The 57,223-nt window shown below is 50.5% G+C and carries 51 protein-coding genes and 1 riboswitch; of the genes, 11 read left to right on the plus strand and 40 right to left on the minus strand.

The annotated features are described in order from the left end of the window. Positions 1-1,131: 1,131 nt before the first annotated feature. The 5 genes from queF to WFJ73_RS31715 form a co-directional block, all read right to left on the minus strand. On the minus strand, positions 1,132-1,629 hold the full coding sequence (queF, locus tag WFJ73_RS31695) for a preQ(1) synthase (protein ID WP_015845875.1): 498 nt from the start codon (positions 1,627-1,629) through the stop codon (positions 1,132-1,134). A 19-nt stretch (positions 1,630-1,648) separates the two neighbouring features. Beyond that, positions 1,649-2,377 carry a 7-carboxy-7-deazaguanine synthase QueE gene (gene queE, locus WFJ73_RS31700; protein WP_336776787.1) on the minus strand — a complete coding sequence of 243 codons (729 nt, stop codon included), beginning with the start codon at positions 2,375-2,377 and terminating at the stop codon, positions 1,649-1,651. After that, a complete protein-coding gene (gene queD, locus WFJ73_RS31705) occupies positions 2,370-2,813 on the minus strand; it encodes a 6-carboxytetrahydropterin synthase QueD (protein WP_336776788.1) in 444 nt (147 codons plus the stop codon). The genes queE and queD overlap by 8 nt, the downstream gene beginning before the upstream one ends. Continuing rightward, positions 2,810-3,475, minus strand: coding sequence for a 7-cyano-7-deazaguanine synthase QueC (queC, locus tag WFJ73_RS31710; RefSeq protein WP_336776789.1), 666 nt, complete (start codon positions 3,473-3,475; stop codon positions 2,810-2,812). Before queC ends, queD begins: the two co-directional genes overlap by 4 nt. A 92-nt stretch (positions 3,476-3,567) precedes the next feature. After that, positions 3,568-3,611, minus strand: a riboswitch (PreQ1 riboswitch). A gap of 74 nt (positions 3,612-3,685) precedes the next feature. Next, entirely contained in the window at positions 3,686-4,363 is a 678-nt protein-coding gene (locus tag WFJ73_RS31715; protein ID WP_336776790.1) for a sulfite oxidase-like oxidoreductase, read from the minus strand. Between the two features lie 232 nt (positions 4,364-4,595). Here WFJ73_RS31715 and WFJ73_RS31720 point away from each other — a divergent pair, with 232 nt between their 5' ends. Then, the gene (locus WFJ73_RS31720; RefSeq protein WP_336776791.1) at positions 4,596-5,966 is read left to right on the plus strand and encodes a hypothetical protein; all 1,371 of its coding nucleotides are present in this window, start codon (positions 4,596-4,598) and stop codon (positions 5,964-5,966) included. A 68-nt stretch (positions 5,967-6,034) separates the two neighbouring features. On the opposite strand, the gene WFJ73_RS31725 is transcribed toward WFJ73_RS31720, so the two are convergent. The 13 genes from WFJ73_RS31725 to WFJ73_RS31785 all read right to left on the minus strand — a co-directional run bounded on the left by WFJ73_RS31725 (position 6,035) and on the right by WFJ73_RS31785 (position 19,799). Next, complete coding sequence (locus tag WFJ73_RS31725; RefSeq protein ID WP_127494430.1) at positions 6,035-6,496, minus strand: MarR family winged helix-turn-helix transcriptional regulator; 462 nt, start codon at positions 6,494-6,496, stop codon at positions 6,035-6,037. A 70-nt stretch (positions 6,497-6,566) separates the two neighbouring features. Continuing rightward, entirely contained in the window at positions 6,567-7,433 is an 867-nt protein-coding gene (locus tag WFJ73_RS31730) for an urease accessory protein UreD (RefSeq protein ID WP_336776792.1), read from the minus strand. Between the two features lie 2 nt (positions 7,434-7,435). Further along, positions 7,436-8,149 (minus strand): urease accessory protein UreG, encoded by a 714-nt coding sequence (ureG, locus tag WFJ73_RS31735; RefSeq protein ID WP_127494432.1) that lies wholly within the window; start codon positions 8,147-8,149, stop codon positions 7,436-7,438. A gap of 26 nt (positions 8,150-8,175) precedes the next feature. After that, positions 8,176-8,868 (minus strand): urease accessory protein UreF, encoded by a 693-nt coding sequence (locus WFJ73_RS31740; RefSeq protein ID WP_336776793.1) that lies wholly within the window; start codon positions 8,866-8,868, stop codon positions 8,176-8,178. Positions 8,869-8,885: 17 nt separating this feature from the next. Beyond that, on the minus strand, positions 8,886-10,598 hold the full coding sequence (ureC, locus tag WFJ73_RS31745) for an urease subunit alpha (protein WP_336776794.1): 1,713 nt from the start codon (positions 10,596-10,598) through the stop codon (positions 8,886-8,888). Then, on the minus strand, positions 10,595-10,963 hold the full coding sequence (locus tag WFJ73_RS31750; protein ID WP_336776795.1) for an urease subunit beta: 369 nt from the start codon (positions 10,961-10,963) through the stop codon (positions 10,595-10,597). Before WFJ73_RS31750 ends, ureC begins: the two co-directional genes overlap by 4 nt. A gap of 28 nt (positions 10,964-10,991) precedes the next feature. Further along, positions 10,992-11,297 carry an urease subunit gamma gene (locus WFJ73_RS31755; RefSeq protein ID WP_015845890.1) on the minus strand — a complete coding sequence of 102 codons (306 nt, stop codon included), beginning with the start codon at positions 11,295-11,297 and terminating at the stop codon, positions 10,992-10,994. Positions 11,298-11,556: 259 nt separating this feature from the next. After that, positions 11,557-12,573, minus strand: a complete 1,017-nt coding sequence (mglC, locus tag WFJ73_RS31760) for a galactose/methyl galactoside ABC transporter permease MglC (protein WP_336776796.1) — start codon at positions 12,571-12,573, stop codon at positions 11,557-11,559. Positions 12,574-12,603: 30 nt separating this feature from the next. After that, positions 12,604-14,121 (minus strand): sugar ABC transporter ATP-binding protein, encoded by a 1,518-nt coding sequence (locus tag WFJ73_RS31765; protein ID WP_336776797.1) that lies wholly within the window; start codon positions 14,119-14,121, stop codon positions 12,604-12,606. A gap of 130 nt (positions 14,122-14,251) precedes the next feature. Next, positions 14,252-15,268 carry a galactose ABC transporter substrate-binding protein gene (locus WFJ73_RS31770; protein ID WP_127494446.1) on the minus strand — a complete coding sequence of 339 codons (1,017 nt, stop codon included), beginning with the start codon at positions 15,266-15,268 and terminating at the stop codon, positions 14,252-14,254. Positions 15,269-15,409: 141 nt separating this feature from the next. Further along, positions 15,410-16,393: a substrate-binding domain-containing protein gene (locus tag WFJ73_RS31775; protein ID WP_336776798.1), complete on the minus strand. Its 984-nt coding sequence runs from the start codon at positions 16,391-16,393 to the stop codon at positions 15,410-15,412. After that, a complete protein-coding gene (locus tag WFJ73_RS31780; protein WP_336776799.1) occupies positions 16,390-18,150 on the minus strand; it encodes a cache domain-containing sensor histidine kinase in 1,761 nt (586 codons plus the stop codon). Before WFJ73_RS31780 ends, WFJ73_RS31775 begins: the two co-directional genes overlap by 4 nt. Next, entirely contained in the window at positions 18,147-19,799 is a 1,653-nt protein-coding gene (locus WFJ73_RS31785) for a response regulator (protein WP_336776800.1), read from the minus strand. The genes WFJ73_RS31780 and WFJ73_RS31785 overlap by 4 nt, the downstream gene beginning before the upstream one ends. A 242-nt stretch (positions 19,800-20,041) precedes the next feature. Between WFJ73_RS31785 and ilvD the strand changes: the two genes are divergently transcribed. Further along, the gene (ilvD, locus tag WFJ73_RS31790; RefSeq protein ID WP_442956010.1) at positions 20,042-21,712 is read left to right on the plus strand and encodes a dihydroxy-acid dehydratase; all 1,671 of its coding nucleotides are present in this window, start codon (positions 20,042-20,044) and stop codon (positions 21,710-21,712) included. A gap of 704 nt (positions 21,713-22,416) precedes the next feature. Here ilvD and WFJ73_RS31795 read toward each other — a convergent pair. Continuing rightward, entirely contained in the window at positions 22,417-23,820 is a 1,404-nt protein-coding gene (locus WFJ73_RS31795) for a polysaccharide deacetylase family protein (protein ID WP_336776801.1), read from the minus strand. Positions 23,821-23,961: 141 nt separating this feature from the next. On the opposite strand from WFJ73_RS31795, the gene WFJ73_RS31800 reads away from it, so the two are divergent. Further along, entirely contained in the window at positions 23,962-25,113 is a 1,152-nt protein-coding gene (locus WFJ73_RS31800; protein WP_127494456.1) for an AI-2E family transporter, read from the plus strand. Here WFJ73_RS31800 and WFJ73_RS31805 read toward each other — a convergent pair. The 19 genes from WFJ73_RS31805 to cymR all read right to left on the minus strand — a co-directional run bounded on the left by WFJ73_RS31805 (position 25,099) and on the right by cymR (position 45,682). Continuing rightward, the gene (locus WFJ73_RS31805) at positions 25,099-26,919 is read right to left on the minus strand and encodes a peptidoglycan D,D-transpeptidase FtsI family protein (RefSeq protein WP_336776802.1); all 1,821 of its coding nucleotides are present in this window, start codon (positions 26,917-26,919) and stop codon (positions 25,099-25,101) included. The genes WFJ73_RS31800 and WFJ73_RS31805 overlap by 15 nt on opposite strands. 94 nt (positions 26,920-27,013) lie before the next feature. Then, positions 27,014-29,170 carry a methyl-accepting chemotaxis protein gene (locus tag WFJ73_RS31810; RefSeq protein WP_336776803.1) on the minus strand — a complete coding sequence of 719 codons (2,157 nt, stop codon included), beginning with the start codon at positions 29,168-29,170 and terminating at the stop codon, positions 27,014-27,016. 195 nt (positions 29,171-29,365) lie between these two features. Continuing rightward, positions 29,366-30,463, minus strand: a complete 1,098-nt coding sequence (gene mltG / locus WFJ73_RS31815) for an endolytic transglycosylase MltG (RefSeq protein ID WP_336776821.1) — start codon at positions 30,461-30,463, stop codon at positions 29,366-29,368. 186 nt (positions 30,464-30,649) lie between these two features. Then, positions 30,650-30,964: a DUF1292 domain-containing protein gene (locus WFJ73_RS31820; protein WP_127494459.1), complete on the minus strand. Its 315-nt coding sequence runs from the start codon at positions 30,962-30,964 to the stop codon at positions 30,650-30,652. Further along, positions 30,964-31,257 (minus strand): DUF1292 domain-containing protein, encoded by a 294-nt coding sequence (locus tag WFJ73_RS31825; RefSeq protein ID WP_015845905.1) that lies wholly within the window; start codon positions 31,255-31,257, stop codon positions 30,964-30,966. Before WFJ73_RS31825 ends, WFJ73_RS31820 begins: the two co-directional genes overlap by 1 nt. Before the next feature lie 8 nt (positions 31,258-31,265). Beyond that, on the minus strand, positions 31,266-31,682 hold the full coding sequence (ruvX, locus tag WFJ73_RS31830) for a Holliday junction resolvase RuvX (RefSeq protein WP_015845906.1): 417 nt from the start codon (positions 31,680-31,682) through the stop codon (positions 31,266-31,268). 16 nt (positions 31,683-31,698) lie between these two features. Continuing rightward, positions 31,699-31,956, minus strand: a complete 258-nt coding sequence (locus WFJ73_RS31835) for an IreB family regulatory phosphoprotein (RefSeq protein ID WP_015845907.1) — start codon at positions 31,954-31,956, stop codon at positions 31,699-31,701. 59 nt (positions 31,957-32,015) lie between these two features. Further along, positions 32,016-34,649: an alanine--tRNA ligase gene (gene alaS / locus WFJ73_RS31840; RefSeq protein WP_336776804.1), complete on the minus strand. Its 2,634-nt coding sequence runs from the start codon at positions 34,647-34,649 to the stop codon at positions 32,016-32,018. Positions 34,650-35,172: 523 nt separating this feature from the next. Further along, positions 35,173-36,243 carry an AI-2E family transporter gene (locus tag WFJ73_RS31845; protein ID WP_336776805.1) on the minus strand — a complete coding sequence of 357 codons (1,071 nt, stop codon included), beginning with the start codon at positions 36,241-36,243 and terminating at the stop codon, positions 35,173-35,175. 109 nt (positions 36,244-36,352) lie between these two features. Continuing rightward, positions 36,353-37,135 carry a DeoR/GlpR family DNA-binding transcription regulator gene (locus WFJ73_RS31850; protein ID WP_336776806.1) on the minus strand — a complete coding sequence of 261 codons (783 nt, stop codon included), beginning with the start codon at positions 37,133-37,135 and terminating at the stop codon, positions 36,353-36,355. Positions 37,136-37,235: 100 nt separating this feature from the next. Continuing rightward, positions 37,236-38,330, minus strand: a complete 1,095-nt coding sequence (gene phnW / locus WFJ73_RS31855; RefSeq protein WP_336776807.1) for a 2-aminoethylphosphonate--pyruvate transaminase — start codon at positions 38,328-38,330, stop codon at positions 37,236-37,238. Then, a complete protein-coding gene (phnX, locus tag WFJ73_RS31860) occupies positions 38,327-39,124 on the minus strand; it encodes a phosphonoacetaldehyde hydrolase (protein ID WP_336776808.1) in 798 nt (265 codons plus the stop codon). Before phnX ends, phnW begins: the two co-directional genes overlap by 4 nt. A 27-nt stretch (positions 39,125-39,151) precedes the next feature. Further along, positions 39,152-40,870 (minus strand): putative 2-aminoethylphosphonate ABC transporter permease subunit, encoded by a 1,719-nt coding sequence (locus WFJ73_RS31865; RefSeq protein WP_336776809.1) that lies wholly within the window; start codon positions 40,868-40,870, stop codon positions 39,152-39,154. Continuing rightward, positions 40,867-41,904 carry an ABC transporter ATP-binding protein gene (locus WFJ73_RS31870; RefSeq protein WP_336776810.1) on the minus strand — a complete coding sequence of 346 codons (1,038 nt, stop codon included), beginning with the start codon at positions 41,902-41,904 and terminating at the stop codon, positions 40,867-40,869. The genes WFJ73_RS31865 and WFJ73_RS31870 overlap by 4 nt, the downstream gene beginning before the upstream one ends. Positions 41,905-41,933: 29 nt before the next feature. Further along, positions 41,934-43,016, minus strand: a complete 1,083-nt coding sequence (locus WFJ73_RS31875; protein WP_336776811.1) for a putative 2-aminoethylphosphonate ABC transporter substrate-binding protein — start codon at positions 43,014-43,016, stop codon at positions 41,934-41,936. A 312-nt stretch (positions 43,017-43,328) separates the two neighbouring features. Next, positions 43,329-43,526 carry a hypothetical protein gene (locus WFJ73_RS31880; RefSeq protein WP_015845916.1) on the minus strand — a complete coding sequence of 66 codons (198 nt, stop codon included), beginning with the start codon at positions 43,524-43,526 and terminating at the stop codon, positions 43,329-43,331. Between the two features lie 3 nt (positions 43,527-43,529). Continuing rightward, positions 43,530-44,075, minus strand: coding sequence for a PRC-barrel domain-containing protein (locus WFJ73_RS31885; protein ID WP_336776812.1), 546 nt, complete (start codon positions 44,073-44,075; stop codon positions 43,530-43,532). A gap of 17 nt (positions 44,076-44,092) precedes the next feature. Further along, positions 44,093-45,250, minus strand: a complete 1,158-nt coding sequence (locus tag WFJ73_RS31890; protein ID WP_336776813.1) for a cysteine desulfurase family protein — start codon at positions 45,248-45,250, stop codon at positions 44,093-44,095. Between the two features lie 12 nt (positions 45,251-45,262). Beyond that, entirely contained in the window at positions 45,263-45,682 is a 420-nt protein-coding gene (gene cymR / locus WFJ73_RS31895) for a cysteine metabolism transcriptional regulator CymR (RefSeq protein WP_015845919.1), read from the minus strand. 244 nt (positions 45,683-45,926) lie between these two features. Between cymR and mnmA the strand changes: the two genes are divergently transcribed. Continuing rightward, positions 45,927-47,063: a tRNA 2-thiouridine(34) synthase MnmA gene (gene mnmA, locus WFJ73_RS31900; protein WP_336776822.1), complete on the plus strand. Its 1,137-nt coding sequence runs from the start codon at positions 45,927-45,929 to the stop codon at positions 47,061-47,063. A gap of 54 nt (positions 47,064-47,117) precedes the next feature. Here the strand turns inward: mnmA and WFJ73_RS31905 are convergent, their stop codons facing one another. Continuing rightward, positions 47,118-48,470, minus strand: coding sequence for a hemolysin family protein (locus WFJ73_RS31905; RefSeq protein ID WP_336776823.1), 1,353 nt, complete (start codon positions 48,468-48,470; stop codon positions 47,118-47,120). Between the two features lie 244 nt (positions 48,471-48,714). On the opposite strand from WFJ73_RS31905, the gene WFJ73_RS31910 reads away from it, so the two are divergent. From WFJ73_RS31910 to WFJ73_RS31925, 4 genes are all read left to right on the plus strand, one after another. Beyond that, positions 48,715-49,326: a copper resistance CopC family protein gene (locus WFJ73_RS31910; protein WP_336776814.1), complete on the plus strand. Its 612-nt coding sequence runs from the start codon at positions 48,715-48,717 to the stop codon at positions 49,324-49,326. Next, on the plus strand, positions 49,323-50,408 hold the full coding sequence (locus WFJ73_RS31915) for a copper resistance D family protein (protein WP_336776815.1): 1,086 nt from the start codon (positions 49,323-49,325) through the stop codon (positions 50,406-50,408). Before WFJ73_RS31910 ends, WFJ73_RS31915 begins: the two co-directional genes overlap by 4 nt. 46 nt (positions 50,409-50,454) lie before the next feature. Then, the gene (locus WFJ73_RS31920; RefSeq protein WP_336776816.1) at positions 50,455-51,570 is read left to right on the plus strand and encodes an ROK family protein; all 1,116 of its coding nucleotides are present in this window, start codon (positions 50,455-50,457) and stop codon (positions 51,568-51,570) included. A gap of 139 nt (positions 51,571-51,709) precedes the next feature. Further along, positions 51,710-52,798 (plus strand): MDR/zinc-dependent alcohol dehydrogenase-like family protein, encoded by a 1,089-nt coding sequence (locus tag WFJ73_RS31925; RefSeq protein ID WP_336776817.1) that lies wholly within the window; start codon positions 51,710-51,712, stop codon positions 52,796-52,798. 65 nt (positions 52,799-52,863) lie between these two features. On the opposite strand, the gene WFJ73_RS31930 is transcribed toward WFJ73_RS31925, so the two are convergent. Next, positions 52,864-53,868: an ABC transporter substrate-binding protein gene (locus tag WFJ73_RS31930; protein ID WP_336776824.1), complete on the minus strand. Its 1,005-nt coding sequence runs from the start codon at positions 53,866-53,868 to the stop codon at positions 52,864-52,866. A gap of 193 nt (positions 53,869-54,061) precedes the next feature. Between WFJ73_RS31930 and WFJ73_RS31935 the strand changes: the two genes are divergently transcribed. Genes WFJ73_RS31935 through WFJ73_RS31945 form a run of 3 tightly spaced genes read left to right on the plus strand, consistent with a single transcriptional unit; the run spans position 54,062 to position 56,901 of the window. Then, positions 54,062-55,048 (plus strand): FecCD family ABC transporter permease, encoded by a 987-nt coding sequence (locus tag WFJ73_RS31935; RefSeq protein ID WP_336776818.1) that lies wholly within the window; start codon positions 54,062-54,064, stop codon positions 55,046-55,048. Next, positions 55,045-56,088: a FecCD family ABC transporter permease gene (locus tag WFJ73_RS31940; protein WP_336776819.1), complete on the plus strand. Its 1,044-nt coding sequence runs from the start codon at positions 55,045-55,047 to the stop codon at positions 56,086-56,088. Before WFJ73_RS31935 ends, WFJ73_RS31940 begins: the two co-directional genes overlap by 4 nt. Before the next feature lie 21 nt (positions 56,089-56,109). Continuing rightward, the gene (locus tag WFJ73_RS31945; RefSeq protein ID WP_336776820.1) at positions 56,110-56,901 is read left to right on the plus strand and encodes an ABC transporter ATP-binding protein; all 792 of its coding nucleotides are present in this window, start codon (positions 56,110-56,112) and stop codon (positions 56,899-56,901) included. The last annotated feature ends 322 nt before the right edge of the window (positions 56,902-57,223 follow it).

A 57,223-nucleotide genomic window follows, 5' to 3' on the forward strand; every position in this document is an offset into this window, starting at 1 on the left:
GTTATTTCTAACGGGGCAGTTTCGCTCGTTGTTCAGTTTTCAAAGAACAATTTTTTTCAACAACGCTGCATATCTTATCACGTTATCGAATTCAGTGTCAAGCTTTATTTTCATCGAATTTCTCAATGACTTTCAGCTCTTCGTCCAAACCGCTTGTCTCTCGCGGCCGGAATAAGAATATACCACGAATTCGAATTCAATTGCAAGCTTTTTTATCAACTTTTATTCTTACCAAAATATTGAAGCGTTTCTGCAACAGCTGTTACAAACAAATAAACAGAAATGGAATCGACATTCGTAAAAAAGAAAAAACTGCGTACAATAACGCCGTTGGCCGATATCAAGCCTACAGAAGGATCGCTTACGGGAGGTGAACCAAATGTCCAAGCAGCAAGGTCACGCAAATAAAAATACGCAAACGAAATCTTCCGACAAGAAAGGCAATTCCTCCGGAAACAACCACTAAATAGTTCAAAAAGCAGCGGTCCTTGAATGGACGCTGCTTTTTTATATAATAAATAAATTACACACAATAAGGGCGGATTTCATATAAATGCATCCCGTTTATCAATGAACTCATGTTATGGAGGTTAAGCCCGAGGATGCCATTTCCAAGCAGTTCGAAGTTCGTTCCTTTGAAACAAAACAATATAAAACGTAGTTGATCCTGTCCTTGACGTTAACCCGGATGAAACAGACATTGTAGGAGACGCTCAGTTTCCCGCCGCTTACTATGCGTATGACGGAGCTAACGTTTATTTTCGCATACGCCTTAACACTGACCCTAGGTTTAAAACCAGCTTCCGCAATTTCGCAGGGGGAGTGGTTGTTCGACACCGACAACAACCCGGCTACTTACGAATGGGAATTAGTCGTAAACGGATTGGACAACGAGGTATGCTCCCTCACTCGGTTAATAGAGGGGAACCAAAAGAAGGACCATTAATCTGGTCCTTCATTCAAACAAAAGGACCACGGAAGTTAATCCATGGTCCTTTCTGCTGCCCGCCTCATAATCGATAGAGGTGGGATATATACGAGGGGAATGTATCGACAAAGTGAAAGCAACCGCGGCCGGAAGGAGATACATCTCCTCATGAGATACCTATCCCCTCCCCAACTAGCCTCCGATTATCGATTGTCCACTTTCTCCGGATACATATCATGATTAAACAGCCGTTGCTCTGCCATTTGCTCATATTTGGTGCCCGGCTTGCCGTAGTTGCAATACGGATCGATCGAAATGCCGCCGCGCGGCGTGAACTTGCCCCATACCTCGATATAACGAGGCTGCATCAGCTCGATCAGGTCGTTCATGATAATGTTCATGCAGTCCTCATGGAAATCGCCATGGTTGCGGAAGCTGAACAGGTACAGCTTGAGCGACTTGCTCTCAACCATTTTTACATCGGGAATATAGGAAATATAAATCGTCGCGAAATCCGGCTGGCCCGTCATCGGACATAAGCTCGTAAATTCCGGACAGTTAAACTTTACGAAATAATCCCGGTAAGGATGTTTATTGTCGAAAGCCTCCAGCACCGCAGGCGAATATTCCATCGGATAACGCGTTCCTTGATTGCCCAGCAGGCTGATTCCTTGCAATTCCTCTTCGTTTCTTCCAGACATCGAATAGTCTCCCTTCTTCTTACACGCCGCGTTTGTTGCCCCATACCAAGGCATGAAGCTGCGGCAGCACTCTCACGTTCGTCATATCTTCGCGTTTCATGACTTGATCAATAAGCCATTCGTAACGTTCAAGCAGCTTGGCCGCCAGCTTTCCGTTATCTCCCTCAATCAGATCGTCATTGCCCGTCTGCACAAAAAAAGTCACGTCAGGGAATCGGTTATGAACCTTGGCGGCATACGCCAAATCCTGTTCATCAAATACAACAACCTTCAAGCTGAAAGGATTACTGCCGCCCGCGAGCTTCGCAACGATCTCGTCAAGCACTTCCCAATTCGTCGTCATGCCGGAGCTTGGGGGCTTCGGCGACAAGGTCAGCTCGTCAATAGCTAGAAGCCAATCCTGCCAGCGGCTGCCTTGCGTCTCCACCGCAACTCGAACGCCGTCCCGATGAAGGGCGTCCACCAGCTCATCCGCATTTTTCAGCAAAGCCGGATTGCCGCCCGACAAGGTTACGTGGGAGAAGGCGTCCCCCCCAAGCTCCCGGAGCTCGCCTACAATCTCGCCTGCTGTCAGCATGCGGATATCTTCTTTCCCCGTTCCATCCCAAGTAAATGCGGAATCGCACCACGAGCAGGAGTAATCACAGCCTGCCGTTCGGACGAACATCGTCTTTTGCCCGATAACCATCCCTTCGCCCTGCACGGTTGGCCCGAATATTTCCATGATCGGAATACGCTTCTCAGTCATGGCTTTGAGCCTTCTTCGGACGGTAAATGCAGTAGCTTGTTGGCGTCTCTCTCAAGAAGACCTGTACACAGGTCGCCTTATTCGGCGTTTCGTCGAGAAAAGCTTGGACAATCTCGTAAATCGTTCGGGCGACAACCTCTGTGGTAGGAAAACGGTTCGGGTCGTTATTGTCAAATACGTCTGTATGATCATTCAAAAACGTATGGTCAAAGCGGTTATGAATGAGCTTTTTCACCGCTGCGAAATTCACCAGGAATCCGGACGAATCCAGCTCATCGCCGGCAATCGTCACGTTAGCAAAATACGTATGCCCATGCACGCGCGCGCAATGCCCCGCTTCCTCGGAAGGAATGGAATGCGCTGCGGCGAACTGCATGTCTTTGTTTAATTCATATTGAAAGGAATGCTGGACGCTTGGATAAATTTGCTGAATCATTCCGCTCTCCCCTCCTCTTTGGAGGCTAAGTAACGGTTCAGCCCCTGGCTCCGCAGCTTGCAGGCCGGGCATTCTCCGCATCCATCCGCAATTACGCCGTTGTAGCAGGTTAAAGTCTTGGTCCGTACGTATTCAAAGGCGCCCAGCTGGTCAGCCAGCTCCCAAGTTTCGGCTTTATCCAGCCACATCAGAGGCGTCTCGATCACAAACGGATAGTCCATCGACAGATTAAGCGTTACATTAAGCGATTTGATAAAAACATCCCGGCAATCCGGATAACCGCTGAAATCCGTCTCGCATACGCCGGTTACGATAGCTCTTGCTCCGATCTGCTTCGCAAGCACCGCCGCAAAGGACAGGAACAACAAGTTTCGACCGTCCACAAACGTAGTCGGCATGCCGCCTTCCTGCTGCTCGATCTCGATATCGGGCCGCGTCAGCGCGTTAGGTGCCAGCTGACCCAACAGCGACATGTCAAGCACATGATGCCGTACCCCAAGCTCTTCGGCAATCTGAGCGGCGCATTCCAGCTCGAGCGCATGACGCTGCCCGTAGTTGAAGGTGACCGCTTCCACCTCTTCATAGCGTTCCAGCGCCCAGAACAGACAGGTTGTGCTGTCTTGCCCGCCGCTGAATACAACTACCGCTTTTCCTTTTTTCATCTTCCTTCTCCTCCCTTAATGAGGGAGAGACCCTTCGAACAAAACCCTGTACACATGTCTCAAAACGAAAAAAATGGAATCAGAATAGATTCCAGTTCTTAGTTTTTTATAGAGGGAGTTCGCGAACCTCTCCTGAAGCTTCCGCTCCAGCATTTATTCGAATGTACCTACGTACTATACCATATCTCTAGTTATCCGGCTATATGCCAATTAATCGAAATCCTTGTGATGCCATTCGTCTTCCGGCAAGCCAAGATCTTCGCCGGAGAAACGCTGTTCGCGGAACGGATCGGCATAATTATGGAAGCCGTTTCTTTCCCAGAAGCCCGGGCGGTCTTCCTTCATAAATTCGATTCCTCTGATCCACTTGGCGCTCTTCCAGAAATACAGATGCGGAACAAGCAGCCGCAGCGGCCAGCCATGCTTGGCGGTCAGCTGTTCGCCGTCGAAGCTGTGCGCCAGCAGGATGTTGTCGTGCAGCAGATCCTCGAGCGGAAGATTCGTCTCGTAGTCCTGATCGGCATGGATCATGACATATTGGGCTTCCGGATTCACTTGAACCAGCTTCATCAGATCGGTGAAACGGATGCCTTCCCATTCGGTATCCAGCTTCGACCAGCGGGTAACGCAATGAATATCGTTCATCTGCTTAATCTGAGGAAGAGCCATCAATTGCTCGTATGTAAACTCCTTTTCCTCTTCCACTTCGCCAAATACACGCAAGGTCCATGTGGACATATCATACTCCGGCACTTCCCCTTCATGCAGGATCGGGAAGCGGTCCGTCGTTGTCTGTCCGGGCGGCACGCGATGCGCCAGCTCGGGAGCGACATTCGCCTTGAGCGCAGGAGCTTTCTTCAAACGTTCCGCTTTCTTGCTTGTGTTCATGTTGTTAGCCTCCTGAAAAGAATGATCACCCAAACAGCCAGCAGCAGACTGTTCGCGATGATTCTTGCTTCGTAAGCATAAGCTTATGTACTTCCATTCTACTATAGCATGCAAACCATGACTTGCGACTTTCGGCTATTGACACCAATTTGTAACAATGATAATATTTCCATACAATTCCGAGTGGATTAATCAAATTAATTTATTCTATTTATTTCATTGGAGGTTTTGAATGATGAATGCACGGAACAAATGGATCCTTTCCGGATCGCTGGCATTATCCCTTCTTTTCTCTGCCGCCCTGCCCCTGTCCGCAGCCCAAGCTGCGGCAACAACACCAGTCTTGCAATCTTCTTCTACATCTATAACAGAATACGAACAGTTCTTGCAAGAGAAATACGGCATTACTTTCCAGCAAGGGACGGTTACAAAGGGACAATTCCTTCAACAGGTAGCCAAGGTTCTTCATCTCGATGCTGCCAAGTCCCAGCCGGTCTTCAGCGATCTTGGAGCCGATAGTCCTTATTATTCGTCCGCAGCGGCATTATATGAGCAAGGTATCATCACTTCATTAAAAATAGAAGCCGACAAGCCGCTCCAAGCAACCAGCGCGCTTTATATTGCTGTAAAAGCAGCCGGCCTGGCCGAGCTTGCCCATTCTTATCCGCAAAGCAAAACAACCGACGCGCTGAAGCAAATCGGCTACTCGCCGGCAGGACTTAGCCTGTCCGCCGCGCAAGAGCTTGCTGCTGCCGTTCATAGCGGACTGCTCCCCACTTCTTTCTATAAAGAAGTGAAAGGAAAAGCTTCATCGTCTGACCTGGCGGAAGCCCTTCTCGTACAGATTCTTTCTATTAAAGGCGAGTATAAGCATTATATTGGTTATACTTCCGATGCCGATATCTACGGCAAGCTGGCGGATGCCTACAACACCTCTGATATCATTCAGTCGCCTGAGCTTCAAACGGTAGTGGATACAGCCCTGAAGCAAAATCTCGTTACCGGCTACAATCTGAAGGATAACCGTTTTGACGCCAACTTCGTCGATTCGCTTACTCTTACATACGGCCACGATAACCTGAAGCATGCGGTTCAGCTGATCGGCTTGCTCCGCAGCGAAGGAATCCGCGCCAAAGTACAATTCGAGCCTAAAACTTCCGCATTCATTTATTTGAAGGAGTGGGGCGAGCCCGTTCAAACGGAGAACTATAAGGTCGTCCAAATCGAAAACGGCAATTACATCGCTTACGCCAAAGAATACGATCTCAAATTCGAATTCGCGAGTGCCGCGGACAAAGCCCGCTTCCAGCCGGTTATTCTGCAGTACGCAAAGAAAAACAGCGAGGACCAGACCGGCCTTATCGCCAGCTCATGGTGGCAGCCGCTCTACTATTCTGCAACCAAACTGGATGACTATATTCAAATCACAAACAACAAAATTACAGGCGCCGGCCACTATTACGCGCAATCCTTCTCGTTAAACGAGCCGTCCGCCGCAATTGCGGAAGGATTCAAAAAACTTGGCACAGGACTCAACATCCAATCTTATCCGATCTGGGTCGACAAACCATTCTTTAATTATCTGAACGGCGAATCCCTATAAATCCTATAGTAAAAAAATAAGGACTGCTCCATAGCCATCTGGCTGTGGGACAGTCCTTTTATGATCATTTATTCTTCCGACGCTTCACTCTTCGGATCCAGATTCGCCGCCATCCGGATGAAGATATCCGTTGCTTTATCAATATCGTCAAGCTCGAAGCCGTCATACAGTTTAAGCATTATACGCTCGCGCATTTCCATGACATGATCCACCAGCTTACGACCTTCGTCGGTTACGCTTAGCATAACGATACGACGGTCGTACTCGCTCCGCGAACGCTCCACGTAGCCCAGGTCGATCAGGCGATCCGAAATTCCCGTTACGGCGCCGCTTGTAATACGAAGCCATTCTGCCATGGCAGATGCCTTCTGGGGTCCATGCTGGGCAAGAATAATAACCATCTTGCCTTCCGTCATCCCAAGGCCATGAACATTAAACCGGTTATATTCCGCGTTAATCAGCCTGCGCAGCTTGCGGAAAACGTCATCCATCTCTCTTAGTTTAAGAAGCTTCTCCTGATCCAGGTTCATCCATCCACCCTCGCTAATACATTCATATCTATAAATATACCGTGTTTTGAACGCATAGCCAAGTCCAGCCCTAAGAATTAAGCAAACCAACCGATTCTTTGCTGAGTACGATCTTCCTTGCGCCTTGCCAGAGAAAGCGCATTGCTTCTTGCAGCGGCCATGCCGCGGTAGACGCAGCTGCAGCGACAAGACCGTAACGGTGCGTGTCGGACAGTCCAATCACAACCGGATGTGAGCCGCAATCAGGCATTTCCTGAATAAGCTCTTTCATGGACGCAATCTGCGAAGCCGTTAATCGATCGGTAAACAGGCAAAAGGTCGCCATATGCGTCATCTCCTCCCAACAGCCCGGAGCCGCAAGCTTATGTTCGATAGGCACAATCCGCTGCCGCTGGGCGAATATCAGCTCATCCTCGTAGTAAACGGACAAGCTGTTCCGAAACTCTCTGTATTGGAACTTCTCTTGGCGCAGCGTACGTCCCGGACAAAGAATATCCGCCTGCATCCACACGGCTCCTGATTCCAGATAGACATTAGTTTCGCTGCGCAGCCTGGCATCCTTATACAGCATAACCGGCTCCGGCATATGTTCAATAACCGCGTGAGAACCAATCCGGAAGGTCTGACAAATCGAGGACCCCACCGCCCCGATATCAAGCGGACTGGGATGAACCTTCATATAAGATTGGGTCGTGATATAAGCATGCGAGGAGCCATGCGCCTGCCATTCCATTTCGTATCGGTCTCCTGCCAGCAATCCGGGAGAAGAATCCATAATGATTACAGCCAGCTGCTCTTGAAGCGGAAAGCTCTTGGCGATCTTAATGGGCGAGGTATGATACTTATCCGAGAGCCGTGTCACGCCATCCGTAAAATGAAAGGAAGCGCGCAGCACAGAGTTCCGTACCGCGCGCTCTTCCCGTAAATCTGCAGCCATGCCTAATGTTTATGGGGCATGGAGCCAAGCTGGACGATATGGGTATGCGCTTCACCCCGCGCATGCGCAAGTTCATGCTCCAGCCAGCCAACGATTTCGGCTACCCCATCGCCGCCGAACATATTGGAGAAGACAAACGGACGATCGCCCCGCATCCGCTTCGAATCCGCATCCATCACTTCCAGACTTGCACCGACATACGGGGCAAGGTCGATCTTGTTAATCACGAGCAGATCCGAACGCATAATGCCAGGGCCGCCTTTGCGTGGAATTTTTTCCCCTTGGGCAACGTCGATAATATAGATGAAGAGATCCACCAGCTCCGGGCTAAAGGCAGCTGCCAGATTGTCGCCGCCGCTCTCGATAAAGATCAGGTCCAGCTTCTCGAATCTGCTCTGCAGCTCTTCAATGGCTTCGAAGTTCATCGACGCATCCTCCCGGATAGCCGTATGCGGGCAGCCGCCCGTCTCTACTCCGAGAATCCGTTCCTCAGGAAGCACTCCCGTATTTACGAGAATCCTCGCGTCTTCCTTGGTGTAAATATCATTCGTAATAACGGCCAAGCTGTATTTCTCGCAAAGCTCCCTCGACAGCCGCTCCACCAGCGCGGTTTTGCCCGAACCAACCGGACCTCCGATTCCGATCCGAACCGGACGCGATCCATCGATAACCGGCTTCTCCCATTCTTTATGCGTATGACCTTGACCTTGGCACATTGCAATTCCCCACTTTCTCATTATGGTTATGACATAAATAAACGCGAATACAAACCCTCATGCCGGATCATGGCCAGCTCTGCCATCGGCATATTCGAATACGCCTCCTCAGGCCGCATCGACATGGCCAGCTCCGTTGCTTCGTCTATTCCTAACGACAACCTTGCGATAAGCGATTGACCTTCGGTCTGACCGATTGACATAAGCCTTAGGGCGCTATTCACGCAAGTAACCACACAAGTGTACAAATAGCCTTGGACTGCCCGTTCTTCCTCTACGCCAAGCCGCCAGCATATATAACCGTATACAAGCGGATGGGTAGCCTGACATTTCCTGTCCCGCAAAGCTTCATTTAATAGCGACCAATCAAGCTGCGGAAGAATGGCAGCGGCAAGCTGCAACAGACGGCGGCCCATCTTCTCCATGCCAACTCTCGTCTCTACCGCAATCCGCTGCACATGCACAAGCCGCTCCACTGCAAACAACCTGTTCCAATCCTCATGCGGAGCATCCCTGTAAGCAGCCCGGATAATCATTGCATCCGAGGTCGCCCAGCTTTGCCTCATCATAACCGACGCATACTCATACAGCTGCGCGCTATGAACGATCCGCCCTTCCTGTATCATCGTCTCGAGACCAAACGAGTGGGAAAACCCTCCGATCGGCAGGGCAGAGTCCAATAGCTGCTGCATGGCGAGCCAAGCTGCAGAAGAACCCATCCGCTAACCGCCCTTCCTTAGAATAAAAAGTAGCGCTGAGCCATCGGCAGCGACTTCGCCGGCTCACAGGTCACATGTTCTTTATCCACGGTTACCCTGTAGGTCTCCGGATCAACCTCAATTAACGGTGTTGCGTCATTATGGATCATATCCTTCTTCGTGACCGACCGGCAGCCCTTCACCGGCTCGATTCGTTTCTGGAGTCCAAGCTGACGATCAATGCCGTTGTCAAACGCCGCCTGCGAGACAAACGTAATCGAACTGCCGTATACAGCCTTGCCGAAAGAAGCAAACATCGGCCGGCCAAACACCGGTTGAGGAGTTGGAATGGAAGCATTCGGATCGCCCATTTGAGCGTAGGCAATACTGCCGCCCTTCAGCACCAAATCCGGCTTCACGCCAAAAAACATTGGCTGCCAGAGCACCAGATCCGCGAATTTGCCGACTTCGACCGAGCCTACCAGATGAGAAATGCCATGCGAGATGGCCGGATTGACCGTATATTTCGCCACATAACGCTTGATGCGAAAGTTATCGCTTACGGTATCGGGCGACAGCGGCCCGCGCTGCCGCTTCATTTTATCCGCCGTCTGCCATGTACGGATAATCACTTCCCCAACTCTCCCCATAGCCTGGGAATCCGAGCTGATCATGCTGAAGACGCCGATATCATGAAGAATATCTTCCGCCGCTATCGTCTCCGGCCGGATCCGGGAATCCGCGAAAGCCACATCCTCCGGTATACGGCTGTCCAGATGATGGCAGACCATAAGCATATCCAGATGCTCTTCTATGGTATTAATCGTAAAAGGCCTTGTCGGGTTGGTGGAAGAAGGGAGTACGTTCAATTCCCCTGCCGCTACGATAATATCCGGCGCATGGCCGCCGCCCGCGCCTTCCGTGTGGTATGTATGAATCGTGCGGCCGCCAATCGCCCTAAGCGTATCCTCCACGAATCCCGCTTCGTTCAGCGTATCCGTATGAATCGCAACCTGAATATCGTATTGATCGGCAGCCTTCAGGCACGCATCAATCGCCGCGGGAGTGGTCCCCCAGTCTTCATGAAGCTTCAGCCCAATCGCTCCTGCCTCAATCTGTTCAATCAGAGGGGCCGTAAACGAAGCATTTCCTTTGCCCGTAAAACCCAGGTTCATGGGAAACTGCTCCGCCGCCTCCAGCATTCTGCGCATATGCCAGGCACCCGGAGTAACGGTTGTTGCATTGGTTCCCGTCGCCGGCCCAGTGCCGCCGCCAATCATTGTAGTGACGCCGGAAGAGAGCGCCGTCTCGATCTGCTGCGGACATATAAAATGAATATGCGCATCAATGCCGCCAGCCGTAATAATCTTCCCTTCGCCCGCAATCACTTCGGTACTTGCGCCTGCGATCATGCCCGGCGTAACTCCGTCCATAATATCCGGGTTTCCCGCTTTGCCAATCCCGACAATAAAGCCGTCTTTAATCCCGATATCGGCCTTCACAATTCCCCAATGATCGATAATAATAGCGTTCGTTATTAGAGTATCCAGCACGCCTTCATCCCGAAGAGCGCCGCTTGATTGTCCCATGCCGTCACGGATGACCTTGCCGCCGCCAAACTTGCACTCATCGCCGTAAACGGTATAATCCTTCTCGATCTCGGCCCATAGCTCGGTATCCGCCAGCCGTACCGCATCCCCAGTCGTTGGTCCAAACATGGCCGCGTATCTATGCCTGTCAATGACGCTCATCCGCCTTCTCCTTCCCATGCGTTAAGACGCGCGCGGACTTCCTCCGGCAGCTTGCCCGCTTCCGCCTTGCCCTCGGATAATCCGTTTAACCCGTAGGACAGCTTGGAACCGCCAAGCTCAACCAGCGTGACCGGCTTTTCTTCCCCCGGCTCGAACCGGATCGCCGTACCGGCGGGAATATGAAGACGCATGCCAAAGGCCGCTTCGCGGTCAAACGATAATGCCCGGTTTACTTCAAAAAAATGAAAATGAGAGCCTACCTGAACGGGGCGGTCGCCTGTATTCACAACGATCGCTTTCACCGTCCGGCGTCCGGCATTAAGTACAATGGAGCCAGGCGTAATCCTGTATTCTCCCGGTATCATATAAGATTCCCTCCTTGGCAGCGTCAGCTTAGCTGGAGATGGGATGGTGAATCGTAACCAGCTTTGTTCCGTCCGGGAACGTAGCCTCCACTTGAACCTCGTGGATCATTTCCGGAATTCCGCTCATGACATCTTCACGCTTTAATACCTTGGTTCCGTATTCCATTAACTCCGCTACGGTCTTGCCGTCACGGGCGCCCTCCATAATCTCGGAGGTAATGAGCGCCACGCTTTCCGGATAATTCAGCTTTACTCCCCGGTTCAACCGTCTTCTGGCCAAATCGGCTGCAATGGTAATTAGAAGCTTCTCCTTCTCGCGTTCAGTTAGTTGCATGCGACCACCTCTCCCAAATGTATTAGTTTCATTATAGACAGCCGCCTGTTTGAAGTAAATGGAAATATGTTAGGTAATATGACATAAATGTGATCACGTACAACTAAAAAACTCCATAACCTTCGGCATATCTAACCTTTATTTGACGCAATCATGTCGTATTTAAGGTTTTCGTGTCGAAAAAACAAAGAACCCGCAGGATACGCGCTTTATCCAAGCACGTTCCTGCGGGTTCCTAGTTTGCTGCAGAATGTCAGAACTATTTCTTCGCTACATATTTACGGATGTCGAATGCTACTGCAACAACGATGATTGCACCTTTGATGATCAGCTGCCAGTAAGGGCTCACGCCGATGTAAGTCAGACCGTAGTTGATTACGGTAAAGATCAATACACCTGCGATAACGCCTTTCACGCGGCCTACGCCGCCTGTTGTCGATACGCCGCCGACTACGCAGGCTGCGATCGCATCAAGCTCGTACATGTTGCCGTAGTTGTTTGTTGCGCCGCCTGTACGCGCTGCTTCCAGAACGCCAGCCAGACCGTACAAAGCGCCCGCAATACCATAGATCCACATGAGACATTTCGCTACATTAATACCGGATACGTGAGCGGCTTGGATGTTGCCGCCGATCGCATACATGTTTTTGCCAAGAGTCGTTTTGTTGAACACAACCCACACGATAAACGCTACGAAGATTGCGATCAGTACGATGTAAGGCAGAGACCAGTCACCGCTGCCGATCGAGCCCGTGCCGAGTTCGCTGAAATCTTTGCGAAGACCGCCGATTGGCTGCGATTGGTTAGGCGGCATATCGAAATACAGGGAGTTCGCGCCGTATACCGCAACCATTGTACCGAGCGTTGCGATAAATGGCGGAACGTTAAATTTCGATACGATAATACCGTTGATCAAGCCGACAATGAGACCTACAACAACCGCGATAAGGATCGGAAGAATCAAAGGCAGATGCGGCAGGTTTGGGAAAAACTTGTTTGCGTAATCCGCGCTTTGCAGCATCGATGCGGATACAACCGCCGTCAAACCTACTACGCGGCCGGCCGACAAGTCCGTTCCGGCTGTAATCAGGATAAACGCGGCGCCCAAAGCGATGATTAGACGCGTCGACGACTGAACGAGCATATCCCGGAATGTCGTAATGGACAGGAAGTTCGTGTCCATAATCGTAATGGCAGCGATGAGAAGGATCAGAACGATCCAGATCGCGTTTTGTGAAAATATACTTCTAGCTCTTGAACCTCTTGTAGCTTCCATGAGTGTTAATCCTCCTTCAAATCCTCATCATTAGCCCGTCTGAGCGGCCAGCCTCATAATGCTTTGTTCTGTCGCGTCTTTGCCGTCGAGGATACCCGTTGCGCGGCCCTCCGACATAACCATAATCCGGTCCGACATACCAATAAGCTCAGGCATTTCAGACGAAATCATAATGATGCTCTTTCCTTGCTTCGCAAGCTCGATAATGATCTGGTAAATCTCGTATTTGGCGCCGATGTCGATACCGCGGGTCGGCTCGTCCAGGAGCAGAATGTCCGGATCCGTCAGCAGCCAGCGTGCGAGAAGCACCTTCTGCTGGTTACCGCCAGACAGGTTGCGGATCAGTTGGTTGACCGATGGCGTCTTGGTTCTGAACTTCTCGACGCCTTTCTTCGCTTCAACGCGCATTTTCGATTCATTCAAGAAGCCAAAAGGTCCTTTGTATAGACCCAGGTTGGCGATCGCCGTATTCTCGGTGATGTTGAGCACCGGGAAAATACCGGTTACGCGGCGTTCCTCCGTCAAAAGCGCAATTTTATACTTTTTCGCATCAATCGGGGATTTAATCGTAATTTGCTTGCCGTCTTTGTAAATCGCCCCGGATTTTACGGTACGAAGTCCAAACAAGGCTTCGATCAATTCGGTACGCTGAGCGCCGACAAGGCCGCCAACCCCGAGAATTTCTCCTTTGCGAAGCTCAAAGGATACGTCTTTGAAAGAATGTGGGAGTATGGAAGTAAGGTTTTCCACCTTGAGCATAACCTCTCCCGGTACGTTCGTGCGCTCCGGGAAACGTTCCGACAAATCGCGGCCTACCATACGCTGGATGATCATGTCGATCGTCAGCTCTTTGGATTCCCAGGTTCCGATATATTTACCGTCACGCATGATCGTTACGTCATCGGAAATACGCAAAATCTCTTCCATTTTGTGCGAAATATAAATGATGGCTACGCCGCGTGCACGCAGCTTGTTAATAATCGCGAATAAATGCTCAACCTCGTTGCCCGTCAAGGAAGAAGTAGGTTCGTCCATAACGATAACTCTGGAGTTGAACGACACGGCTTTCGCAATTTCAAGCGATTGAATTTTGGACACCGACAATTCGCCGACTAGCTGGTTCGGATCAATGTCCATGTTCAAATCTTCAAACAATGCGACTGTGTCTTTGTACATCTTTTTATGGTCAATAAACCGTAACGGACGAACGCCCGTCATCGGAAATCTGCCAAGCCAAATGTTCTCCATTACGCTGCGCTGAGGCACCGGATGAAGCTCCTGGTGGATCATGGATACGCCGCTGTTCAAGGCGTCCTTCGAGTTTTTGATATCTGCTTTTTGTCCATTGAGGAAAATCTCGCCCGCGTCCGGATGATAAATCCCGAACAAGCATTTCATCAGTGTTGATTTGCCCGCGCCGTTCTCGCCCATCAAGGCGTGAACCGTACCCGGCCGAACCTTCAGCGTTACGTTATCAAGCGCTTTAACGCCAGGGAACGTCTTCGTAATATTGTTCATCTCAAGCAAATAAGGATGCTGCTCTGCCATTAATATAGCCTCCTTTAATCCGGCTCCCATCCAAGAAGCAAGGTACAAAAAAACAGGGGGCGACGGAAGTGCGGTTGTCGCTCCCTGTTTTTCGTCATTTTTTATTTTTCTGATACTGTGTTAACTCGAATTACTTTGCGCTTTCTTGAGTCACTTTTTGGTAAGGAATCCAAACGTATTTACCGTCTGTAATGTCATAGCCTGTGTTTTCTTTCGTTGGAGTTTCACCAGCTGCCAGAACCTTCATGAGCATAACCGTAGCTTTACCTTGGTTATCAGCATCATTCAGAACCGTACCAAGCATAGTGCCGTCTTTCAGTGCTTGCATGGCAGGGTCCGTTGCGTCAACGCCTACAACCGGCATTTTCTTGTCGCCTTTGAAGTAGCCTGCCGCTTTCAGAGCTTCGATTGCGCCGAGTGCCATGTCATCGTTATTTGCGATAACCGCTTCGATCTTGTCGCCATGGGAACCAAGGAAGGCTGCCATTTTCTCTTGGCCTTTAACGCGGTCCCACATTGCTGTATCTTCAGCCAGCTTTTGAACTTTGATGCCTGCATCTTCGATAGCTTGAACGGAGAACTTTGTGCGAAGCTCAGCGTCTTGGTGACCCGGTTCGCCCTTCAGCATTACGTATTGCAGAACGCCGTCGCCGTTTTTGTCTGCTTCAGGATGCGACTTCCAGTAGTCGGCGATGATTTCGCCTTCCATTGTGCCGGACTCTTCCGCTTTCGCGCCTACGAAGAACGCTTTGTCCCATTTCGCAAGGTCGTCGGCAAGCGGTTCGCGGTTAATGAACACGACTGGAATGTCCGCTTTTTGAGCTTTGTCGATAATAACTCCCGCTGCCGTACGGTCAACCGGGTTAATCGCCATTGCTTTTACTTTTTTCGTGATGAACAAGTCAACTTTATCGTTTTGAGTCGGCTGGGAGTTTTGGCTGTCAACGATATCAACCTTAACGTTACCTTCAGCTGCTTTGCTGATCGAGTTCCGCACGCCGCTCATGAATGTGTCGTCAAATTTGTAAATCGCTACGCCTGTTTTAGGAAGGCTTCCGCCGCCGGTGCCACCGTTATTCGAGTTCGAGCAACCTGCTGCCGTAAGTGCCATTGCTCCAGCTACAAGAGCCACTGTCCATTTTTTCATCTCTGTAATACCCCCCGAGTGAATTAAGTAATGCGAGCTTGCCGTATTGCTTGCTTGCTGCATCCTTATTATGTCGAAATTTGAAATGGATTCGAATCTAATATTCTCATCTTTTTTATTAATATTCTCATCAGTTTCTAATTACTGAACGACAGGGAATAGCAGCTTCTGGTTATCCTTCCAGAACATGTTTTTCTTGTCGATCAGTTTGTTTTGAATTTCAACCCGGGATGGGACTTTATGGCCAAGCGCGGCTTCCATTGCGTATTTCATTCCGAGGTACCCCATACTGAAAGGGTTTTGCACGATAAGCTTTTGCAGCTGATTCTCTTGCAGCAGCTCCAGCAGCTCCGGCGAGCTGTCAAAGCCGATAAGCTTAACCCGATCCCCCGCCTGCTCGTTCCTCAGCTCCATCGCCGCGCCAATCGAGGCTTCCGTGTTTAAAGCGATAATGCCATCCAGCTGCCGCTTATGCAGTTCCTCTTCTACCGTCTGGCTGCAAATATCTTGTTCGCCGCTGCATGTCACCTGGTCAACGATACGGATATTCGGGTATCTGGAGGCAGCATCAAGAATACCTTGGGCTCTTAGCCTGCCGTTAATTCCCCCGGCTGCATGGGCGATAATGGCGATTTGACCTTGCCTTCCAAGCTGGTCGGCCAATTCACGGAGTGCTTGCCCGCCTGCCTCGTAATTATCCATGCCGATATACGATCTCGTCTTCCCCGAGGTAAGTACGCTGTCGATTGCGATAACCGGAATATGCCGCTCTGCCGCTTCCTTTAGGAACGGCGCAAAAATCTCATCATCGCTGGCCGCGAGCACAATGGCATCGGGTTTTGTTGCAAGCGCCTGTCTAGCGGCCTGCATCTGCCCGTCGGCATCCGTTTCATCGTAAGAAGCGGTAGTGTACATCGTAATGCCGAACTCCTTAACCGCCGCCTGCGCGCCAAGCATGACATTTTGCCAGTAATCACCTTCGCTTGACCGCAAAATAACTTGAATCGTTATATCCGAAGGTTTCTGTTTCCGTTCCAAAATTCCAGGGTTGAAAGCGGAAATAAGCAGAACCAGGGCTGTCACAGCGAGTAATAAACTTGCAATCATCCGTTGTCTCCGATTCATTCTCCCCGTTCCCTCCCTTCGGCCTGTTTCAGTTCCATGGCCGGGAATCGAATCGTAACGGTTGTCCCTTCTTCAAGCTCGCTTTCGAAATGCAGGCCATAAGCCTGACCGTAAAATAACCTAATCCGCTCCTGAACGTTCATTACGCCTACTCCGGAGCCCTTGGAGCTGGTCACATGGCCGGCATTGACCTGCTTCAGCCGCTCCTCGCTCATGCCAAGACCGTTGTCCCTTACTTCAATAACGATATCCTGGCCATCCAGCTTGACCTTCACCCGTATATAGCCTTTATCAACAGAAGGCTCGATGCCGTGGACAAGAGCGTTCTCGATGAGAGGTTGAACGATTAGTTTCAGAGTGGCGTAATTCAACGCGACATCCTCGGCCTCAATGGAAAAATCGAACTTGTTCTTAAACCTCATTTGCTGAATAACGAGATAGTTCCGGGCATGCTCAAGCTCATCGGCGATCGCAATGACGCTTTTCCCTTTGCCGAGACTGATCCGGAACAACTTCGATAAAGAAGTAATCATCGTGGTAACTTCTTCGTTTTTGTTCATCCCCACCATGCGAACAACCGAATTGAGCGTATTGTATAGAAAATGAGGGTTAATCTGGGCCTGCAAAGCCTCAAGCTCATACGTCCGTTTGCTTTCCTGCTCCGTTACGATCTGCCTCATCAGCTTCTTGATCGTGCCAATCATGATATTAAACCGGTCGGCCAGCTGCCGGACTTCAAGCGGTCCTTCGCCAACGGCCGTCTGTTCAAAATTGCCGTGCTCTACATTTTTCATGGTCAGCTCGAGCTGCTTGATGGGCCTCGATATCCGCCGCGAGACGATGCTCGAGAGCAGCACAACAATCAGAATTAAAGCAAGAAGGAGCTGAAACATGGATCTGTTCAGCTCCGAAATGGAGGTCATGGCTTCATCCTTGTAGGACACGCCTACAACCTTCCAGCCTACGTTGCCGATTGTTTGAACACTGATGATTTTTGTAGAATTGGAGGTTTTGTCGATATAGCTGCCATAAGTATGTTTGAGCGCAAGCTCGACGTTCTCGTTTTTCAATCCGGCATAAATAAGCTGCAGCTGGGGGTGATAAACAATGTTGCCCGCCGATTCATCCAGAATGTAGACATAACCTTTCTCGCCGAGACTAACTCTGTCGGATAGTTCATCTATCGTGTTGAAGTTAACGTCAAGCAGCAGAACGCCTTGGATCGGCTTGCCGTTATGAATCATCGTAATACTCTTGCTAAGCGAAACGACCCATCTGAACTGCTCCTTGTAAAGGTTCTGCACATGCGGCAGCGAGATGGACAAATGGCTTGGCGTATCCAGCGCGCTTTGGAACCAGCTTTCCGAGGTGACATCCAAAGCGTTCTTCATCGTAACGTCGGGCAAATCCATGACGAGCTGCCCTTTGTCATCGAACAAAGCGAGTGATACCGTATCCGCGCGGGTAGACATCATCGTTGCCAGCTGGCGGTGAAGACTCTCCGTGTCCACATCTCCGCTTTGCGTAATCGTGTGGTACATCATATTGAACAGATCGGATGTCGCCTGCACGTTATTTTCCAGGCTGTAGCTGACCTGGTCGACAATCTGCTGCGAATTGCGGAAGGCGTTCTCCTCCGCCGTAGTGGCAAACCGGCTGTACAGTACCGTGCTTACAACAACGATAATAAAGACCGAGAACAGGATGAGGGAGACCGATAAAATGTATTGAATGCTTCTGCTATTGCCGCTTTTCATCTGGACGACTCCGTCAAGCCGCTGCGGTATTCCTTGGCGGATACTCCCGCGTATTTCTTGAAGCAAAGACTGAAATAATTGGGGTCGGCAAAACCAACCTTCTCCGCGATCTCGAAGGTCTTCAGCTCCGTCGTTCTCAGATATTCCTTCGCCGCTTCCATGCGCAGCTGCAGCAGGTATGCGCCGTAGGTCATCTTCACTTCCTTCTTGAACAAGCTGCTGAAATAGCCCGTGCTAATATGAAGATGCGCGCAGACAACGTTGATCGAGAGCTCGCGGTCGTTGAAATTGCTTTTCGTAAATTGAATCGCTTCCTCTACGATATGCTTATACGAATGCTGCCTGCGGCTCGCAATTCGACTCCTTACTTTGCCGCAAAGATCGGTGAACCAGGCTTTGGTTTCATTAAGCGTATTGAGCTTCTGATATTGATCCAATATACCCACCGCAAAGATAGGGTCTTTGTCTTTGCCGTCTTCGATCATTTTGGACAGCTTGATAATAGCCGTTACCATCTCGAGCAGGTAATGCTCGAAGTTATGCATCTGTACCGGCGCCTGCACGCGCGCGAGATCGTCAAACAGCTCATCAATGACTTCGGCCAGCTCCTGCTCAGTCCCTACCTTGATAGACCGGACCAGGTTCTGTTCTTTCCACTCGTCAAAGATCAGCTTCTCTTGCACGCGCTCTTCCATATCGTCTATGCAAATAATTTGGTTAATCCCGAGAATTCTGCGGTAATCAAGCGCTACCTCTGCCGCCTCATACGAATACTTCAGGCTGCGGATATCCCGAGTGAACGTCCCGACTCCAATCATAACGGGGAGCTTCAGAAATCTTTCGATGCTCTGCAAAATTTCCTTCAGCGCATCCTGGGTCGCTTCCATTACCTCTTCATCTCGGCTATCCGGACTAACCGTGAACAGGACAACCTGATCCTGGTGGATAAAAACTTTGCCTAACTGGTGTCTCGTCCAAATCTCGCCCGCAATGTTCGTAATGGAGAACAATTTCAGATCAAGATCCTTAATCGAGGAGACCGCATGAAGAGGGTCCAGCTCCTCCTCCGGCTTGTCCGAATGAAGAACGGAGATCACGGAGACGACATAACCTTCTCCGTCCAGCTCCATGCCGTATTTCTCCGCCTTCTCATGGATACTTGCTAACGACTGATGGCGAGTGATTAAGGAAGAGAGAAACTTTTCGCGGACAATCGGCAAGGTCATGCGGTAATGCTCCCGCAGAAGCTCGACGTTGTTCCGCATCTCCCGTTCCTCATCCATCCTCTGCTTGACTTGAAGCACCGTTTCCGTCAATTGGCTCCCCGAGAAAGGTTTCAGCAGGTAGTTTTCCACTTGCAAATTAATGGCCTGCTTGGCATATTCGAATTCGTCATGCCCCGTCAGAATGACGACGCGGGTAATCGGATACATTTTTTTCACCCAATCGGCAAGCTCGAGGCCGTTCATATAGGGCATGCTAATATCGGTAATGAGCACATCCGGCTCCATTTTTTCTACAAGCTCTGTCGCTTCTTTCCCGTTCCCGGCGGTTTTCACCTCAGAGAAGCCACAGCTCTCCCAATCAATCTCCATCATTAGACCTTCCGTTACTTCCGGTTCGTCATCAACTAGCAGCAGTTTATACATGATGTCTGTTTCCTCCTTCATCAAGCAGTACTCATTTTGCCACAAATAAAAAGACGATAACATTAAATTTGTCGAAAATTGTAGGCAGTTAGAGCGTAATGACCATAATAAGCCTTATTTACTCTGTTTTACAAGCATTTACGGCCTTTCGCGGCTTCTGCTCTTGTAGCCAAGGTTTGTCCGATATGATAAACTCAAAGGTATGACATTACATGGGAGGGACTAGCATGGCGCCTAAGAAAATGAGATCAGACATGATTAAAAAAGGATTTGACCGCGCACCTCACCGCAGTCTTCTGCGGGCAGCAGGCGTAAAAGAAGAAGATTTCGGCAAACCGTTTATCGCGGTTTGTAACTCTTATATCGATATTATTCCAGGTCATGTCCATTTGCAGGAGTTCGGCAAACTGGTTAAAGAAGCAATTCGCGAAGCGGGCGGCGTGCCGTTCGAATTCAACACAATCGGCGTAGACGACGGTATCGCGATGGGTCACATCGGGATGCGTTACTCGCTTGCCAGCCGCGAGATTATTGCGGACTCCATAGAAACAGTAGTTAACGCACACTGGTTCGACGGTATGGTCTGCATTCCTAACTGCGACAAAATTACGCCTGGCATGATGATGGGTGCCCTTCGCGTAAACATCCCAACCATGCTCGTAAGTGGCGGACCAATGAAAGCCGGCAGAACTTCCGACGGCCGCGCAATCTCCCTGACTAGCGTATTTGAAGGCGTTGGCCAATATATCGCTGGTACGATTGATGAAGTAGGTCTTACTGAACTGGAACAATTCGGTTGTCCGACTTGCGGTTCTTGCTCCGGAATGTTCACAGCTAACTCCATGAACTGTCTTGCAGAAGGCCTTGGCCTTGCAATGCCAGGTAACGGTACGATTCTTGCTGTATCGCCTGAGCGTAAAGAGTTCGTTAAAGAATCGGCTCGCCAGCTGATGAAACTGATCGAACTTGGCATCAAACCACGTGATATCGTGACAAAAGAAACAATCGACAACGCATTTGCTCTTGATATGGCTTTGGGCGGTTCAACAAATACCGTTCTGCACACGCTGGCTATTGCTCATGAAGCTGGTATCGAATACCCAATCGAACGCATCAATGAAATTGCAGAACGCGTTCCGCATCTTGCGAAAATTGCTCCAGCATCCGATTACCACATCGAAGATGTTCATGTTGCAGGCGGCGTAAGCGCCGTTCTCAATGAGCTGCTCAAAAAAGATGGCGCATTGGATGGTACACGTTTAACTGTTACTGGTAAAACACTTCGGGAGAATGTTGAAGGCTGTGAAATCCTAGATACAGATGTTCTCCGTACGATCGATAACCCGCATAGCGAACGCGGCGGCTTGGCTGTATTGTTCGGCAACCTCGCTCCAGGCGGCTCGATCGTTAAAGTCGGCGCTATTGACAAATCGGTTGGCGGCTACCATAAAGGTCCAGCGATCTGCTTCGACTCCCAAGACGATGCACTTGCTGGCATCGCCGGCGGCAAAGTGAAAGAAGGTCATGTAGTCGTTATCCGCTACGAAGGTCCTAAAGGCGGTCCTGGCATGCCGGAGATGCTTGCTCCAACTTCGCAAATCGTTGGTATGGGTCTTGGCACTAAAGTCGGCCTGATCACCGACGGTCGTTTCTCCGGCGCATCCCGCGGCATCAGCATCGGCCACGTATCTCCGGAAGCGGCAGAAGGCGGCCCGATCGCCTTCGTTCAAGACGGCGACATCATTGAGCTAGACATGAACAATCGTGGAATTAACCTTCTCATCAGTGACGAAGAAATGGAAAAACGCCGCGCCGCATGGCCTGGCTTCGAACCAAAAATCAAACGCGGCTACCTGGCTCGCTACTCGCACCTTGTTACGAATGCAAGTACGGGCGGCGTTATGAAGATGTAGTTCGCGGAATTGAGTTGAGCAGCTCCTTTGGGGGCTGCTTTCTTGTTTTATGTGGGATGCACAGCAGCACTCCGCAGACGTATATCTCTTTCGATCGCTGTTGGTTCCGGATTCCTTCGAATCAACTTGTTAAAAGTTGATTCGAAGGAATCCGGTAACCAAAGGCGAACGCTCAAAAGCTTTCCATCGGAAAGCTACTTCGGCAGCCTGGCTTCTCCAGAGATATACGTCTGCTCCGTTGGAGCATAAGGCAGCAGCAAAAGGGACGTCGCTGACTCCATTCTGTTCCTTTTGGGAGGAATGGAGTGCACCTGTGCCTGACGACCCAGGCACAGGGATTATCAGGTTGTTGTGCCTCCCTGTCGGGAAAACCAACCTAAACCAAGCCAAAACCAACCAGCCAACCACCCCAACAACTCAACTCCCCTAACACCACAGCTGTCCACGTTCCAAGCAATACTTGCATCAGATCTTCTAAGTTAAGCTGATGCACTACAGTTACAGATACCATCTCCCCTATACTACAAATTAACCTGATAAGAGCAGCATCTCCACAATGTTTACATAGAACACATCAGCCTACCTGGTTTCCCTCCAATCTGAATCGCCTTAACGATATGAGATATTGTTAAGGAAGAAGAAGAAGAAGAAGAAGAAGAAAAAGGGACAAAAAAACCTGGCAGTCAACGACTGCCAGGCTTTGTTTAGATAACTGATGGATTGCTGTCCATTTCGGAATCATCCGTATTTTCAAGGGAAGGTGCCGATTTCGCCGCCGCCACTTCCTGATGAGGCTTAGCGCCTTTAGCCGTGGATGCATGCGCGCCGTTTACGGCGAACATGAGGAGCTGCTCCAGCGGCATTAACAGCATATGAGGCTTGATAGAATCCCGCTTTGCTTTGCCTCTTGCGTTGCGCTGTTTATTGGTAAGAACGCTGGCAAGGATTTTTAGATATATCCGCGTTGTCCGCGCGAACATGCCATCCGGCAGAGGCTCTACCTGGAAGCCTAACCGGTCCGCGCCGCGATGGATCATGGTCACGCCATAGATCGCGCGCACTCCCTCTGCTTCCGGGTCTTTAGCAATCGTTCTCGCCAGAGCCGGCAACGCCTGTTCCACCTCCCGGAGCAGCCGAATTCCCGTCGCTAACGGCGAGCCCGATTGCAAAGCAATCGAAGACAGCATCTTATTGTCGAAATGAAGCTCTACGATTTTGTCGCCGTGCTTCAAGAACCCGTTATCCGCCAGCTTAATGGACTCCCCGTGATACTTGATAACACGGTAATGGAATGCCGCATCTTCGCCCCCCACCGTTTTCAGCCGGAAAACAACATGGTACAGCTTCTCGTAGAGGAGCCATGCTCCAACCATTGCATTCTTCATCATAGACCGTTTCGGCGTTTTGTCTGTCAATTTCATCATCTCCGCTATGCCGACAAATTTAAAGCTACGCTTCGTCGCTTCTTCCATATAAGCTTCAAGAGCAAGCAGCATATTCGCCGGTGCTGTTGGATCCGCGCCTGGCGTTCGGCCGCAATCATGCAGCAGCAGCACTTCCCCGGGACGCATCTTCTTCATCATTTTCTGCTTAAGACGCTCGGCGCCAAGCTTAACGTTCCAATCCCCGAAAATGGCCGACCACAATATGATTTGCATCTTATTGCGGTTCATGAAATCAAAGACGTTAACAATCCCCCATGGCGGCCGATAAAAAGCGGAACGGATTCCGACGGCCTCCCGTATTACGTCTGAGGTACGATCGATCTGACTGCGAACCGTCTTTGGCCTCATAAACCAGTTGGTCTTATGAACATAATTATGAATACCGATTATATGTCCTTCCTCATGCATTCTCCGCAGTATTTCCGGATGCTTCTCTGCATGTGAGCCTACTACAAAAAAAGTGGCTTTCGCCTTATAACGGGCAAGCAGATCAAGCAGCTGGGGCGTATATTCAGGATCCGGACCATCATCGAAGGTTAAAGCGATATCGCTTGTAACACGGCCTTTCTTGAATACACGAAATCCGAAAACACGGCTGATTAGCGCAGGGATAAAGGCATAAAAGGACAAGAAGTAAAATGCCCAAAGCAGCAATTGTAACATTTTCTATACCCCACCGTTTATGAAAGTTATAAACACGATACCTTTAATTGTACCATATGAGCATTAATTATAGGCATCGTTTTAAAAATTATAGTACAATCACAACAGGGATTTGATTCCTGTACGAGAGGAGATTATTGTATGCTTCCGTTTTACAAGAAATACTGGCGTACCGCATTCGACATAGCGCTTATTGCCCTAACGGTGTATCTGGTTATGTTCGCCTTCAGCTATCTGTACAAGATCGCGACACCTATTTTCTTTGCATTTGTCATTTATCTGTTTATCGAACCGCTGGCCAAGCGGCTGAACAAAATCGGGATCAAAAAATCGATTGCTTCCGGCATATCCGTGCTGGTGTTCTCCCTCATTATTATTGGCCTTTTTTCCGGACTAGCCTATATCATTACAAGCCAAGGCGCCGACTTCATTAAGGTGAAATTGCCGCAGTACCAAGAGCTGTTCAAGGAGCAGGTGCAGGATGATTCCAGCGTGTTCCAGCAAAAGCTTCAAGCACTGCCTCCCGAATGGGTCAATAAAATCACCGAGTACATTAACGGAGCAACGGAATATTTACCGAAGCTGGCCAATATTATTTTCACCGGTCTGATCGGATATATTTCGTCCTTCTCCACTTTTCTTTTCAACTTCGTAATCGGGATTATTCTGGCGTACTTCCTCAGCATTGAGATTAAAGTATGGAAAAAAACCGCCAATGACAAAACGCCTAACACGTTCAAAAAAGCTTTCTTCTTCCTTAGAGAAAATGTATTCAAAGGAATTGGAGCTTACGTGAAGGCTCAGGCAAAAATGATGAGTATTACGTTCCTCGTTATTTTCGCGGCGCTGCTTGTTCTGAGAGTCGAAAATGCATTCGCCATCTCGTTAACGGCCGGGATCTTCGACGTATTGCCGCTTCTTGGCGTTAGTACGCTGTTTATTCCCTGGATCATTTATTTGTTCCTGGTTGGTCAAACGACGCTTGCCGTATGGCTGTCCGTGCTTTTGGTAGCGGTCGTTCTGACGCGTCATATCGTAGAGCCAAAAATTACGGGCGATACGCTGGGCGTATCCGCCTTCACGATGTTGTCCTGCATGATCGTATCGCTGCATTTGTTTGGCGTAGCGGGCGTTATTCTGTCGCCAATCATCATTATTCTAATTAAAGCGCTGTACGAGCAAGGCTTCTTCCACCGCTGGATCCGTACACCGCAAGGCGAGTTTGACGTTCATCCATTCCCGGCTGCCGCCGAGGAGGAAATCGACGGCAAGCAGCCTTCAACGGGAGTATAGGGCGAGAATATCCATGACGCCGCGAAAAAGCTCCGTTGCTTGATTACTGCTATCAGGCGGACGATTCTCTGCCAGCACCGCAACCGCATAACGGGGCTTCTGGGCCGGACCGTATCCCGTGAACCATTGGTTCACGCGGGGCGCTCCGGCCCTTATGATTTCGGCGGTGCCTGATTTGCCGGCTACCGCCCACAATCCTTGGCGGATCGACCGGCCTGTTCCATGGTCGACAACCGCCTCCATACCGCGAAGCAGCTTGCGCGCGGTGGCCGGACGAATCCGGCCATCCGCCGCTGGAGCGCTCTTCGCGGGCATCGTCACCATCCGCTGGCCGTTGGCATAGCGGATTTCCCGTACGAGGCGCGGCTCCATCACGCGCCCGTGGCCCAGCAGCGTGACGACCAGATTCGCCGCCTGCAGCGGCGTCATCAATACATCACGCTGCCCAATGGCGGATTGCGCCATTACGCCGCCATCCGTCTTAACACCAGCCACAGCCGGGAACAACCGCCCGGCTTCCTCCTCCCCAAGCAGCCGGAGCGGATGACGGAACGGCCCAAAGGCCCGTTCCGAATGCCATCCGGCTTGCTTCCCAATCCCCAGAGCGGTTGCTGTACGCTGCAGCTGCTCCGCGCTTAACCGCTCCGCGATTGTCGCGAATACGACATTGCAGGACTGCGCTAGTCCCTCCCGCAGCGTAAGCGTGCCATGCCCGCCCTCTTTCCAGCAGGACAAGCCGTATTTGCCGTATTCCCCATTGCAGGTAAAACGCTCCTTCTCGTTTGTCACACCAGCTTCCAGAGCAGCAGCCTCGGTAACCAGCTTAAAGATGGAGCCGGGCACGGCTGCCTGAATCGCATGATTGGCCCACTCCTTCTCATTATCCAGCTGCAGAGGCTCCATGTGCGGCCGTGAAATCATTGCCACAATATCCCCATTGTCCGCATCCAGAACAACTACCGCCCCCTCCTTAAGCGGTCTGGCATCGATATAAGCTTCAATTCTGTTCTGAAGCTCAAGATCAAGCGTAGTCTGTACCTGAAGCGGGTAATACGGATTCCCCGGTCCCGTGACCCGGTAATTCAATCCTAGCAGCGGCCCCTTATTGCCGTCCGTAAAATAAGAAACCGATGTAGCGCCTGCGCCATGCAGCAGATCATCCAGCGACTTCTCGAGACCGGAACCGCCGATCAACTCATTGATTTTCCGTTTGCCCGACTCTAGTTCTTTGGAATAGGCCATTTCAAGATGCTCCGGATGCTGGCTGATATAGCCAATAGCCTGCTTGGCGGCAAATGCCGTTAAATAACGGTTCCGGTACGGTAATGCCCTTATTCCGTTCAAATGAAGCTTAGCCAGCTGCTGAAGCTGCTTGTCCGATAATCGGTAAGGCAGCTTCTCTTTCCCTTTATGCCAGAAAGAAGGCTCCCGCAGCTCCTGCCACCGGCTCACGAGCTCTCCTTCCGTTACATTCAGAATCGTGGCTAGCTGCCGGGCATTCCGATGCCAGTTCTTCTCCGTTTGAGGGTCTTCGAACTGCGTGTTCACGGGAAATAAGGCAAGCGTATAATACGTCTCCCCCGTAATCGATCTGTTATATCGGTCGACGAAATCTCCCCGGCCGGAATCCAGCACCAGATTCCGCTCTCGCTGCATAACAGACATCCGTTTCCAGCTGGTCTGGCTAATAGCAGCAGCGTTCTTATGCCCGAAGCCAGGAGTCAGCTGCAGCCAGGCAAGCCTCGCAATAAACCCGGACAAAATAAAAACAAATAATAACCCGATTACAGCAATACGTCTTCTCATGTAAAAGGCGCCTCCAGTCATTAGACATTATCACCTTACGGGAGCACAAAAAAACCGTCCAAAAGGATCTTTCATCCAATTGGACGGCTTATGATTAGTCGATTTTAAAACGGGATAACGATTCTTTAAGTCCGCGGGATACGGCATCCAGCTTCTCGGATAGGTTAACCAACCCGTTACTGATGCTAAGTTGCTCGGTGCTAAGCGACGCGACTTCTTCAGAAGTAGCCGAGGATTGCTGCGCTACGGCGCTCACATTCCCCATCGCTTCCGTTAACACGACTTGCGATTGATCCAGCACGGTGATCGAATTCGTTACCGAATCGAGCTTCTGCACGAATTGTCCCATCTGGTTCTGTACCGTGAGGAAAAGCTGGTTCGCTTCTTTAACCGATCCGATCTGCTCCTGGAACAGCGGGTACGCATCGGACAATACCGTCACCGTCTCTTCGATCTGCGTCATTATTGTCTCCGTAATTTGGCCTACTACATCGATCGATTGACGGGATTGATCCGCCAGCTTGCGGATCTCATCGGCTACGACCATAAAGCCTTTGCCGGCCGCTCCGGCCCGTGCCGCTTCAATGGTTGCGTTCAGCGACAGGATGTTCGTCTGTTTCGTCAGATTGTTCAATACATCCAGAATTTTAACGATAGACCCGGTGCTAAGCTTGAGGCTGTCCACTTTCTCTACCATGGAACGGGTCATTTCTTCCGTCATGCCCGTCTTCTGAATAAGAAGCCCCATGTACGCCGTACCTTGCTGGCTCGCTTTCTCCACTTCGCCGGCGGATTCTACCATATGGCCGGTTGCTTCCATTACCGATTTCATTTGATGATTGATATTGCCTGTCAGATCGCTGCCTCTTTCGGCCTCGACCGCAAGGCTGGATGCTCCGCTCGCAATCTCTTCCGTAGCGACGGAAATCTCTCTTGCCGAAATCGCCGTCTTCTTCGATACGTCGGTCAGCTCGCCAGCCGTAGACAATACATCGTCTGCCGACTGGGTTGTTTGCTTGGCAAGCGCCGTAATCTGTATCATCATTTTGTTAAAGCTCTCGCCAAGCTGACCGATCTCATCCTTGCGTTTCGTTATATTCGAGCGAACCGTCAAATTGCCGCGTTCGCCTTCGTTCATCAGATTGCGCATCGCCATAAGCGGCATTGCGACGGTACGGATAACGAGCATGCCGATAGCGATCGCGATAAACATGGCAACCAGTGCAATCAGCCAAGTCATTTTGTTAATAACGCCCGCATCTTTTACCAGTTCATTAACCGGAATCGTTCCGACCAGTCTCCAGCCTGTTGTATCCAGCGTCTTGAATACGGAGAGAACCTCTTCCCCTTCAGAGGATTTCTCTTTCAGCGATCCTTCCTCATCAATGTTCAGTTTAACGACGTTGCCTTTGCCAATAAGACTGTTGTCCGGAGACGAGATGTACTTATTGTCGCTGTCCACCAGGTAAATACTGCTGCCTTCTCCAAGCGATACGTCTTCATATTGGCCGCGGATATCCTCGAGGTTAAGCTCGAGCAACAGGATGTAAGACGCTGCATTAGTTGTCGTATTGTTCATTTGCCTGCTGAGACCAATCGAAGGCTGCTTATCCTTTGTGCCAAAGCCGGTTGGCTGCGTTCCAATCCAGTTCACGCCGCCTTTTGAAGTTTTCGTCTTCTCGAACCAGTCCGATTTCATCAGATCGGGAGCTACGGCCACGGAGGCCATTCCGTATGTAATAGTCGGAAGCTTATCGTTCAGCGGCAGCAAATAAGCACCGATAATGGCCTTGTTGGCCATCACCGCGTTTTGCAGACGGTCACCCAAATCCTTCTCTGCTTCAAACAAATCAAAAGCTTCCGTGCTGTCTTCCAGGGTAGAAACAAGCTTATGGAACTCTTTATCGATCATGATCTGCATCGACAGATCCTCATACGTCTTAAGTACAATATCCAGGTTCGCCGATGCCTGTACGATGGTCTCGAAGCTTGCGCTGGACACTTTATCCTCAACGATACCTTTTGCTTTCGAATAGGCCATTTGACCCACGACCAATACGCACGCGATAATGCTCACAAAGATAATCAGAAACAGCTTTGTACCTACTGACTTTAATGGGTTGGAGAAAATGGATGTGAAAGTCTGCGTCACTTGCTTTGTTGTTTGAGCGGTAACCGCCTGCGCCTTTGATTGCGCTTTCATATTTTGCGGCTTCTCTTTAATTTTTTTAGGTTTGTCCGTTTTCTTCATGCAAGACACCGCCTCTTTATCGTTATGTAGTTTGTAAGTTGGATCAGTCTAGTTCTATTACCCTATATCGGTATGTACAGTCCTATTATTTTATATCGGTCGGAAAATGTCAATTGATTAGTAGATTCCAAAAACTATTTTTCCCAATAAAAAACAAGGAAAGACATACGTCCTTCCCTGTCGATATTTTCCGTCTTATTTCGCAGCCGTTTCATTGCTTGTCTCGATATTTTTAAGATGTTCTTTATAGGTCTTGGCAAACAGATGCGTCTGCGAGCCGTCTTTTTTGGTGACGTAATAGAAGTACTCGTTTTTCTCCGGATATAAAGCCGCTTTAATCGAAGCGAGACTTGGGCTTGCGATCGGCCCCGGCGGCAATCCGTCAATCTTGTACGTGTTATACGGGCTGTCAATCTGCAGATCCTTCTCGTACAACCGTTCCTTTGGCTTATCCAGCAGATATTGAACGGTCGCGTCAATCTGCAGAGGCATTCCTTTCGCCAGACGGTTATAAATGACGCCAGCCACAACCGGCCGCTCCTCATCGACAACTACCTCCCGCTCGATCAGAGACGCAATCGTGAGCAGCTGATGCAGCGTCAGCTTGCGCTCGGCCAGAACATCCGTCCAGCCCTCGGGCAAGGTGTTCAGCTTCGTGTCCAGCTCCGCCATCATTCGCTTGAGAATATCCTCTTCCGTGCTCCCCTTCTTCAGTTCATAAGTCTCCGGGAACAAATAGCCTTCCAGGCGGTGATGAAGCTTGTCGTCGGCCGGTATCGATTTAACGGCCTCCGCGCCTTCCCAGCCCTGGGCGGAATCCGCAAGCGCCAGAAATTTAGCCTTGTCGATCAGCTTTTCTTCGGACAGTTTGTCGGCAATCTGAAGCAAAGTGAAGCCCTCCGGAATCGTGAACCGGATCATGGCCTCTGCTACGGTATCCCCGCTGTTCAGCTTTGCGATGATCTCGTCATTCTCCATGCCCGGGCTTAGATCATAAACGCCGGCCTGGAAATGCGAGCCTTCATTTTTGGCCTTCAAGTAATATTTGAACAAAAAGGAATTCTTGATAATGCCATGCTTTTCCAACGTATCGGATACCGCAAACGCCGAAGCTCCCTTTGCAATTTCAATTCGGACGGGTTCGCCCGAAGCTGTCGGCTTTAACCCGTTCCAAACATACAAAAAGACACTCCCCGCTCCAATAATAAGGAGTGCCAGAAGCGATAAAACGACCCATAAGGCAATACGGCCTGCCGATGGTCCTGATCTTGAATGCTGCTGTCTCGATTGCACCAACCGCGTTCCTCCTAAAAAGAATTATCACACAAACAGCTAACAGCTGTTCGTGATGATTCTTACTTCGTAAGCTTAATCTTAATGAATTCATTCATCAGATTCATCCATTTTCCGACAAAAATTTCCTTCAAAAACCTGAGAAAAAGAGCGGTGGGAGCCGCTCTTCTCAACTTGCGTATGCAATTAAGGCATTTCGTCGTTTGCGAACAGAAGATCATCGTAAGCTTCCGCCGCAAGTTCCCACTCATCATCGTCTTCAATCGTTTCAAGCTGGGGTTCGCCGTTATCGGTCAGGATGACGCGGAACAGCTCAACCTCCTGCTCTTTCTTCATATCAGGCGACTGCAGAGCGGCATAAACGTACGGGCCAAGCAGAAACTCCGCCTTGATCTCGAATTTGTCGAGACTTCCATGCTCGGAGACCAGCTCGATTACATTCCCGAACACTTCCCGAAGCCGCTCTTGCGGAACCGGAATAATGCGCTCGTCATCTGCCATTAATTTTCCTCCATCTCGCCGAGAAGCGTGTTGAAGGTTTCTTCAACCATGTTCCACTCTTCTTCGTCTTCGATCGTGTACAGCTTCAGGTCGTCGCCTTCTTCTTCATAACGGAAAGCGTATACTTCATCTTCCTCGTCATTTTCGCTTGCAAGCGGAACAACCATCATATATTTCGAATCAGAGCCATCCACTTCAAACTTCATGATGACTTCGAATTCTTCTTCGTTGCCGTCTTCATCCGGAATATAAATAATTTCCGGTTCTTCGAACTGCAGGTCATCCTTTGTCATCGCAACCCTCACCTTTTCGTTTTAGAATCGAGATAATTTTGCAAAATAAGCGTTGCCGCCATTTTGTCTATTACTAGCTTTCGCTTCTTCCGGCTAACATCCGCCTCAAGCAAAGTCCGTTCGGCGGATACCGTTGTCAGCCGTTCATCCCAAAGGTGAACAGGCAAGTTTAGTGTTTGCTGAAGCTGCTCTGCGAATGCCATACTTATCTCGCCGCGGGGGCCAATCGTATTATTCATATTTTTCGGCAGTCCCACAACGATTTCCGTTACTTCATGCTCTTTTACCAGCTCGGCAATCCGATCCATTTCGCCGCCGTCTCTGCGCTTGTGAACGGTTTCCAGTCCCTGCGCGGTCCAGCCGAACGCGTCGCTGACCGCAACTCCGATGTTGCGGTCACCGTAATCCAAACCCATTGTCCTCATATCCGGCTCCCAATTCTTATTTCTTGTTGTTCAGATAAAACCGGACAAGCTCTTCAATGAGTTCATCACGTTCTTTCTTGCGAATTAAGCTTCTGGCGTTGTTATGCCGCGGAATGTAGGCGGGATCTCCGGACAGCAAATACCCAACAATCTGATTGATCGGATTATACTCTTTCTCCAAAAGCGCCTCATGCACCGTAAGCAAAATGTCTTGTGAGGAAGATTCGCCTTCCGCCTTCACATTAAACTTCATCGTGTTGTCCATGGAATTCATCGCCAGCACCTCGCTTTCCAGCCGCATTTATTAACTAGTTTATTACATTTACACTGCTATCATATCACATTTGATTGGTTAAGAACCAGTTCTTCGGCAAGTTTCAAAGCTTCGTCCAGCTTCGAAGCGTCTTTGCCGCCGGCTTGTGCCATATCCGGACGTCCGCCGCCGCTGCCGCCGCAATGCGCAGCCGCTTCTTTGACGATCTTGCCGGCATGGAAGCCTTTCTTCACCAGGTCGGCCGATACGGCTGCAACCAGGCTTACTTTGTCCTCTTGAACGGCGCCGAGGATAATAACAGCAGAAGGCAGCTTCGCTTTCAGCTCATCCGCAATACCGCGGAGGGCATCCATAGTTGGCGCGCTTACTTTCGCGCTTAGCACCGTTACGTCGCCAACCGTCTTCGCGTTTTGCTCAAGGGAGCCTGCTTCGATACGGCTCAGCTTCGCCTGCAGCGATTCGTTCTCTCGGCCCAGCTCTTTCACTTGCGCGAACAGGGCTTCAATCCGTTTCGGAACATCGTTGTTGCTTGCTTTCAGAAGAGCGGAAGCCTGCTTCAAAAGATCAAGCTGACCTTCCATATAGCTATAAGCATGGCGGCCGGTTACGGCTTCGATACGGCGTACGCCGGAGCCGATGCCGCTCTCGCTAACAAGCTTGAACATACCGATCTGGGACGTATTTGCGACGTGGCAGCCACCACACAGCTCGATGCTGTAAGTGCCGACTTGCACGACGCGCACGATGTCGCCGTACTTCTCGCCGAACAAGGCCATAGCGCCCATTGCTTTTGCTTCCGCAATCGGCTTGCTCTCGATAACAACAGGAGTTCCAATCCAGATTTGCTCGTTAACCTTGCGCTCGATTTCCGTCAGTTCTTCAGGCGTAATGCTGCCGAAATGGGAGAAGTCGAAACGCAGACGGTCTGCTTGCACAAGTGAGCCTGCCTGATTAACATGATCGCCAAGCACTTCTTTTAGCGCTTTATGCAGCAAGTGAGTCGCCGTATGGTTCTTGATGACATCCTCGCGTACCGAACGGATAACGACAGCTTCCACGGTTTCTCCCGTACGAACGGTACCGGAAGCGACCACGGCATGGTGCACGCTTTGGCCATGCGGCGCTTTTGTCACGTCTTCAACCTGCAGCGTAAAGCCGTTGCCTACGATTGTGCCTTTGTCGCCGATTTGACCGCCGCTTTCCGCATAGAACGGAGTACGGTCGAGCAGCACAAGCACGCGGCTGCCTTCGCCTACAAGGTCTACCAGGGAATCTTCATGGACAATGGCAGTGATTTGGGCTTCTGTTACCAGTTCATTATAGCCAACAAATTCGCTTTTAACCGTAAAGTCGGCAAGCGGGCCGCCTTGCACGTTCATGCCGCCCGTATCCTGGCGGGCCGCGCGAGCGCGTTCGCGCTGAGCTTCCATCGCGGAGTCAAAGCCTTCGCGGTCAACGGTCATGCCGTTCTCGGATGCAAAGTCCTCCGTCAAATCAAACGGGAAGCCGTACGTATCGTACAGGCGGAATGCGTCCTCGCCGCCGATCTCCGTTGTGCCCGATTTGCGTGCTGTTGCTACCAGATCAGACAGCATTACTAGGCCGTCGGACAAGGTTTCGTGGAAACGTTCCTCTTCCGTACGGATAACGCGCTCGATAAACTCGCGTTTGTCGACAACCTCCGGATAGTAAACGCCCATAATCTCGCCAACAACGGAAGTCAGTTCATACAGGAACGGACGGTCGATGCCGATTGTTTTTCCGTAACGAACGGCACGGCGGAGCAAACGGCGGATAATGTAGCCGCGGCCTTCATTGGAAGGCATAACGCCGTCGCCTACCGCAAAGGCAACCGTACGGATATGGTCGGCGATTACTTTCAGCGCAACGTCATGCTCATCATTCACATGGTATTTCACGCCCGCGATTTCGCATGTACGTTCAATGATCGGGATAAACAGATCCGTATCGAAGTTGGAGTCCACATCCTGCAGGATGGAAGCGAAACGCTCGAGACCTGCGCCCGTATCGATGTTTTTGTTAGGAAGCGGCGTGTAGCTGCCGTCTTTGTTATGGTTGAACTGGGAGAATACAAGGTTCCATACTTCGAGGAAGCGCTCGTTCTCGCCGCCAGGCCAGCACTCCGGATCGTTCAGATCGCCGTACTTCTCGCCGCGGTCATAGAAAATTTCGGTACAAGGTCCGCATGGGCCTTCGCCGATATCCCAGAAGTTCTCATCCAGCTTGTAGATGCGCTCAGCCGGAAGGCCGATTTTCTCGTTCCAGTACTTGTACGCTTCTTCGTCTTCCGGATAGACCGTAACGGAGAGGCGATCGGGATCGAAGCCGATCCATTCTTTGCTCGTCAGGAACTCCCAAGCCCAAGTGATGACTTCTTCTTTGAAGTAGTCGCCGATGGAGAAGTTGCCCAGCATCTCGAAGAACGTATGGTGGCGGCGGGTTTTGCCGACATTCTCGATATCGTTCGTACGAATGCATTTTTGCGAGTTCGTGATGCGCGGATTGTCGGGAATGACGCGTCCGTCAAAATAAGGCTTGAGCGGAGCCATGCCCGCATTGATCCAGAGCAGCGACGGATCGTTGTGAGGGACAAGCGATGCGCTTGGCTCGATATGGTGTCTTTTGCTTTCGAAGAAGGAAAGCCATTTGGAACGAATCTCACTTGCTTTCATTGTTTTACGCCTCCGTTTAACATTGAGCTGTACGCACTATGAGAAACTTCGAGCCTTTGGCCACTGTTGTTTTTGAATTTCTTGAACGATATGTACAAGGTTGAAATTCAAAAACAAAGGCGGACGCTATCGCTCCAAAAGCTTCGAATTTTCTCTCCGTGCAGAAAGCTCTGATTTTTAAAAAGTGTCTAAAACATGATTTTGAAACATAAAAAAGTCCCTGTCATAAGACAGGGACGAATTTAATATCGCGGTACCACCCTGGTTATTGCCGAATGCACTAAATACTGCACTCAAAAGCAATCTCCTCGTATGGACGATAACGGGTCCTCCCGGTGAAGTTCGTTCACACTCCGAAAGTAGCTTTCGGCCATTCTTCGTCCCAAGAGCTCTTACAGCCGACGCCCTATGGCGAAGAAGCTCTCTCTCTGATTGACGGGCTATGGCTTACTTCCTTCCATCAACGCTTTGCATGTAATAGTTGCTGCTACTGTCTAAAGTATATCGGTCAATGGGACGTCTGTCAAATGGTCTTTCGCCTGACGTAATAAGCGAAGATATGCTGGACGATCACTTTAAGCGCCGCAAAGATCGGAACCGCCAGAATCATTCCCACAATGCCCGCAATCTCCCCTCCGACCAGCAAGGCGAAGATAATCGCCAGCGGATGAATATGGAGCGTGCGCCCAACCACCTGCGGGGATACGACATTTCCCTCAAGCACCTGGCAAGCCATGTTGACGATGACGACAAACAGCACCATTTTCATAGAAATCGTGGATGCAACGAGAAGGGCCGGAGCGGCCCCAAAGAAAGGACCCAGGTACGGGATAATATTCGTGACGGACACAATGCTGGCGAGCAGCAGCGGATACGGAAGCCCAACAATGATATAGCCGATATAAGCAAGTATGCCAACAATGATACAGACGATAAATTGCCCCCGAATGTAGCTTCCCAGCGCCGTGTCGATATCCTTGAGCAGCCTGACGGCATGCTTACGGTGCGACTTCGGAACGTAGGTAATAACCGTCCGCTCGAACAAATCGAAATCCTTCAATATATAAAAAGCCAGGAACGGGATGATAAAAGCGATAAATACCGCATTTACGACAGACCCGATATTGTTGATGAAATGGGATACGGTATCCGACAGCTTCTTCTCCATCTGATAAATGGACTTATTCATCCCGTCCCGGATACTGTCCGGCAGAAAGGACGTATTATTCAAGTCGCTCACGAGACTTTCCGCGCGATAGGTCAGATCGGGAACATGGCGGTTCAACTCGTCCATCTGTTCCTTGAACATCGGGATCACATTAACTAATATAACGGCAAGCGCCGCGCAAAAAACGGCATAAATCAGCAGAACCGCTGCCGTCCGGGGAACCTTCCGCTCATGCAGCATCGTCACAACCGGATTCAGCACGTAGGATACGATCATTGCGATAATAAACGGGGCGAGAATCGACCTTAAGAACACGTAAAGATGAATAAAAATAGGCTTTACCAACAGCAGCAGATACAGGGCAAGCAGCCCCATAATGATATAGACCAGCCACACAAACAGACGGCTCTTCGTCAACCGTTCCACCGTCTTCACCCCCGCTTGTTTCATTCCCGAAAGCCAATAGATTGACAGAGCAATCTGCTTCAGTATATGTACAAGCGGTCCTTTTCATCCATAAATGCCTAATTCGTATTTATTCCGCTACGATCCAATTCAGATTCTTATCGATATATGCCGACCATTCCACAGGGAGCGGCTCCTCGCAAACAACCGTATCCAGCTGCACAAAATCGGCGATTTTGTACAGCCGGTTTGCGCCGAACTTGCTGCTATCCGTAAGAATGATGCTTTGCTCGCTCTTTTGCATCATGGTCTGAACGAGCAGCGCGCGGCTGGAGTCAAAGCTTGTTATTCCCTGTTCGGGAGAGATGCCGTCAATGGAAATAAAAGCTTTGTTCACGAAAAAGTTCTCCATAAACTTTTCCGCCAAGGAGCCGGATATCCGGTAATGCCTCGGGTCAATCTTGCCTCCGATAAAAAAGACGTCGCCCGAGAACATTTCTTTGTTCTGATAGTCCAGAATCATATTCAATCCGGAAACGGAATTGGTTATGATCGTCAGATTTTTCTTGTACAGAAGATAAGGAATCATCTGCAGCGTTGTTGAGCCGTCATCGATAACGATTACGTCATAGTCTTCTACCAGGGCGGCGGCAGCCCTACCAACCCGCTGCTTCTCCTCTACCCTTAATACCTCTCGTTTCAGATGGGAGAGCTCCTCGTAGACAAGGGTCATCTTTACCGCTCCGCCATATACGCGCTTAAGCCGGTTCTCCGACTCCAGCTCCTCCAGGTAGCGCCGGATCGTCTCCGATGAAACGCCAAAGCGTTTCACCAGATCATTCGTCTGAACTTTACCCGCATCATTAATGATGTCCAGTATCTCTCTCTTTCGCTCTTCTCCAATCAGCGACATAACGGGCACCCCCTTCTTCCGAGTCTCTGTACGATATCCTTTCCTACTTTTTCCCCGCGTACGGACAAACTCCTTCCGTTGCAGGATCGTCTTCTTGTTATTACCAGAACATCTCGTTATTGATCACCTGCAGCAGCTTCACGATATCCTCTTTATAGACCTCGCCGATATTGCCGATCCTGAACGTGTCAGCCGTGCTGATTTTTCCGGGATAAACAACAAAGCCGGCTGCTTTCAATTTGTCATACAGCTCTTCAAAGCTGAAGCGATTGCTGGACGGATAATAGAAGGACGTAATAATCGGTGAATGAAGCTCCTTCGGAAGCAAGGCGCAGAAGCCAAGCTGAGCCATTCCTTCCGCAAGCAGCTGCTGATTCGCCTTATACCGTTGATGGCGCGCTGTTATACCGCCCTCCGCCTCAAGCTCGATTAAAGCCTGGTCAAACGCCCGCACCACATGGGTTGGAGAGGTAAAGCGCCATTTGCCTCCGCCTTTTTCCATCACCATCCACTGATCATACAAGTCGAGCGATAATGAACGGGCCTGGCCTTTGCAAGCAAGGAGCGCATCCGTTCGCGCAATAATAAATCCAAAGCCTGGAACGCCTTGAATACATTTGTTTGCGCTGCTGATCAAAAAATCAATCGCAAGCTCCGCTACGTCGATCGGGATCCCGCCAAAGCTGCTCATCGCATCCACGATAAAGATTTTGTTGCGGCCTTTAACGATTTTCGATACGTCAGCAATCGGGTTCAACATGCCCGTGGTTGTCTCGCAATGCACCATGGCAACGTGGGTAATATCCGGCTCGGCCTGCAGGCGTTCCTCAACCGCGGAAGCTTTCACGCATTCCGTCTCGCCGAAGTCCAGGACAGAGGTAGAAATACCGTAAACAGCGGCCATTTGGGCAATCCGGTTGCCATAAGCCCCGTTGGTCAGCACAAGCAGCTTGCCGCCTTGCGGAACAACCGTGCCAATGACGGACTCCACGCTGAAGGTGCCGCTGCCCTGCATGAGTACCGAAGTATAGGACTCGGGCGAAGAGGTTGCCAGCTTCGCCAGACGGGTTCGAATGCTTTGCACCAGCTCGTTATAATCCTTGTCCCACGTACACCAGTCTCGGAGCATCGCTTCTTTAACCGTGTCCGAAGTCGTGAGCGGTCCCGGAGTCAGCAGCAAATAGGGGCGGTTCATGGACGTTCTCCTCTCTCCATACGAGCGTTAATTTGCGCGATGACGCTATCCAGTTCTCCGATTCGGTCAATGACATAATGGGCGCCTGCGGCTTGAAGTCTGGCTGCAACGGCCAACTTGCGTTCTGTGAGCTCCGCTTCTTCGCATCCGGTTACTTCCTCTTCCGTCATGCCAAGCTCGCTGCTGCCTACAATAACGCCAACTGTCCAGCAGCCCGCATTTACGCCTTCCAGCATATCGCTTACGGTGTCGCCGGCTTTGACAATCTGATGCATCGGGTATACGCCAAGCATCTCTGCGTTCCGGTAGATCATCCAAGGATAAGGTCTGCCGGCAGAGACCTCCGTAGGCGTAACGAGGGTATCCGGTTCATAGCCTTGTTCCTTGGCCCCTTTGCAAACCACGTCCATCATCGCTCTCGTATAACCGGTTGTTGAACCAATGGCAATTCCTTGGCTGCGCAATCTGTCCGCAAGCTCAACCGCTCCGGATACAGGCGTCGCATAATCCTTTAAGGTGCTGAACAACAGCGGTTCAAAGTCTGCGTACAGTTCATCGATATCTGCTTCGCCTGGCTTTCTTCCGTGAAGTCCTTCCCAAACACCGGCGATACGCTCCATTTGGCACATGGCCGCAATATGATCCCGCTTCAGCATGCCCATCGGCTGTCTTGCTTCCTCAACCGTAACCTGAACTCCTTTGCGCGCAAAGACCTCCACAAAAACGTTAAGCGGTGCAAAGCAGCCGAAATCGACCATGGTGCCTGCCCAATCCAGCATGACTGCTTTAATCATGATTCATCTCTCCTCATTGATATCTCGTTATTGTTCTCTCGTTTGCCAAGCTTGCGTTCTCTTCTTAATCTGATGGGTGACAGCTTCATAGAGCAGCCGTACCCCGATATTCGTCATTACGATTAAGGTCGACATCGCGGCTGCAGGCGCTATATCTCCCGCATCCTCCATATTTACAATAGATACGGAGGCCAGCTTCAAATCTGCCGCATACAGGAACATAACCGCCGACACGGTTACCATCGAGTTGATAAAGAAGTACATCGCCATCTCCAAGACGGCCGGCAGACACAAGGGAAGCGTCACTCTCAGCAAGGTTTTGTACCTTGGGACGCCTAATGAGTCGGAGGCCGTTTCAATCTCGCGATCCAGCTTCTTCAGCGCGCTTGTCGCCGTAACAAAAGCAACGGAGTAGAAATGCGCGATGTTTGCCAGCACCAGAATCCAGATCGTTCCGTAAATGCCGTGCATCGGATTGCTTGCTTTGTTGAAGAAAAAGATGTACGACAGACCAAGAACGATACCCGGCAGCGCCAGCGGAAGGATCGACAGAAAATAACCCGCCTGCCGGAGTACAGGCAATGTCTTCGTCTTCTCAATCAGATAAGCGCCTATGAAAGTAACGGCCGTTCCGATTACCGCTGTCCAGGCGGACATCCGCAAGCTGGTCCAGAATGGCTGCAAGCTTCCTCCGGCCACTTTGCTGAAATCATAGTGCTTCAGGGACAACGAAAGATTATACGGCCATATCTTGATGACCGAAGCTGCGAAGACCGTACAGATTAAGATCAGAATCATACCCGATGCCGCGATACAGAAGGCGAGGAAAAATCCGTCTCTATTCCGGCTGGGCGATATCCGGTACGGCACCGCTCTTGCGCTGATGGCATGTTGTCTGCTTGTTATAAACCGGTCAACGATAAAAGCAAGGATGGCGGGAAGAGTCAGAATGATGCCGACAGTAGCTCCCATCCCCATATTTTGCTGGCCGATAACCTGCTTATAGATTTCCGTTGCCAGCACATTGTAGCTTCCGCCAACTACCTGCGGCGCGCCGAAATCGGTAAAGGCCAGCGTAAAGCAGACAAAGAACGAAGAAATAAGACCGTACTTCATGTTGGGAAGGGTTATGGTGAAAAAGATTCTTCCTTTTCCAGCTCCCATTGTTTTGGCAGCCTCGTACAGATTGAAATCCGCAAAGCTTAAGGAAACAACAAGGATGAGACAGGCTTGCGGAAAGGTGTACATAACCTCCGCCAGAACAATGCCCGTTGGGCCATACAAACCAATATCCCAATGGAAGGGCAGCGCCTCAAAAAAGCCGGTTGTAACCAATCCCTGGTTACCGAACAAGTAGGTTAATCCGATCCCAAGCATCATCGTTGGAGCGAAGAGCATTAGGAGCGATACCGTTTTGAAAAACATTTTCCCGGGAACGTTCGTACGGGTAAGGGCGTAAGCGAACAAAAAGCCCAGTACGACGGACAGGATTGCGGTCAGAGCAGAAACGTATACCGTGTGCTGCAAGGAGCTCAGCAATGCGGGCGTGGAGAAATAATCGATGAAATTATCTAATCCGTTATATTCGCCTTGTTTGTCCGTAACCGCTTTACTGAACAGCGAGAACAAAGGAAGCAGAATCATCACGCATAATCCCGCAAGCATAAGCAGCATTGCAACACGTTCTAACCAACTGCCATTTCCCCGTTTGAGGATCATGGCTGTATGCCATTTCGCGGGTCTCATCCAACCACCTCAAGTCGCTCCCGGCGGTTTGCACCGAAGTGAATCAAATGCTCCTCAGGCAATTGGATAAAGACGCGGCGGTTTTTTTCAAGTTGATATTGTTTAACGATGGAGCGATTCACGTCCGCCGCAACTCCATTCGGGAAATAACGGCTCATCGGACCTTGCACCTTCATTGTTACACGGTAGAAGGAACCCCGGAATTCCAGGCTTTCCATCACCGCTTCATAGCTTCCCGTCTCCTGAGTAAGACCAAGCCTTACATGCTCCGGTCTAATCGCCAGCGTGTCTCCGCCGTCCATAGGTTCAAGGAAATTGACTGCACCGATAAAATCGGCGACAAACCGGCTGTTTGGCCGTTCGTAAATCTCTTCGGGTGCCCCGGACTGAATAACCTTGGCGTTGTTCATCACAACGACGGTATCCGCCATCGTAAGCGCCTCCTCTTGATCATGAGTAACCATAATCGTCGTCATGCCAAGCTGCTCATGCAGTCTGCGAATCTCGAGGCGAAGCTTCTCTCTCACCTTGGCGTCTAATGCAGACAACGGCTCGTCGAGCAGCAGGAAATCGGGGGATAAAGCAATCGCGCGGGCTAGTGCTACCCGCTGCTGTTGTCCGCCCGACAGTTGGGCCGGGTATTTCTTCGCAGAGGTCAAAAGATCAACCATGCCGAGCACTTCCTCTACCTTGCTCTGCATTTGCTGCTTGGACATTTTTTTCTCCTTCAGTCCATAGGCAACATTCTGGGCTACCGTTAAATTCGGAAACAGGGCATACGATTGGAACATAAATCCTACATTGCGCCTCGCGGGAGGCAAGGATGTCATATCCTTGCCCTCTACCAGCATACGGCCGCTATCCGGCGTTTCGAGTCCCGCAATCATCCGAAGCAAGGTCGTCTTGCCGCAGCCGCTTGGACCCAGCAAGCATACGAATTCATTCTTGGGAATCTCGATGTGTATAGGCTCAAGCGCTGTAAACGATCCGAATGTCTTGCGGATGCCTTCTATGGATAAATAGCTCTGTGGCATAGAACCGTTGTCCTCCTTCGGATTAGCTTTTATTTCTTCTCGCTCTTAGCTTCATAACGCTTCGACCATTCCGCAAGCGTTGCGTCACGGGTCTCAGCAGCTTTGTTCAGATCAAGCTTGATCAGTTGGCTGACCGGATCCTTCGTGTAGCCTTCCGGAATAACGGCGGAATCGGTTTTCATCGCGAGAATCGCATAGTTCTCGTTATATTTCTTCATAGGCTCTTCGGAGATTGCCCAATCGAGGAACTCTTTTGCTTCCGGCTTAATGTTGTCTTTCTTCATAAGCGCATTGGCTTCAACATCCCAGCCCGAGCCTTCCGTAGGGAATACAACCTCTACTGGAGCTCCGCCCTTTTTCTCTTGAATCGCTCGGTAACCGAAGGAAATGCCAATCGGATATTCCCCGGTGCCGGCCATCTTCGCCGGTTTCGAACCGGATTCGGTGTATACGGCAATATTTTGATCCAGCTTGTCCAGGTAGCTCCATGCTTCGCTGTCGCCCATGAACTGCTGAAGGCCGTTAACCGTCAGGAAGCCCGTGCCGGAGGAAGCCGGATTCGGCATAACGATCAAGCCTTTGTATTCCGGTTTAGTCAGATCGGCATACGATTTCGGAATTTCAAGCCCCTTCTTCTTCAGCTCTGCCGTATTGACGGCGAAGGCCGTTTCCCAGGCATCGATGCCCACCCAATGTGCCGGCTCATTCTTATCTTTGAATTCAGGCTGGATGTTCTCAATTCCCTTTGGCGAGTACCCTTCCAGCATGTTGTTCTGGTCGAGGACAAGCAGGCTTGTTGCGGCTGTTCCCCATACCACGTCAGCCACCGGATTATCTTTTTCCGCCAAAAGCTTTGCCGTAATAACCCCCGTAGAGTCACGCACAATGTTCACTTTCACATTTGGATGAGCAGCCTTGTACGATTCAAGATAAGCCTGAATCTGGTCATCCTCGAGCGCGGTGTAAACCGTAAGTTCCGAGTTTGCTCCGCCCGCCGCTTTGTTGCCATTAGTCCCTTGCTGTGCATTTGTATTGTTGTTGTTACCGCCGCATGCTGTTAACGCAGAGATGATAAGTACTGTCGTAAGTGCTGTTCCTACCCACTTCTTCATAATCTCTTTCTCCTCCACCTCATCGTAATCGCCTTGTTTAAGACATTTATAGCTTAGCTTCCAATTGTAAAATCAGTATTAAATCCATATTAATAAATTGTTTTTATTTGATTTTAGTTGGTTTTAGTTGCGTTTTAATTTGAACATCTATCATGAACCAGCTTAACTCTCCACTGTTTGAGGGGTATTATCGCAACGTAAAAAAAGTGCCCTTCTTGTATTGCCTTTGTTTTGGTTGGTTTTCGGCCTATAAAAACAGCAAAAAGGACGGCACTAAGCCGTCCTAAAGTCATCTTCTGATTTATGAAACCGCTAATTGATTTGAATTTGCGGCATTTCCTCTTCAAAGAACAAATCGTCGAGCGAACTCAGCGTTCCGTCCTCTTCCACTTGATAGACCGACATCTTCTCACCGTTCACTGTCAGCTCTATAAAGCAGCCCCAGCAGTAGAACTGATGGGAACCGATTTTACCAATATCCTTTGAATTGCAATTGGGACATCTCATCATCTTTCATTTCTCCCTATTTATCGAATTGGAAGCTGCGACAGGCTCCAATTCCGCTTCACTGACAGCAGGAACGATAATCGCGTCTTCCCCGAGCAGCACGGCGTCTGGATCTTCCGGGGCCTTCAGCCATTTGCGCCCTTCCATCAGATCCGATATAAAGCCATCCGTAAGCTCATAGCCTACTATTTGTGTACCCTGAAACGGGTAAAAATAAACATCGGATACCCGTCCGAGCTGTATGCCTTGCACCGTTACAACAGGCAATTCCTTCAGCTTTACCACGCCGGTCTCAAAAGAACGTCCGATTTGGGCCGCTTTTACCGACTTTACGGCGGATTCTCTTGATATAAATACGGCGTCTTCGCCGCAGGTTAATACTTCTGCCCATTCCACGGTTTTGACCGATGTCGCAAACCATTTTGCGCCTTCAACAATAAGACCAATTAACCGCCAATGTTCATCGAACCAAGCGTCCTTGACAAAGCCGATATGCTTGCCGGAATGAATGACAAGCACCGGCAGCCCGATTAATTGCTGGAGTTTGATCATGGCGTGCTTGGGGCCTCCTACTGATTGGTACGGATCCGCTCCACGATTGTCGCTATTTTGCGTGCAGCGTCTTCCAGTTCCTCCACAGTATTCCCCAAACCAAAGCTGAATCGTACAGCCGAATTCAAACGTTCCTCCGGAAGGTTCATTGCCTTCAGCACATGCGATCTTTCGAGCGAACCCGACGTGCAGGCCGAGCCGCTTGCTGCGGCAATGCCTTCCATGTCAAGGTTCATCAGCATCGTCTCCGTATCAATACCAATAAAGCTGATATTAACGATGTTCGGAAGATGATGCTCCGCATTCCCGTTTATGACGATCTCCGTAGCCTTGGATAGCGCGGCCTTTAGCTTGTCTACCCATTCTGTACGAAGCTTGTCCAGGAAATGTTGCTTGTTTTCACGATTGTTCACACAAATTTCAACAGCTTTAGCGAAACCGGTAATGCCGGCGACATTTTCCGTCCCGGGTCTCCGCTTTCGCTCTTGCGATCCACCGTGCGCGATAGGCTCAAACGGCGTGCCGTTTGCCAAGTATAAAGCGCCTACGCCCTGCGGGCCGTTTATCTTATGCGCGGAAAAGCTCATCAAGTCAACCGGCAGTTCAGACAGCCGGTACGGAACCGTCCCGAACGATTGGACAGCATCCACATGGAACAACAAGCCATTGGCATGGGCAAGCTCGCCAATTTCCTCGATGGGCTGCAAGGTGCCGACTTCATTGTTGCCGTGCATAATGCTGATAAGCCCCGTGGTCGGCCGGATTGCCGCGGCAATCTCGTCCTCCGATACGCGCCCTGTCTGATCTACCGGAAGGTAAGTCACTTCATAACCTGCTTCAGCCAATGCCTCGCAGGTATGCAGAACGGCATGATGCTCCGCGCTTGATGTAATGATATGGGTTTTGCCCTTCTTCCTCATCGCCGCTGCCGCACCGATAATAGCTGCATTGTCGCTTTCCGTTCCGCCGGAGGTGAATATCAGCTCGGATGGTTTGCATCCAAGCGCGGCCGCGATCGAATCGCGAGCCTGGTTCACTCTCTGCTTCGCTGCGCGCCCGAAGGCATGCATGCTGGACGGGTTGCCGCCGGCTCCCGTCATCACTTCCAGCATCGCTGCAGCCACATCCGGATGCATCGGCGTTGTAGCTGCGTGGTCAAAATAATACTTTTGCATACGAATCCCTCATTAAATATAGAACATATAACTGTCAGCAACACCGGCATCCTGGTAGTTCACCAGATCGGCCAACGTTGTCTGATCAAGCACGCTTGCGATACTGTCACGGATACGCAGCCACAAATCGCGTTTGGCCGGATCATCCTCTTCCGTGAAATCTACCGGGGAAATCGGGCCTTCCAATATACGAATCACGTCACCGGCTGTAATCGTCTCCGGTTCCTTGGATAAGATATAACCGCCATAAGCGCCGCGAATACTTTTTACAAGTCCGGCATTGCGAAGCGGTGCAACCAATTGCTCCAGGTAGTGCTCGGAAAGCTGATTGCGCTCGGCAATGCTCTTAAGTGAAATCGGACCTTCGCCGAATTTTCCCGCAAGCTCCATCATAATGGTGAGGCCGTAACGGCCTTTCGTCGATATTTTCATATTCGGGCACCTCTCTTAAGTAGTAGTTGTTCCAATCGATAGCGCGTATGTTAGCGTATTGTTTGTTATAATTACGGGTATTCCCATATCATATCTATGTTAACACAACCTTTTGCGACATGCGAGAAAAGGATTGACTTTTCATGAAAAAGTTTCTCGACTATGTTACAATAGTACGAAGTCCGTTCGTGGAGTGCATATCTTGCGGATTGGTCTTAGAAGTGTGAAGAACAAGGTGGTGCGTGTGATGGTGAAATCGAAGCAAGAAACACGCGTCGTTGTCGGGATGTCCGGCGGAGTTGACTCCTCCGTAACGGCTCTGCTGCTCAAGCAGCAAGGCTATGACGTGGTTGGCATATTTATGAAAAACTGGGATGATACCGATGAATTCGGGCATTGCACAGCGGAAGAGGACGCTGAGGATGTACGCCGGGTTTGCAACCAGATCGGGATCCCTTATTATACCGTAAACTTTGAGAAGCAGTATTTCGATAAAGTATTTACTTATTTCCTCGATGAATACAAGCGCGGCCGGACGCCTAATCCGGATGTGATGTGCAACCGGGAGATCAAATTCGGCGATTTCCTCAAAAAAGCGAACGAGCTTGGCGCCGATTATCTGGCAACCGGCCATTATGCCCGGGTTGAACGGACCGAAGACGGCGAGACCAGACTGCTCCGCGGCGTTGACGGCAATAAGGATCAAACCTACTTCCTAAGCGCGCTGAATCAGAAGCAGCTCGAGAAAGCGATGTTCCCGATCGGGCATCTGCCTAAGCCGGAAGTGCGCCGCATTGCCGAAGAGGCTGGTCTGTACACCGCGAAGAAAAAAGACAGTACGGGCGTTTGTTTTATCGGCGAGCGCAACTTCAAGGAATTCCTGAGCGGTTATCTGCCTGCCCGCCCTGGCGATATGGTTGATATCCGTTCCGGCGAGGTAAAAGGACGCCATGACGGCCTCATGTATTATACGCTGGGCCAACGGCAAGGCCTTGGAATCGGCGGATCGGGTAACGGCGAGCCTTGGTTTGTGGCCGAAAAGGATCTGGAGCGCAACATTCTATACGTTGTGCAGGGTGAATCCCATCCAAGCCTGTATTCCACGGGACTTACGGCAAGCGGCATGAACTGGATTGCGCCACATAGGCCGGAAGGCACCTTCCGCTGCACCGCGAAATTCCGTTACCGCCAGCCGGATCAAGGCGTGAGCGTAACGCTGCAGGCTGACGGCACCGCTGAAGTTGTATTCGACAATCCGCAAAAGGCGATTACGCCGGGGCAAGCCGTTGTCTTGTACGATGGCGATTTCTGCCTTGGCGGCGGCACGATTGATGTCGTTCATAAGATTAATGAAGTCGCGTTTGAAGCGTTGGCAAAATAAATCGCAAAAATCGCAAACCCCCTTGTCATTAGGACAAGGGGGTTTATTTTTTTCTCATGAATGTCCCTCCGCTGTTCCTTCAGGGCCCGGCTTCCCTTTCCATTTGCCCTGCTTTGCCTCCGCGGTTGGCTTCTGTACCAGAACGCGGGAAATCCGCAAATGATCCGTTTCCTCGATAATAAACGCATATTCTCCGCCATAGTCAATCCGCTGCCCGCTTGTTGGCGGAATTTCGATCTGGGAGTACATCCAGCCGCCAATCGTATCGTAATTGTCGCTTTCGATATCCGTGCCGAAATAACTGTTCACTTCCTCGATCAGCATCATCCCGCTGATGGAGTAGACGGAATCGTCCCGCTTCTCGATCTCCGCCCGTTCTTCGTCAAATTCATCCTGGATCTCTCCCACAATCTCTTCCATAATGTCTTCCAGCGTAACTAGACCTGATGTTCCTCCGTATTCATCGATGAGTATGGCGATTTGCGCTTTCCTCTTCTGCATCAGGATCAGCAAGTTACTGATTTGCATCGAATCGGGAACCGTTGTAATCGCCCGCGTAATCTGACGGATATCGGTCAGGCTATGCGTCGTGTCCTTCAGCAAATCTTTTATATGAACGAAACCGATAACATTGTCCTTGTCATGATCGCAGACGGGATATCTCGTATGCATTTCGTTTAATGCGATAGCCTTGTTGTCTTCCAGAGACAGATGGACGTACAGGCAGACCATCTCCGTACGCGGAATCATAATCTCACGGGCATTGGTCTCGGCAAATTCAAATATATTATCGACCAGCGTCAGCTCCGTATTGTTGATCAGTCCGCTCTTATGACTCTCTTGCATGAGGATGCGGATCTCTTCCTCCGTATGGGCGGAGTGCTGCTCGGATGCGGGCTCGACGCCAAGCCGCTTCAAGAGCTGGTTCGCGAGACCGTTTAATGCCCAGATGAACGGATACATCAGCTTATGGAACATAACGAGAGGCGTTGCGGTAAGCAGGGTTACGCTTTCCGCTTTGCGGATAGCCAGCGTTTTGGGGGCAAGTTCACCGAGGACAATATGGAGAATGGTAATAAATAAAAAGGCGATGATGAAGGAAATCGAATGAATCCAGACCGGATTGCCCCAGCCAAGCGCGAGAAACCACGGCTCGATCAAATCCTTGATCGCCGGTTCCCCGATCCAGCCAAGACCAAGCGAGGCCAGTGTAATCCCCAGCTGGCACGCAGACAAATAAGCATCCAGATTGCTCGTCAAATGCGAGGCAAGCTTCGCCCGCATATGACCCTCGGCCGCCAGCGTTTCAATCCGGGTCCCCCGGACCTTGACCATGGCGAATTCCGCAGCAACAAACAGACCGTTCATAAACACCAGAAAAACGATAAGAACCAGCTGCATAACCATCGGAAGCGGATCACTCAATACAGTCCCCTGCAGCCGTGCGACCTGCACAGCAGCAGGTGCACCTCCTTCGAGAAGGGAATTTGCGTTTCTGTAAAGATACGGTAATTCAAGTTTATTCCGCGCGAACCTTGCATTATGACGATTTATTGCCTTCGAATATTGTTCAAAAAGGCAAAGCCGAAACGAATGCCCGATCTGTTATAATGACATCAATTCATCCAATAAAACAAAGGGGAATTTTCTAATGAAACGTATCCTTTTTATCTGCTTGGCCGCCTTATTCTTGCTGCCGGGCATCGCTATGGCCCATTCCAAAATTACTGTATCCACCCCTGCCAAGGAGGAGACCGTTACCGTCTCTCCTGCCGAGATTTCCATGACCTTCAACACCAATATCGAAAAGCTGAGCCAATTCAAGCTGCTCGATGAATCCGGTAATCAGGTTCCGACCGGTGATATTTCGGTAAGCAAGGCGTCCATGAGCGGTTTGGTGACGGAGCCTCTGAAGAATGGAGCCTATACGGTAAAATGGACGATTATCGGCGCTGACGGTCATGCGGTTGACGGCGAATACGCCTTTACGGTTAATGCCCCGGAAGCTACGCCTTCTCCAACACCGGAAGCCACGGCAACCCCGGCTGATTCTTCTCCGTTTCCAAGTGCCGAGGTTACGAAAGCACCGGATGCAAGCGCATCCGCGGATGACAACGTCTCCGAGGAGCCTTCTCCTTCTGTTCCGGCAGAGGACGCTACGACTGAGTCCGGCGACAATGGCGTAAATACCGCAATCTGGGTTATTGCCGGCGTTATTGTGGTAGCAGGGGTAGTTATCATGATCCGGAGGAGCCGCAAATGAGTTATGTCAGCGAGGCTCTGCTCTATGTCTGCTTCGCCATCCTGACCGGAACGTTTATTCTGCGGGTTGTCCCTGAGCATAGACGTCCGGACATACATACGCCGAACTGGCTTCTGCTCGTCTGCGCGCTTGCGATTCCGGCACTCGAATATGTGCCTATTCATGATTCTGCGGTGCTGTTTGCCAAGGATACGGACGTTACCTACGGTGAAATGGTGAAGAGCATCCTGCTCGAGCTGAATAACGGCAAAGCCTGGATCTGGTCGGCTGTTGCTTCCGTTGGCCTTGCTTTCCTGCTTGGCCTGCCCTCCTTCCGCAACGATAAGCATATGCCGAAGGTCAGCCTGTTCATAATGCTTCTGTTAATTCTCTGGCTTGGTTATGCCAGCCATGCGACTTCGCTTTACGGCACCAAGGGCTGGCTTGTCCACTCCGCGCATTTCCTTGCCGTAACCGTATGGATTGGCGTGCTGTTGATTGCCAGCTGGTTCTCCACGAGCAGTCGCAACTGGGAGACGTTCCTAGCCTGGTTCTCGCCGCTTGCCATCGGCTGTATGCTGATCACTTTTATCGCCGGCATTACGCTTATGACCTTTACTACGCCGCAGTACGTCAATTCGTGGATGCTTCCTTACGGGCAAATGCTTCTGCTGAAGCATTTGCTCCTTGCGCCGCTGCTTTTATTTGCCTATACGAACGGCTTCGGCTACCGGAGCAAGCTTAAGGAGAACAGCAGCTTTAACCCCCTCCCGTGGCTCAAAGCGGAGAGCATCATCGCTTTGCTGCTCTTTATCGTCACCGGAGTGCTGGGTCAGCAGACGCCTCCCCATAACGTGAAGGAAACGCTGCAATCGGTATCTCCTTCCAAGCTGTTCACGACCGTCTACAACGGACATTTCAGTCCCGATATGTCCCTGAAGCTTTCCATCGGACTGGACAGTATCCTTATGCTTGCCGCAGCTCTCGTCATGATCTACGGACTCATTCAGATGTACAAGGAAAACAAAATTTTACCGGCCTTTATTATGGGACTGCTCACGACGGCATTTGGTTACTTTGCTCTGATGTTCGGGATTGGTTAAAATGAAACTAATTTTATAAAAGTGGTTTCAATAAGGTGGGACGCAGGTGGAAGATAAATCAGTAAATATTAAAGATTTCAATCGAAATCGTATCTATAAGCTGCTGAGGGAGAAACAAAGCCTCTCCAAGCAGGACATCGTCTATCAATTGCAGTTAAGTCTTCCGACAGTTACCCAGAATCTAAACACCCTGCTTGAGCAGCATTTGATCGCGAACACGGGCACAATCGGCAATACGGGAGGGCGTAACGCACAGGCCTTCACTTATATTAGCGATGCTAAAGCAGGGATTGGACTAGACGTAACCAAGCATCATGTCACGGCGGTTGCCGTGGATTTGGACGGCAATATCCTTGAAATGATAAGGTCGAAGCAGACTTTCGAACGGTCCGAACGGTATTTTCGGTTTTTGGGAGAGCTTGTTCAAGAGCTCATACGGACGGCCAACCTGGATTCCTCCAAGGTTTTAGGCGTTGGAATCGGCGTTCCGGGCCTCGTTACAGGGGATCATCAAACTGTCTTTTACGGTAAAATTCTGGATTTCACGGGTGAGACCGCGCAAAATTTCGGTAGATACATTTCTTACCCTACTATCCTCATCAACGATGCCGATGCAGCGGGTCTTTCCGAGATACGGATCACACCCGACATCAATCATGCCTTCTACATCTCGTTAAGCAATAATATCGGAGGATCTGTCTATATCGGCAATCAGGTGTTTGCCGGATCCAATCAAAAAAGCGCCGAAATCGGGCATGTCACGGTTGTTCCGGACGGCCTGCCCTGCTACTGCGGGCAGAAAGGCTGTCTGGAGGCCTATTGTTCCGTCGATCGGTTATCGGAAGCGGCAGGCAGTTTGCCCCAATTTTTCGAGCTTCTTAAAGCCGGGAAGCCAGAAATGGTTCAAATATGGAAAGCTTATTTAAATCATCTGTCCATTGCGATTAACAATATCCGCCTGCTGTTTGATTGCGACATTATCATCGGAGGATATGTCGGGGCTTACATGGATGATTATTTGGATGACTTGAAAGAGCTCATCATTTCACGGAATTCCTTCGAGAACGAGGCCGAATATTTGCGGGTTTGCCGTTACAAAACGGAAGCTATCGCCGCCGGTGCCGCATTACCGTTTATTGACCAGTTCATGAATCAAATTTAACCGTTGTTTTCTTAAAGCGTATGGAGCGCAAGCTCCATGCGTTTTTTTTATTGACAACTTAGGGCATATGGCGCTAGACTTACCGTAATTAGTTTTTTAAAACAGTTTTATAAAACCACTTAAAAAAGGTGATGAAATCATGAATCCGGTTATAACCGTACCTTCAACAATGAAAGCTCTGGTGGCTTATGGGAAGGATGATTACCGCTTCGAGCCAAGCTTCCGTACCCCCGTCTGCGGTCCCGACGATATTATTATCAAGACGGAAGCTTGCGGCGTATGCGCTTCGGATCTGAAATGTCTTCATGGAGCGGCTATGTTCTGGGGAGACGAGAATCAGGCACCGTGGGTTAAAGCGCCTTTTATCCCCGGCCACGAGTTTCTTGGCACGATTGTACAGGTTGGCGGGAATGTTCATGAATTTGCAGTTGGAGACCGCGTAACGGCCGATCAAATCGTACCTTGCGAATCTTGCAGGTTCTGCAAGAGAGGACAATATTGGATGTGCCAGCCACACAACATCCTGGGCTTCCAGACAGAGAATAACGGCGGCATGGCGGAATATGTGCGTTACCCGAAAACCTCCGTTATTCACCAGGTTCCCCATGCCATGAAGATGGAGGATGCCGTGCTTATTGAACCGTATGCCTGCTCCAAGCATGCCGTAGACCGGGCGCAAATCGGCTGCGAGGATATTGTTGTTATATCCGGCGCAGGTCCGTTGGGACTTGGAATGATTACTTACGCGCGTATGAAAAATCCGAAAAAGCTGGTTGTGCTCGATTTAATCGACAGCCGTCTGGATAAGGCCAAGGAGTTCGGCGCGGATATCGTTCTTAATCCGAATAAACAGGATGTTCATCAGATTATCCTGGATATGACCGAAGGATACGGCTGCGATATTTATATCGAGGCTACGGGCCATCCCTCCAGCGTTACGCAAGGGCTTAACATAATCAGAAAGCTTGGACGCTTTGTAGAGTTCAGCGTATTTGGCGCCCCTACCACGGTAGACTGGTCGATTATCGGCGACCGGAAGGAGCTCGACATTCTTGGCTCCCACTTGAGTCCGTATTGCTTCCCCTTTGTGATTGAGAACATCGCAAGCGGAAAACTCAAAACAAGTGGAGTCGTGACCAGGCAATTCCCGATCGAGCAGTGGGAAGAAGCCTTCGAATACGCATCCGGCAAACACGGCGATTTCAAAGTCGTGATCACGTTCGAATAAAAAGGAAGCTCCCCGTTCACCAAGGTGAATGAGGAGCTTCCTTTTATTAATGGATATGAATTCGCTTATTTAGAGAGTTTAATGCCATAGTTCTCGGCAAGCTGATCAAGCATCAGGTTAGCTGCCTTGATGCCGCCGGCCGTATTCCAGATCGCGTCGTCTACCCGGTAGGCATGGCCTGCTTTAACCGCGCTGAGACCTTTCCAGATCGGATCGTTTGTCCACTCCTGCTCTTGAGCGGAGCCCTTTCCGTCACCTGTATCGTAAGTAAAATAGAAGATCCGGTCCGCATCCGCTTCCGGCAGGCGCTCCTTCGTAATTTCGTCGGCAAACGTTTCCTTCGAATTCAGCGTCATCTCGTTGCGTGTCAATCCGATCTGAGCCGCGATAACGCCGGAGAAGGTATCCGTATGATAGACACGCGTTTTTCCGCCCATGAAACGGACAAACGATACGGTCTCCTTCAATTTATCTCCAGCTTGCGCTTTGAAATCTTCAATGCGGGCGTCAAAGTCGGCAATCAGCTTGTTGCCTTCTTCGGTTTTGCCAAGCGCATCGGCATACAGCTTGAAGTTATCCTTCCATGCGCCGCGAAGCGTCTCTGCTTCGACCGTTGGCGCAATAGCTTTCAGCTGTTCATAGATTTCTTCATGTCTCATTTTGTTCGCGAGAATAAGATCAGGCTGCAGTCCGGCGATAAGCTCCAGATTCGGCTGGCCTTCTTCGCCTACTACTTCCACGCCTTCCATGTCCGCGGCGATATGGTCGTACCACGGGTTGCCCGTGAACGATTTTACTGCGCCAACAGGTTTCACGCCAAGCGCCAATACGGCTTCCGTTCCTTCATTCGTAAGAACAACAACCCGCTTCGGCGTACCTTTAATCTCGGTTTCGCCCATCGCATGCTTCACGATACGGGTCTCGTTCGAAGCGGCCTGCTCCGAATTCCCTGCTTGGTTATTGGTTGTATCCGATCCTGCGTTATTGTTGGAATTCGATCCGCAGCCTGCTGCCAGAACAGCGATAATGATCGTGCAAAGCGCAAGCCAGATTGTTTTCTTGCCTTTCATAAACATGATAACGTGCCCCCCGATGATAATATTTCTCACTTGCACAATATAAAAGAAAATAACGGCATAGTCAATGAAAATTTTGAGAACGATTCTCATATTCATTGACAGTTTATTGACTTGTCTATTAAACTTCACTAGGTACATATGTTTTGTAAGTTGTCATCCGAGAAAAAGGAGTCCGCAATCAGCCATGAGACTAACAGGATTCATACTATCCCTTCTGCTCCTTGGAGCAGCGATTATATGCAGCATTGCATTCGGCATAACGGATATCCCGCTCGCAACGGTTTTTGATGCCATCTTTCATTATCAGCCCTCTAACCAAGAGCATTTGATCATACAGACGGCAAGGGTTCCGCGGGCTCTAATCGCTGCAGCAACCGGTGCAAGCCTGGCTGTTGCAGGCGCCTTGATGCAGGTCGTTACCCGCAACCCGATTGCTTCCCCAAGCGTATTTGGCGTCAATTCCGGAGCTTCCTTTATGGTTGTCGTGGCATCCGGCTGGCTTGGCGTTAACGGCATGCAGCCCCTTACTCTTCTTGCCCTGCTCGGCGCGGCAATCAGCGGCGCTATCGTGTTTATCCTTGGCAGCATTGGACGGGACGGTATGACGCCAGTCAAAATCACGTTAGCCGGCGCTTCGATCGCCGCTTTCTTCGCGTCGCTCACCCAAGGCTTTATGCTCTCCAGCGGGAAAATGTTCGACCAGGTGCTTGTCTGGCTCGTTGGCTCGGTTGCCGGCCGCGACATGCACATGCTCGTCAGCGTGCTCCCTTACATGGCGGTTGGCCTAATCATTGCCATGGCACTTTCCCGTCATTTGAACGTCCTTGGCATGGGCGACGACATTGCCCAGACATTGGGCCAGCGGACCGCGGTTGTGAAATGGCTTGCTTCCGCCGCGGTTATTCTGCTGGCGGGCGCATCGGTTGCCGTTGCCGGCCCGATTGCTTTCGTGGGTATCATTATTCCGCATATCGTCCGTTATTTCGTTGGCGCGGATTATCGCTGGGTTATCCCTTATTGCGCCGTTCTCGGCGGCGTATTGCTGGTAGCAGCCGACATCGGCTCCCGCTACATCGCAATGCCGCGTGAGGTACCGGTAGGCGTTATGACTGCCGTTATCGGAGTACCTTTCTTTGTCTATATCGCCAGGAAAGGAAGACAGACATCATGAGCAAATACAAGACGGTCCGGCTGAGCAGCCCCAAGCTGTCCTATCTTCTCGAACGCAGAGCATTATGGACAACGCTTATTCTGCTCCTGCTATGCGCTGCCGGCGCTATTATCAGCACCGGAATCGGCAGCCAGTTCATCTCACCCCTTGACGTGGTCAAATCGATCATCGGCAAAGGCAGCGCCATGCATGACGTTATCGTATTGAAGCTCCGGCTGCCGCGCATCGTAATCGCCATGCTTGTTGGAGCAGCCTTGGCTTCGGCTGGCGCCGTGCTGCAGGGTCTGATCCGCAATCCTCTGGCTTCGCCCGATGTCACCGGCATAACGGAAGGCGCATCACTCGGTACGGTCCTGTTTCTCTTTTTCCTTGGCGGCCACGTCTCCGTTCATTGGATGCCCGTAGCTGCAATTCTCGGCGCGTACGCGGTTACGTTTATTCTTTATGTACTATCTTGGAAAAACGGCGCTTCGCCGCTCCGGATGGTGCTCATCGGTACCGGATTGTCGGCTGCGTTCAAGTCCATCTCATACATGTTTATTATTTCAAGTCCTTATTTCCTGGCGAACCGCGCGATGACCTTTATGACGGGCAGCATCTACGGCTCGTCTTGGGCAAAGGATGTTTATACGCTGCTTCCATGGCTAATTGTTCTGCTCCCTGCCACATGGCTCATGGCTCGCCATATTAATGTGCAGGCGCTTGGGGATGAGGTTGCCGGCAGCGCCGGCGCTCATGTGCAGAAGCACCGGTTCATTCTGCTGCTCCTAAGCGTATCGCTGGCAGGGGCAGCCGTTGCGATTGGCGGCGCAATTGCCTTTATCGGACTGATTGCCCCGCATATGGCACGGAAGCTTGTTGGCTCTTCCTTTGGCGGCTTGCTGCCGGTCAGTGCTTTAATTGGCGCTATATTATTGCTTGTATCCGATCTGGTGGCCAGGACCGTGTTCGCTCCGCTTGATATACCGGCCGGCGTCTTTACCGCGGCTATAGGCGCGCCGTTCTTTTTATTTATGCTATATCGCCACCGCAACCAATAACTAAGCTGGAGGAAGTCAACCATGAGCATGCTTGAAGCGAAAGGAATCTCCCTTTCTTACGGCGGAGCATCAATATTTGAACAATTAAACCTAGCCATCCCCGATGGTAAAATAACCGTCCTGATCGGAAGCAACGGCTGCGGCAAATCGACGCTTCTGCGGGCCTTGTCGAAGCTGCTGAAACCAACCAAGGGCGAAGTAACGCTGGGCGGCAAGGATCTGTCGTCCCTACCGGCCAAGACTGCCGCCAAGCAGCTTTCCCTGCTTCCGCAAGGGCCGATTGCCCCGGAAGGACTTACCGTGCTGCAGCTTGTGAAGCAGGGCCGTTATCCTTACCAGACCTGGCTGCAGCAATGGTCGAAGGAGGACGAAGAGGCCGTGCAATCCGCCTTGCGCGCAACCGGTATTGAAGAGCTGGCGGAACGCTCCGTCTCCTCCCTCTCGGGCGGGCAGCGGCAGCGGGCCTGGATCGCCATGACATTGGCGCAGCAGACCGGCATTATTCTGCTGGACGAGCCAACCACTTATCTGGACCTGACGCATCAGATTGAGGTACTTGATCTGCTCCAGGAGATGAACGAACGGGATGGCCGGACCATCGTTATGGTTCTGCATGACATTAACCTAGCCTGCCGGTACGCCGACCATATTGCGGCCGTTAAGAACGGTGCCGTCTATGCGCAAGGGGCGCCTTCCGATATTGTTGACGCTTCGATGATCGAAGACGTGTTCCATCTGAAATGCGACGTTATTCGGGATCCATTGTACGATACGCCGATGATTGTGCCGCATGGGCGGAGAAAAGCGAAGTAACGCCCGAGGGATAACATGACGAAGGATAGTGAATCGAAACGCCATGGACAGGTATATCTCCTTCCAGCCGCTGTTGTTCTCCCTTTTCCTGATCCGAATGTTTATGGTTGAAAAGGGAGAACAAAGGCGGGCGCTCCGCTCTTCCACGAGATATACCTTTACCCCGGCGCCATTCACTTGTAAAAAGAAGAAAAGAGAAAAAGGACCTCTGTAAACTGGACCCCATAGACTGAACACTTGAAAAAAAAAGTGTTTAGGCTGTGGGGTCCTTTTTGTATACTGGTATTGGCATCTAAGGAGGTTATCATGAGTAAGAAACTTT

Source organism: Paenibacillus sp. MMO-58 (genome assembly GCF_037146255.1).
GTDB lineage: Bacteria > Bacillota > Bacilli > Paenibacillales > Paenibacillaceae > Pristimantibacillus.

Bases quoted from the DNA above. Each gene is read 5' to 3' on its own strand.
- queF (WP_015845875.1), bottom strand. From the start codon at position 1,629: ATGTCTGGAAGAAACGAAGAGGAATTGCAAGGAATCAGCCTGCTGGGC.
- queE (WP_336776787.1), bottom strand. From the start codon at position 2,377: ATGACTGAGAAGCGTATTCCGATCATGGAAATATTCGGGCCAACCGTG.
- queD (WP_336776788.1), bottom strand. From the start codon at position 2,813: ATGATTCAGCAAATTTATCCAAGCGTCCAGCATTCCTTTCAATATGAA.
- queC (WP_336776789.1), bottom strand. From the start codon at position 3,475: ATGAAAAAAGGAAAAGCGGTAGTTGTATTCAGCGGCGGGCAAGACAGC.
- WFJ73_RS31715 (WP_336776790.1), bottom strand. From the start codon at position 4,363: ATGAACACAAGCAAGAAAGCGGAACGTTTGAAGAAAGCTCCTGCGCTC.
- WFJ73_RS31720 (WP_336776791.1), top strand. From the start codon at position 4,596: ATGATGAATGCACGGAACAAATGGATCCTTTCCGGATCGCTGGCATTA.
- WFJ73_RS31725 (WP_127494430.1), bottom strand. From the start codon at position 6,496: ATGAACCTGGATCAGGAGAAGCTTCTTAAACTAAGAGAGATGGATGAC.
- WFJ73_RS31730 (WP_336776792.1), bottom strand. From the start codon at position 7,433: ATGGCTGCAGATTTACGGGAAGAGCGCGCGGTACGGAACTCTGTGCTG.
- ureG (WP_127494432.1), bottom strand. From the start codon at position 8,149: ATGTGCCAAGGTCAAGGTCATACGCATAAAGAATGGGAGAAGCCGGTT.
- WFJ73_RS31740 (WP_336776793.1), bottom strand. From the start codon at position 8,868: ATGGGTTCTTCTGCAGCTTGGCTCGCCATGCAGCAGCTATTGGACTCT.
- ureC (WP_336776794.1), bottom strand. From the start codon at position 10,598: ATGAGCGTCATTGACAGGCATAGATACGCGGCCATGTTTGGACCAACG.
- WFJ73_RS31750 (WP_336776795.1), bottom strand. From the start codon at position 10,963: ATGATACCGGGAGAATACAGGATTACGCCTGGCTCCATTGTACTTAAT.
- WFJ73_RS31755 (WP_015845890.1), bottom strand. From the start codon at position 11,297: ATGCAACTAACTGAACGCGAGAAGGAGAAGCTTCTAATTACCATTGCA.
- mglC (WP_336776796.1), bottom strand. From the start codon at position 12,573: ATGGAAGCTACAAGAGGTTCAAGAGCTAGAAGTATATTTTCACAAAAC.
- WFJ73_RS31765 (WP_336776797.1), bottom strand. From the start codon at position 14,121: ATGGCAGAGCAGCATCCTTATTTGCTTGAGATGAACAATATTACGAAG.
- WFJ73_RS31770 (WP_127494446.1), bottom strand. From the start codon at position 15,268: ATGAAAAAATGGACAGTGGCTCTTGTAGCTGGAGCAATGGCACTTACG.
- WFJ73_RS31775 (WP_336776798.1), bottom strand. From the start codon at position 16,393: ATGAATCGGAGACAACGGATGATTGCAAGTTTATTACTCGCTGTGACA.
- WFJ73_RS31780 (WP_336776799.1), bottom strand. From the start codon at position 18,150: ATGAAAAGCGGCAATAGCAGAAGCATTCAATACATTTTATCGGTCTCC.
- WFJ73_RS31785 (WP_336776800.1), bottom strand. From the start codon at position 19,799: ATGTATAAACTGCTGCTAGTTGATGACGAACCGGAAGTAACGGAAGGT.
- ilvD (WP_442956010.1), top strand. From the start codon at position 20,042: ATGAGATCAGACATGATTAAAAAAGGATTTGACCGCGCACCTCACCGC.
- WFJ73_RS31795 (WP_336776801.1), bottom strand. From the start codon at position 23,820: ATGTTACAATTGCTGCTTTGGGCATTTTACTTCTTGTCCTTTTATGCC.
- WFJ73_RS31800 (WP_127494456.1), top strand. From the start codon at position 23,962: ATGCTTCCGTTTTACAAGAAATACTGGCGTACCGCATTCGACATAGCG.
- WFJ73_RS31805 (WP_336776802.1), bottom strand. From the start codon at position 26,919: ATGAGAAGACGTATTGCTGTAATCGGGTTATTATTTGTTTTTATTTTG.
- WFJ73_RS31810 (WP_336776803.1), bottom strand. From the start codon at position 29,170: ATGAAGAAAACGGACAAACCTAAAAAAATTAAAGAGAAGCCGCAAAAT.
- WFJ73_RS31820 (WP_127494459.1), bottom strand. From the start codon at position 30,964: ATGGCAGATGACGAGCGCATTATTCCGGTTCCGCAAGAGCGGCTTCGG.
- WFJ73_RS31825 (WP_015845905.1), bottom strand. From the start codon at position 31,257: ATGACAAAGGATGACCTGCAGTTCGAAGAACCGGAAATTATTTATATT.
- ruvX (WP_015845906.1), bottom strand. From the start codon at position 31,682: ATGAGGACAATGGGTTTGGATTACGGTGACCGCAACATCGGAGTTGCG.
- WFJ73_RS31835 (WP_015845907.1), bottom strand. From the start codon at position 31,956: ATGAATTCCATGGACAACACGATGAAGTTTAATGTGAAGGCGGAAGGC.
- alaS (WP_336776804.1), bottom strand. From the start codon at position 34,649: ATGAAAGCAAGTGAGATTCGTTCCAAATGGCTTTCCTTCTTCGAAAGC.
- WFJ73_RS31850 (WP_336776806.1), bottom strand. From the start codon at position 37,135: ATGTCGCTGATTGGAGAAGAGCGAAAGAGAGAGATACTGGACATCATT.
- phnW (WP_336776807.1), bottom strand. From the start codon at position 38,330: ATGAACCGCCCCTATTTGCTGCTGACTCCGGGACCGCTCACGACTTCG.
- phnX (WP_336776808.1), bottom strand. From the start codon at position 39,124: ATGATTAAAGCAGTCATGCTGGATTGGGCAGGCACCATGGTCGATTTC.
- WFJ73_RS31865 (WP_336776809.1), bottom strand. From the start codon at position 40,870: ATGAGACCCGCGAAATGGCATACAGCCATGATCCTCAAACGGGGAAAT.
- WFJ73_RS31870 (WP_336776810.1), bottom strand. From the start codon at position 41,904: ATGCCACAGAGCTATTTATCCATAGAAGGCATCCGCAAGACATTCGGA.
- WFJ73_RS31875 (WP_336776811.1), bottom strand. From the start codon at position 43,016: ATGAAGAAGTGGGTAGGAACAGCACTTACGACAGTACTTATCATCTCT.
- WFJ73_RS31880 (WP_015845916.1), bottom strand. From the start codon at position 43,526: ATGATGAGATGTCCCAATTGCAATTCAAAGGATATTGGTAAAATCGGT.
- WFJ73_RS31885 (WP_336776812.1), bottom strand. From the start codon at position 44,075: ATGATCAAACTCCAGCAATTAATCGGGCTGCCGGTGCTTGTCATTCAT.
- WFJ73_RS31890 (WP_336776813.1), bottom strand. From the start codon at position 45,250: ATGCAAAAGTATTATTTTGACCACGCAGCTACAACGCCGATGCATCCG.
- cymR (WP_015845919.1), bottom strand. From the start codon at position 45,682: ATGAAAATATCGACGAAAGGCCGTTACGGCCTCACCATTATGATGGAG.
- WFJ73_RS31905 (WP_336776823.1), bottom strand. From the start codon at position 48,470: ATGGTTATGCAGCTGGTTCTTATCGTTTTTCTGGTGTTTATGAACGGT.
- WFJ73_RS31910 (WP_336776814.1), top strand. From the start codon at position 48,715: ATGAAACGTATCCTTTTTATCTGCTTGGCCGCCTTATTCTTGCTGCCG.
- WFJ73_RS31915 (WP_336776815.1), top strand. From the start codon at position 49,323: ATGAGTTATGTCAGCGAGGCTCTGCTCTATGTCTGCTTCGCCATCCTG.
- WFJ73_RS31925 (WP_336776817.1), top strand. From the start codon at position 51,710: ATGAATCCGGTTATAACCGTACCTTCAACAATGAAAGCTCTGGTGGCT.
- WFJ73_RS31930 (WP_336776824.1), bottom strand. From the start codon at position 53,868: ATGAAAGGCAAGAAAACAATCTGGCTTGCGCTTTGCACGATCATTATC.
- WFJ73_RS31935 (WP_336776818.1), top strand. From the start codon at position 54,062: ATGAGACTAACAGGATTCATACTATCCCTTCTGCTCCTTGGAGCAGCG.
- WFJ73_RS31940 (WP_336776819.1), top strand. From the start codon at position 55,045: ATGAGCAAATACAAGACGGTCCGGCTGAGCAGCCCCAAGCTGTCCTAT.
- WFJ73_RS31945 (WP_336776820.1), top strand. From the start codon at position 56,110: ATGAGCATGCTTGAAGCGAAAGGAATCTCCCTTTCTTACGGCGGAGCA.